Here is a 57,671-nt window from a genome sequence, read left to right as displayed (position 1 = left end):
GGTCGATCTTGCGCGGGATCTCGTCCATGCCCCGGACAACCGGCGGGTCGCTGCCGGCATTCCGATCGCTGTCGGAATACCCGGCTCCCTTTTCGATCACACTCATGAACTTAAATTACATACATGACTATTGACGGGGGCACGCCACCCTCTTAGCTTCGCAGAGAAAGCGCTTTCCGCAATGCTCGCATGGAGACGAACGGAGACGAACGATGCACGTGAGACCAGTCATCGCGGCCGTCGGCCTGCTCGCCGGCACGCTCGTCGCAGTGTCCGGCAGCCCCGCGCAGGCCGCGTCCAGCGTGCTGTACGTGTCGCCGAGCGGCACCGACAGCGCGGCCGGCACCCAGTCGGCGCCGACCACGCTCACCTCGGCGATCAGCCGGATCGCCGCCGGTGGCACGATCTACCTGCGCGGCGGGACGTACGCCTACTCAACCACCGTGACCATCCCGGCCGGCGCCAACGGCACCTCCGGCGCGCTGACCACGCTCTCCGCCTACCCGGGCGAGACCCCGGTCCTCAACTTCTCGGCCCAAAGCGAGAGTTCGTCGAACCGGGGCATCCAGGTCTTCGCCAACTACTGGCATCTGTACGGCCTCACGGTCGAGCACGCCGGCGACAACGGCATCTACGTCGGCGGCAGCAACAACGTCATCGAGCGTGTCGTGACCGCGTACAACCGCGACACCGGGCTGCAGCTCGGCCGGATCTCCTCCAGCACGCCCAGCAGCCAGTGGCCGTCGAACAACCTCGTCGTCAGCTCCGAGTCGCACGACAACGAGGACAGCGGCGGCGAGAACGCCGACGGCTTCGCGTCCAAACTGACCACCGGCACCGGCAACGTCTTCCGGTACGACGTCTCGCACAACAACATCGACGACGGCTGGGACCTGTACACCAAGACCGACACGGGCCCCATCGGGCCCGTCACCATCGAGTACTCGCTCTCGTACGGCAACGGCACCCTGACCGACGGCACCCAGAACGCCAACGGCGACCGCAACGGCTACAAGCTCGGCGGCGACGACATCGCCGTCAACCACGTCGTGCAGCACGACATCGCCTACGGCAACGGACACCACGGGTTCACCTACAACAGCAACCCCGGCACGATGGCCGTCTCGAACAACGTGGGCATCGACAACGCCCAGCGCAACTTCTCCTTCGACGCGGGCACTTCGGTGTTCCGGACCAACACCTCGTGCCGGTTCGCCGTCGCCGGCTCCAACGACAAGACGGTCGGCGACGCCGACAGCTCCAACCAGTTCTGGACGGGCACCAACGGCTCCCGTTGCTCCTCCTACTCGGGCGCCCTCGGCTGGTCCTTCGCCTCGTCGGGCAAGCTGAACGTCACCTTCGGCGGGAAGGTCGTCAACCCGTAGCCACCACCTGGCAGACGACTCGGCCCGGGTGTCCACAGGGTGTGGACACCCGGGCCGAGCGGGTCGTACGGGGGCTCGGTCGCGGACCGTCGCCGTCAGGTACAGCCGGCCGCCGCGGACGGGCGCGCCCCGCCGCCCAGGGGGCCGCGTTGCCGGGTCGCACCGGTACGGCCACCTCGTCCACCGTCTTCGAGAAGGCCTGGACGACCGCCACGACCGGCGACCGCAACGACCGGCCGGGGAACCGGCGACCGCAACGACCGGCCGGGGGACCGGCGACCGACACGACCGGCCGGGGACACGACCGGCCGGGGACACGACGCCCAGGGACACACGACGGCAAGGGGCCGGACCGGCTCGGTGCGGTGCGCCCGCCGCGGGCCGGGGCCGCAGGCGTGGCGGCGTGCGGCCCCAGGTCGCCGCGGGTGCCACTCGGTGAGCTCCGCGACGGCGGGAGCCGGGCCCGGCTCCCGCCGCTGTCCGCTCACCGCGTGCCGGCCCTGCCCTGCCGTGAGGGCCGCGCGTGATCCGTGCGGGCGCGGCGGCGGGCCATGCGCGTATGCGTCACGGCAAGGGCGAGGAACAACCCGAGGACGGCGGCGGGAGCGGTGACGGCCGCGAGCCGGTCCGCGGTGTCCTCGACTCCCGCGGCCAGCCTGAGGGCCGCGGTGACGACGGCGGCCGCCAGTCCGGTACCGACGAGGGCGGCGACGACGTACCGGGACCGGTCGGTGCCGGGCAGGGGCCGGCCCGAACCGGCCAGCTCCCGCCACTGGCGGGCGGCCTCCCGGGCCTCGCCCCGCCGCGCCACGACCGCGCGGATCCGCAGGCCGACCGTGACGAGTGCGCCCGCGACGGCCGCGGCACACGGTATCCACCACGCCTCGGCCAGGAGCAGCAGTACGGCGACGATCCCGGCCGTGCTCCAGCCGCTGACGCAGGCCGCCGCCGCGTCCCGGCGGGACAGGGGCCGGTCGGCTCCCGCTCGCAGGTCGGCGAGAGCCGGCACGTACCAGACCCAGCCGGACGCGGTCACCGCCGCGGTTCCGAGGGCGAGAACGGCTTGCGGCATGGTCTACCTCGTCGCCTCTTCGAGTTCGAGCGCGGCGATCTCCGGGTGGTGCAGGTCGAACGCCGGGGACTCGGAGCGGACGCGGGGCAGGGAGAGGAAGTTGTGCCGCGGGGGCGGGCAGGAGGTGGCCCACTCCAGGGAGCGGCCGTAGCCCCACGGGTCGTCGGTCTCGACCGGCTTGCCGTACTTCGCGGTCTTCCAGACGTTGTAGAAGAACGGCAGGATCGACAGGCCGAGCAGGAACGACCCGATCGTGGAGAGGGTGTTGAGGGCGGTGAAGCCGTCCGCCGCCAGGTAGTCGGCGTAGCGGCGGGGCATGCCCTCGGCGCCCAGCCAGTGCTGGACCAGGAAGGTGGTGTGGAAGCCGACCGTCAGCGTCCAGAAGGTGATCTTCCCGAGCCGTTCGTCGAGCATCTTGCCGGTCATCTTCGGCCACCAGAAGTGGAATCCGGCGAACATCGCGTACACGACCGTGCCGAAGACGGTGTAGTGGAAGTGCGCGACGACGAAGTACGAGTCGGAGAGATGGAAGTCCATCGGGGGCGAGGCCAGGATGACGCCGGTCAGGCCGCCGAAGACGAACGTGATCAGGAAGCCGATGGTCCACAGCATCGGTGTCTCGAAGGACAGGCTGCCCTTCCACATCGTGCCGATCCAGTTGAAGAACTTCACCCCGGTCGGCACCGCGATCAGGAACGTCATGAAGGAGAAGAAGGGGAGCAGCACTCCGCCCGTGACGTACATGTGGTGCGCCCACACGGTCACGCTCAGGCCCGCGATCGCGATCGTCGCGCCGATCAGGCCCATGTAGCCGAACATCGGCTTGCGGGAGAAGACCGGGATGACCTCGGAGACGATCCCGAAGAACGGCAGCGCCAGGATGTACACCTCCGGGTGTCCGAAGAACCAGAAGAGGTGCTGCCAGAGCAGTGCTCCGCCGTTGGCGGCGTCGAAGACGTGGGAGCCGAACTTGCGGTCGCACTCCAGCGCGAACAGGGCCGCCGCGAGGACCGGGAAGACGATCAGGATCAGCACCGCGGTCAGCAGCACGTTCCAGGTGAAGATCGGCATCCGGAACATGGTCATGCCGGGGGCGCGCATGCAGATGATGGTGGTGATGAAGTTGACCGCGCCCGCGATCGAGCCGAAGCCGGACAGGGCCACGCCCATGATCCACAGGTCGGAACCGAGACCCGGCGAGTGGATCGCGTCGGACAGCGGCGCGTACAGGAACCACCCGAAGTCGGCGGCGCCGCCCGGGGTCAGGAAGCCGAACGCGGCGATCGAGGACCCGAACAGGAACAGCCAGTAGGCGAGCATGTTCAGCCGCGGGAAGGCCACGTCCGGGGCGCCGATCTGGAGCGGCATGATCCAGTTGGCGAAGCCGGTGAACAGCGGCATCGCGAACATCAGCAGCATGATCGAGCCGTGCATCGTGAACGCCTGGTTGAACTGCTCGTTCGACATGATCTGCAGGCCGGGGCGGGCGAGTTCGGCACGCATCAGCAGTGCCATGACGCCGCCGACGATGAAGAACACGAACGCCGTGACCAGGTACAGCGTCCCGATCTTCTTGTGGTCCGTGGTCGTCAGCCACTCCGCCCACGCCGGTCTGGCCGCCGCCGGCTCAGCCCGTCCGGCCGCCTCCCCGGCCGCCGGGACCACGGCCTCCGGCCGCGCGGTCCCCACCTGCTGTATCTGTGCCTCGTCCACCGGACGACGTCCTTCCGCTGTGCTCATGTCACCGACCAGCCGGGAAGCACCTTCGATGGCGGGACATGGATCTGCCCTTTCCGGCCGCCGCCACATGATCCGCGGACAGGCACCTGGTCCCGATAGGGTCCAACGGCCCCCCACCGGGGCCCGCGGATGGGGTCCAACGGCCCCTCTTCCCGTGGCCGGGCCCACCGGCATGCCGTACGGCGCCGGCCGTGCCTTACGCTGCTGAGCACAGAGCGGTCCAGGAACGGCGGGAATGTCCGAGTCAGAACCCCAGGCGGCGGCGCCGTCACGCCCGCGGCTCGACGTGCCGGAGCGGATGCACGGTCTGCTCGACGCCGTCACGAACATCGGGCGCGGCCTGGAGCTCCCCCAGGTCCTGCGGAGCATCGTGCAGGCGGCGGTGGCCCTCACCGACGCCGAGTACGGGGCCCTCGGGGTGATCGGCGACGGGCAGCGGCTGTCGGAGTTCCTGCCGGTGGGGATGGCGGACGACCGCGTGGTCCGGATCGGCCAGGCCCCGTGCGGGCGCGGCATCCTCGGCGAGCTGATCCACCACCCCGTCCCGCTCCGGCTGACGGACCTCGCCGACCATCCGGCCAGCTACGGCTTCCCCGAGCACCATCCGCCGATGCGGACGTTCCTCGGGGTGCCCATCCGGGTGCGGGACGAGGTGTTCGGCAACCTGTACCTGACCGAGAAGCGCGGCGGCACGGACTTCGACGCCGACGACGAGGCCGTGCTGTCCGCGCTGGCCAACGCGGCCGGGGTGGCCATCGACAACGCCCGCTCGTACCGCGAGAGCCGCCGCCGGGAGCAGTGGCTGGAGGCGCTCGGCGAGATCACCCGCGCCCTCCTCGCCGGGACCGGGGTGGGCGAGGTGCTGCGTCTGATCGCCAGGCGGGCGAGCGAGGTGGCCGACGCCGACCAGACCGTCGTCCTGCTCCCGGACCGGGCCGACGCCGGCCGGCTCACGGTGGAGGTGGCGCACGGAGCCGACGCCGAGCACGTGCAGGGGCTGCGCCTTCCGGTGAGCGGTTCGCTGGCGGGGCTGGCCGTCCGCACCGGGGCGCCCGTGGCCACCGCGGACGTCACGGCCGACTCCCGGGCCCTCACGCTCGGCGACGCCGGGGACCGCGCGGCGGCGTACGGCCCGGCCGTGGCGGTGCCGCTGCCCCTGGACTCCTCGGCGTGCGGCGCGCTGCGGCTGAGCCGGCGTACCGGACGGGCGGCCTTCGACGACACCGAGGTGGCCCTCGTATCCCGCTTCGCCGACCAGGCCGCGATCGCCTGGGAACTCGCCCGGCGCCGCGCCGAGTCCGAGGAACTGGCCGTCATGCAGGAACGCGACCGTATCGCCCGTGACCTGCACGACCTGGCCATCCAAAGGCTGTTCGCCACCGGCATGACGCTGCGGAGCGCCACCCGCGGCATCGACCGCCCCGACGCCGCCGAGCGCGTCTCGCGCGCGGTGAAGGACCTGGACACCACCGTTCAGATCATCCGCTCCACCATCTTCGAGCTGCGCTCCGCAGGCGACGATCGCGGCGGGCCGGGACTGCGCCGCCGCCTGCCCGAGACCGCCCGCCTGGCCGCCCAGTCCCTGGGCTTCAGCCCGTCCCTGCGGATAGACGGGCCGGTCGACTCCACCGTCCCCGGCGACGTGGCCGAGCACGTGCTCGCCGTGACCGCCGAAGCCCTCAGCAACGTCGCCCGGCACGCACGGGCCCGCCAGGCGGACGTCGTACTGACCGTGCCGTCGGCCGGGGACCGCCTCACTCTCACGGTGCAGGACGACGGGGTGGGCGTGCGCGCCGCCGAGCCGACCGGCGGGCTGGCCAACCTGCGCTCCCGCGCCGAGCAGTACGGCGGGACACTGGCCGTCGAGTCCCTGGCCACGGGCGGTACCCGGCTCGTGTGGCAGGTACCCCTGCCCCCCGGCTGAACATCGCCGATCCGCGGCCTGCCGGTGGGTTCTGCTGCAACCGGCGGATCTGACGGCGCCAACCGGCGGGACTGAGCCAAGCGGCGGCACTGCTGCCAACCGGTGGGATCTATCGCCAACCCGCGGATCTGCTGCCGAGCGGTGGCCCTGCTGCCAAGCGGCGGCCCCGCTGCCAACCGGCAGGACCGTCGCCAACCGGCAGGACCGTCGCCAACCGGCAGGACCGTCGCCAACCGGCAGGACCGTGCCTACCGGGGGATCTGTTGCTCCCGCAGCCGCTCCGCGAGCAGCGCGGCCTGGACGCGGCGGCCCACGCCCAGCTTGGCCAGGATGGACGAGACCCGGTTCTTGACCGTCTTCTCCGCGAGGAACAGCCGCTCGGCGATCTGCCGGTTGGTCAGTCCCTTGCCGATCAGCTCCAGGATCTCCAGTTCGCGCGGCGACAGCCGCTCCAGCTCGGGCGAGACGGCGGGTTCGGGCTCCGGCTGGGGGGCGCGCAGCCGCGCCATCACCCGCGCGGTGGCCCGCGGATCCAGCAGGGACGACCCGCCCGCCACCGTGCGCACGGCGTCCACCAGGTCCGAACCGTCGATCCGCTTGAGCACGTACCCCGCTGCCCCCGCCATGATCGCGTCGAACAGCGCCTCGTCGTCGTCGAACGACGTCAGCATCAGGCAGACCAGCTCCGGCATCCCGGCCCGCAGCTCCCGGCACACCTCGACCCCCGCGTGGTCCCCGCTGCCGCCCTCGCCCAGCCGCACGTCCAGCACCGCGACGTGCGGCCGGACCGCGGGCACCCGGGCCAGCGCCTCCCGCGCGGTCGCCGCCTCCCCGGCCACGACGATGTCCGGCTCGGCCTCCAGCAGGTCCCGCACCCCACGCCGTACCACCTCGTGGTCGTCGAGGATGAACACCCGCAGCGGTGCGGCAGGGGCGGGGGGAGGGCCGGTGTGCGTACGCGCTTCCACGAAGGACCAGCCTACGGCCTGCGCCCTTCGTCGCAGCCGTCGGACGTGCCCGGGTCGCGGGCGCCGTGCCACTGGCCGGCCGGAGCGCTCAGAGCAGTGTCTGCCAGTAGTACCACCACCGGGTCGCGATCAGCATCACGATGGCCAGGTACCAGGTGACCGGCACCACCCAGTGGAACTCCAGCGCCCCCGCCACCACGGCGCGGGGCGCGCGGATGATCCCGTGGCGCAGGTTGTGCACGGTGACGTACCAGAACATCGCGATGGTGGCCGCCCAGGCCAGGCAGCACCACAGGCACAGCGCGCCGATCTCGTAGAGCGCCTGGCTCATCAGCCACATGCAGAATCCCGCGCCGAACGCCGTGCCCGCGTGCAGACCGAGCCAGAACCAGCGGCGGCAGCGGGCGCCGGCCAGCAGCGCGCAGCCGACGGCGGCCACCACCGGGTAGGTGAGCAGGCCCAGCAGCGGGTTGGGGAAGCCGAACACGCCTGCCTGATGGCTCTGCATCACGTTCGAACACGACAGCACCGGGCTGAGGTTGCACGACGGGCTGAAGTGCGGGTCCGCAAGCAGCTGGAACTTGTCGACGGTGATCACGAAGGAGGCCAGGATGCCGAGCGCGCCGGACACGATCAGCAACCAGGCGAAGGCCCGCGAGGCGCCGACGGTGCCCTTGGAGGTGATCTCCCGCTCCGTTCCCGCCGCCCGGTCCTCGGCGGTGCGGGGGTGCGCGTTGACGGTCGTACTGCTGGTCATAGGGGGTGTTCCGCCTTACAGGTGGCCAAGGGGGGCTCCGGGACCACGGGGGTCGAGAGGTGACTGCCGGGGCGGCGGCGGCCGGTGTCCCGTGCCGGTCCGCCCGGGAACGCCCCGCGGGCGGCCCCCGCCGGCCACACGACCTCGACCGGAACACCGTGGGCGCGCGCGTACGCCACCAGGTGCGCGGTGGCGTCACGGCCGTTGGACGGCGAGCCGTCCCACACGGCCAGCAACTGCCGGCACTCCGCGACGATCCGCTCGTCCGCGCCGACGCACGCGTCCCGGTCGGCCGGGTCGTACGCCAGCAGCCGCACCCACCGGGCGAGGGACGCCAGCTCGCCGACCGCCCCCCGGTCCCCCTCCGGCAGCAGCGCGGGCACCATCCCCTGGGTGGGGGCCACCAGGGTCAGCTCCCGCCCCGCCGCCCGCACCGCCCGCCCGAACGCCACCGGCACGCCGGCCCCGGCCCGCACCAGCGCCGTTCCGCGCCCGGGGAACCGCTCCAGCACAGCCCGCAGTTCGGCCTCCACCAGCCGCAGCGCGTCCGGGGTCAGGTCGGGGTGTCCGACAGCCGCGATCATCTCCGCGCTCGCTTCCCCGTCATACGACGTTCTCCCTTCCGTCCTCGTGGTGCGCGGGCCCGCCCGGGTGCGCCCGTGGTCGGGACTGCTTCGCCGAGCCCACGGGCGGACCAGAGCGGTGCGGGCGGGACCGCGCGGAATCAGTGAAGTCACCGCGTCCGACGGCCGGCAAGGGCCGAAAGGCCCTGGCCCCACCACGTCCGCGACCGCCTGCCACGGAACCCGCCGGGCACCCGCTGGAAGACGGAGGCGGCCACCGGCAGGGCTGGGGCGGGGGCGGGGAAGCCGCCGGCGCGGGCGGGGCGCCGGCGGCGTCGGAGCGTGGCGGCGGGTACCTACCGGCGGGGGCCGCCGAACCCGGCGAAGGTGTGGCTGAAATACCAGGGGTCCTGGGCGATGCCGGAGCAGGCATTGGCGCCGGCGGTGCCGACGCAGTCGCCGTTGTCGCGCTGCAGGGCCCAGAAGGAGAGGGTGTCGATGCCCTGGGCGGCGGCCCAGCGCTCGACCGTCGCGGCGTTCTGGGTGGTGAAGGTCTCCGCGGGGCCGTAGTCGTCGATGCCGGGCATCTCGGTGACGCCGACCGTGCCCCACAGGTCCTTCGCGCTCTTGTGCGGGTAGAGGGCGTGGAGCTGGGCGTGCAGGCCGTCGGCCGCGGTCCTCGTGTCGGTGGCCATGTCGTGGGCGGCGCCGTCGTAGTAGTCGAAGGTCATGATGTTGACGACGTCCACGCGCGCGTGGTTGGCGACGGCGTTCTCCAGGACGGCCAGGGCGTTGTCCTCCAGGCCCTTGGTGGTCGTCGGCAGGGTGTAGGAGAACTGGAGCGGGTGGCCGGTGCGTCGGGCCCAGTGCTCGGCCTTGGCGATCGCCTTGTTGCGGCGGTCGATTCCGGCCGTGTCGGCGAGGGAGTCCGCCTCGACGTCGAGGTCGATGCGGCTGATGCCGTACGTCGTCACGAGCTTCTCGTAGACGCCGGCGATGGCGTCCACGTCGGTGCAGCTGTCGGCGAGTTCGGTGCCGGTGGTGTCGGCGCTGTAGCCGCCGAAGGAGGGGATGGCGTTGCCGCCGCGGGCCTGGAGGGCGGCTATGTCGGCGCCGAAGGTGCCCGCGGCGACGGGCTGGTTGGCGTCGCCGTTCCAGTCGGCGGTGCAGGAGCCCGCGGCGGGTGTCTGGAGGAAGGCGAGGGTGAGGTACTTGTTGCCGGACTCGGCGGCGAGGGCGGCGGGGCTCTCACCGGTCCAGGCCTCGAAGTAGGGGGCCGCGACATGGGCGGGCATGGGCCCCGCCGCGTGCGCGGTGGCGTACGGAGCCGCGTGCGCGGCGCCTGCCCCGAGGGCGACGAGCGCGGCGGACAGGGCGGTTGCGGGCAGGGCGTGCAGAGCACGAGTGCGTCTCATGGACGCCCATGGTTGGACTAGACCAATTCACTGTCAAGGTTCTTTACAGTCATCAGACCCTTCCGTCCGACGGGGCATCAGAAACCTTTCTCCCGCGATCGGTTCCGGCCAAGGATTTTCATGCGAAGATTTGAACCGACCATAAGAGAGTCATTAGGGTCTGTTGCCCGAACCCCTGCTCGGAAGGAGCTCGCCTCCGTGGCGTCCCACCGTCGTGCCAAGCAGCCGGGCCGTGCCCGCGTGACCGTGCTCACCTCCGCCGCCGCTGCCGCCGTGGCACTCAGTTCCCAGGCGGCCAACGCCGCGCCCGCCGAGAAGCCGAGCAAGGACGAGGTCAAGTCCCGGGTCGACAAGCTCTACGAGCAGGCCGAGCAGGCCACCGAGAAGTTCAACGGGGCCAAGGAGAAGCAGGAGAAGCTCCAGAAGCAGATATCCGCGCTGCAGGACTCGGTCGCGCGCGGGCAGGACGAGCTGAACGAACTGCGGGACGGCATAGGCTCCATGGCCACCGCCCAGTACCGCAGCGGCGGCATCGACCCCTCCCTCCAGCTGTTCCTCTCCTCCGACCCGGACAGCTACCTGGACAAGGCCTCCACGCTCGACCAGCTGAGCGGCCAGCAGGTCGAGACGCTGAAGAAGATCCAGGCCAAACAGCGTGAACTGGCGCAGCAGCGGGCGGAGGCGACCGGCAAGCTCAAGGACCTGGCCGCCACCCGTACCGAACTGGGCAAGAAGAAGAAGGAAGTCCAGGCCAGGCTGGCCGCGGCGCAGAAGCTGCTCAACAGCCTCACCGCCGCCGAGAGGGCCGCGCTGACCGCCGAGCAGGATCGCGCCAGCCGCTCGTCCAGCGAGCGGGTGGACCTCGGCAACGACACCTCCGCCACCGGCAGGGCCGCCGCCGCCTTCGCCGCCGCCAAGACCAGGCTCGGCTCCCCGTACGTCTACGGCGCCACCGGCCCGTCCTCCTTCGACTGCTCGGGCCTGACCTCCTGGGCCTACGCGCAGGCCGGCGTCTCCATACCCCGTACCTCCGAGTCCCAGTCGACGATCGGCACCAAGATCTACTCGACCTCGGGCCTCCAGGTCGGCGACCTGGTCTTCTTCTTCAACGACCTGCACCACGTGGGCCTGTACGCGGGCAACGGCCAGGTGCTGCACGCCCCGCGCACCGGCACGGTCGTCCGCTACGAGTCGATGAGCACCATCGGCGGCCCGTTCATGTTCGGCGTCCGCGTCTGAGCCGCTCGCCGGGGGTCAGCGAGTGCGCGCCCGGGCGTCCTCCAGGTAGTGCAGGACCGCCGCCACCCGGCGGTCCACCCGGTCGGCCGGGGACAGGTCGAGCTTGGCGAAGATGGACCGGATGTGCTTGTGGACGGCGCCGTCGGTGACGACGAGCCGTTCGGCGATCGCGGAGTTGCCCAGGCCTTCCGCCATCAGCGCCAGCACGTCGCGCTCGCGCGGGGTGAGCCGTTCCAGGCGGGTGTCCTGGCGGGACCGGGTGAAGAGCTGGGCGACCACCTCGGGGTCGATCGCGGTGCCGCCGCGCGCCACCCGGTGCAGGGCGTCCAGGAACTCCTCGACCCGGCCCACCCGTTCCTTCAGCAGATAGCCGAGCCCGCCGGCCCCGCCGGTGAGCAGCTGGGTGGCGAAGCTCTGCTCGACGTACGCCGACAGGACGAGGACCGGGAGACCGGGGTGGCGCCGCCTGGCCTCGACGGCCGCGCGGATGCCTTCGTCGGTGTGGGTCGGCGGCATCCGCACGTCGAGGATGGCGACGTCCGGCGCGTACGCCTCGACGGCGTCCAGCGCCTCCTCCGCGGTACCGGCGGTGGCGGCCACGTCCATCGACTCGGCCCGCAGCAACAGGGCGAGCCCCTCGCGGAGCAGGGGGTCGTCCTCGGCGATGACGATGCGCAGGGACGGGCGTGCGTCGTCGGCCACTTGCCCCCCGCCGGCCACCCGCACGTCCCCGTGGGCCGCCGCGCTTCGCGGTGCTTCCGCCGCGCCGGCCGCCACCGCGCCTGACCGCGCGGGTGCTCCGCCGGGGGCCGGTTCTTCGCCGCGCGCGGGTGCTTCGCCGGGGGCGGGGGCTCCGCCGGGAGCAGGCGCTCCGCCCGCGGCTGACGCCCCACCGCCCGCAGAAACCCCGCCGGAAACTGGCGCTCCACCACGCGCAGGCGCTCCGCCCGCGGCTGACGCCCCACCGCCCGCAGAAACCCCGCCGGAAACTGGCGCTCCACCACGCGCAGGCGCTCCGCCCGCGGCTGACGCCCCACCGCCCGCAGAAACCCCGCCGGAAACTGGCGCTCCACCACGCGCAGGTGCTCCGCCCGCGGCTGATGCCCCGCCGTCGGGAGAAAGCCCGCCGGGGGCCGGTGTTCCGTCGGGGGCTGGTGATTCACGATCCACTGGGGAGGTCCACTTCCAGGGTTGTCGGGCCGCCGGGCGGGCTGGCCAGGCGGAGGGTGCCGTCGTGGGCGGCCAGCCGGCGGCGGATGCCGCCCAGGCCGGAGCCGTCGGTCTCCTCGGCGCCGCCCCGGCCGTCGTCGGTGACGGTGAGGCGCAGCCGGCCGCCCCGGGCCCGGACGGTCACGGTGACCGTCCGGGCGCCACTGTGCTTGGCCACGTTGGTCAGGGCCTCGGCGACGACGAAGTAGGCGGTCGCCTCGACGGAGGCGGCACAGCGTTCGGGGGCGTCCACGTCGATCCGGCAGGGCACCGGGCACTCGGCGGCGAGGCCGGACAGCGCGCCCGCGAGCCCCCGGTCGTCCAGGACCGGCGGCAGGATGCTCCGCGAGACCGTGCGCAGGTCGGCCAGCGCCTGCTCGGCGGCGGACTGGGCGCGCTCCAGGATCTCGTCGGCGCGGGACGGATCCCGCGCCACCTGGCGGCGGGCGGCGCCGAGCAGCACGGTGACCGACACCAGCCGGTTCTGCGTGCCGTCGTGCAACGCCCGCTCGATGCGCCGGAGTTCGGTGGCGTGGGCGTCGAGCGCGGCGGCCCGGGTGGCGGTGAGTTCCGCGACCCGCAGCGAGAGGTCCTGGTCGGGTCCGGCGGCGAGCAGCCGCCGTCCGGGAGCCGCCTGGAGCCGGGCCATACCGGGGGTCAGGCCCAGGATGACGGCGATCGACCCGATGCCGAACGCGCAGACGGCGAAGGCGTCCGCCCAGGAGTGCGCGATGCCGTAGCCGAAGGAGGTGGCGGTCGTGTCCACGGGCGTGAACCGCCAGTACAGCGGGAACGCCGTGTCCCGTACGGCGGACAGCGGCAGCAGGAGTCCGGCCAGGCCCAGCAGCAGTCCTGCCGTGCCGTGCCGGGCCAGCCAGTCCAGTTCCCGCCGGGTGGCGGGGTCGGCGAGGGCCGGCCGCAGCCGGGTCGGCGGGGCCGCACTCGGAGCGACCACCTCGGGGCCGTGCCGGCCGAGCCGTCCGCGTTCCCGGCCGGCCAGGGCGTGCAGCGCGCGCAGCGACGGCCGCGCCAGGAGGAGCCCGGCGCCCAGCGGCGCGGTCACCGCGGCGGCCGCGAGCAGCAGGAGCAGGGCGAGGGCCATGACGGCCGTACCGAGTCCGCCGACGAGCTCCGCGAGCGCGCCGCCGGCCGCCCGCACCGTCCGCCCGGCGACCGTCTTCAGGCCCTCCCGCCCGCACGCGCCCGCGTCCTCGCTCCCCGCGTCTCTCCCACCGTCTCTCCCGCCCTCGTGCGCGCGGTCCGGTGAGGTGCCGGTGCCGGCCATCCGCAGCCCTCCCCTCCACACCCACGACCCTAGGGCGTACGGCGGTCGGCCGGGCCCCCGAGCCCCGGAAAGTACAGCCTGCTGTACCCGCGATCCGGCGGTACGCGGGATCGTCCGAGGAGCGTCACGGTCCGTAGCGTCGGGGCCAGACCCCAGGACGTCAGCTCCCAGCAGGAGGTTCCCCGTGGCCCGCCCCGACCCCTACCGACTCACCGGCACACCGCCCGCCGACAGCCGAGGCGCCGGAACCGGCGGCGTGGACCTCACCCGCACCCTGCTCTGGTCCCTGCTCGTGCTGAGCGCCGCCGCCAACATGGCGACCTCGTACGGCGGCTCCGCCCCGTGGATCAACGTGGCCTGCGGAGTGGTGACCCTGCTCAGCGCGGGCACCCTGGCCGTACGCCGGCTGCGCGGCCGCCGATGAGCGCGACCGCGACGGACACCGCCCGCCGGGCCCCGGCCATCGCGCTCGCGGACGTCGGCAAGACGTACGCGGGCGGGGTACGGGCCCTGGACGACGTGTCGCTCACCGTGGAACACGGCACCTTCCTCGCCGTGATGGGCCCCTCGGGCTCCGGCAAGAGCACGCTGATGCACTGCGCGGCGGGCCTGGACACGCCGACGTCGGGCAGTGTCCGCATCGACGGCCGGGAGATCACCGGCCTGAACGAGGCCAGGCGCACCGAACTGCGCCGGGAGCACGTCGGGTTCGTCTTCCAGGCCTACAACCTGATCCCGTCCCTCTCCGTCGAGGACAACATCACGCTGCCGCTGCGGCTGGCCGGCCGCCGCCCCGACCAGGACTGGATCCGCACCCTGGTCGAACGGGTCGGCCTCTCCGGCCGCCTCCACCACCGCCCCGCCGAACTCTCCGGCGGCCAGCAGCAACGCGCCGCGCTGGTACGGGCGTTGGCCGCCCACCCGGCGGTGGTGTTCGCCGACGAACCGACCGGCGCCCTCGATCTGCGCAGCGCCCACCAGGTCCTCGACCTGCTCCGGGCCCTCGTCGACGACCTCGGCCAGACCGTCGTGATGGTCACCCACGACCCGGCCGCCGCGGCCCGCGCGCACACCGCGCTGGTGATGGCCGACGGCCGGGTCGTCGAGACCCTGCACAACCCGGTGGCGAGCCAACTGGCCGCCAGGCTCGCCACGTTGGGAGACCGCTAGCCATGTTCCGCTTCGCCCTGCGGATGGCCGCGCACCGGATCGCCGCACTGCTCGCCGTGGCCTGCGCGGTCCTGGGCGGCGCCGCCCTGATCACCGCCACCGGCGTACTGGCGGAGTCCGGGCTCCGCTCCCAGCTGCCGCCGGGCCGCCTCGGCGGCGCGGACGTCGTGGTCGCCGCCGACCAGGAGTACCACGTCTCGGGCGACCTGCCGATCGCGCTGCCCGAACGCGCCGCCGTCCCGGCCGGTCTCACCGCCCGCCTGGCAAAGCTGCCCGGTGTCACCCTCGCGGTCGGCGACATCGGCTTCCCGGCCGCCGTGACGGACCCGCACGGCCGCCTGTCCCCGGTGACCGGCGAGGACCCGGCGGCGGCCGGGCACGGCTGGTCCTCGGCGAAGCTGCTCGCCGGCGGCGCCCGCGTCGAGGGCCGGGCCCCGTCGGCGCCCGCCGAGGTGGCGGTGGCCGCGACGACCGGCCTGTCCGTGGGCGACCGGGTCCGCGTCACCGCGAACGGCCGCGCGGCCACGGCCTACCGCGTCTCGGCCCTGGTCCACGCCCCGGACGCGGGCATCTACTTCACGGACGGCAGGGCGGCGGAACTGGCGGCCCGCACCCGCACGAAGACGGCCGGCGCCACCCGCGCCGGCACCGTCGACCTCATCGGCCTCCGCACCCGGCCCGGCGCCACCGGCCAGGTCGCCTCGGCGGTGCGCACCGCCGTCGCCGGGACCGGTCTGCGGGTCCTCACCGGACCCGACCGGGGTACGGCCGTGGCCCCCGGTGCCGGATCCGCGCGCTCCCTCCTCGTCCTCCTCTCCGGCTCGCTCGCCGGAATCGTCCTGCTGATCACCGGGTTCGTGACGACCGGCGCGCTGGGGGTGGCGATCGCCGGGCAGCGCCGCGACCTGGCGCTGCTGCGGGCCGTCGGCGCGACCCCGCGGCAGATCCGGCGGCTGGCGGCGGCCCAGTCGACGGCCGTGGCCGCCGTGGCCCTGGCGCCGGGCATCGCCCTCGGCTATGTGCTCGCCGACCGCTTCCGCTCCCTGCTCGTCCACCAGGACGTCCTCCCCGCCCGACTCCCGCTCACCTTCGGTCCGTTCCCGGCTCTCGCCACCGTCCTCCTGCTCATCCCGGCCGTCCGGATCGCGGCCCGCTGCGCGGCCTGGCGCACCTCGAGGATGCCGGCCACCGAGGCGGTCGCCGAGTCCCGCAGCGAGCCCCGTGTCCCCTCCCGTCCCCGCACGGCCGCGGGCCTGCTCCTGATGGCCGCCTCCGGTGTCCTGTCCGGCACCCCGCTCCTGCAACGCACCGCGCTCGGTGCCTCCGCCACCTCCATCGCGGGCATCCTCGCCGCGATCGGCCTGGCCCTGGCCGGACCGGCGCTGGTCCGGACGGCGGGGGAAGCGGCCGTACGACGGCTGCGTCCCGGGGTGTCCGCGCCGACCTGGCTGGCCGTGTCCAACGTCCGGGCGTACGCGCAGCGCGTCACCGGGGTGATCAGTCCGCTCGCCATGGCGGTGGTGTTCGTGCTGACGTACACGCTCGCGCAGACCACCGTGCTGGCCGCGACCGCGGACGACACCCGCACCGGGACACTCGGCCAGTACCGGCTGACCGCGGCCGCCCTCGGCGGGCTGCCGACGGACACCCTCTCCGCGGTACGGCGGCTGCCGGGGGTACGGGCGGCGGCCCCCGTCGGCACGACCACCGTCGTCTGGCCGTACCGCATGTTCGGCGACACCGAGACCGAGTCCGCCGCCGCGCTGATCCTCACCCCCGCCGCGCGGGACGTGCTCGACCTCGGCGTGACCCAGGGCAGCCTGGCCGGACTGACCGGCGCCACGGTCGCCGTGAGCGGCGAGGTCGCGGGGCCGCGCGCTGCCCGCCCGGGCGCCCGTATCAAGCTGTTCCTCGGCGACGGCGCCCCCGTCGAGGCGAAGGTGGTGGCCGTCTACGACCGGGGGCTCGGCTTCGGTCCGGTCGTCCTCTCCCACGACCTGGCCGCCGGGCACACCACGTCGGCCCTCGACCAGAGCGTCCTCGTCCGCACCGACGGCACGGCCACGGCCGAACGCGCTCTCACGGCCCTGACCGCCGCCCGCCCCGGCCTCGCCCTGTCGGACACGGCCGCTCAGGGGGGCGCGGACACCCCGCCGGAGGTGTGGGTGAACCTCGCCGTCATCGTCGTCCTGCTCGGCTATCTCCTGCTCAGCATCGCCAACCGCCTGGTCGCGGCGACGGCCCAGCGCCGCACGGAGATCGCCGCGCTGCGGCTGGCCGGTACGACGCCGAGGCAGATCCTCGCGATGATGCGCCGGGAGGCCGGGGTGATCGCGGTGACGGCCCTGGCCGCGGGTCTGCTCCTGTCCGCCCTGCCGCTGGTGCTGCTGGGCGAGGGCCTCCTGGACCGCCCGTGGCCGGCGGGGCCGGTGTGGCTGCTGCCGGCGGCGGCGGTGACAGTGATCGTCACGGCGTACGTGACGATCGAGCTGCCGACGCGAAGGGCGCTGCGGGTGCCGCCCGCGGAGGCGGTCCGGGTGGGCGTCTGACGAGGTCTGGCTGCAGCGCCCCGTCAGGGGCGCGGGGCTGCATTTGAGTGCGGCTACCGCCGCGTGGGCGCGAGCAGCCACGACGAGGCGTCGGCGTTTCGCGGCACTCTCGGTCGTGCCACCGTCCGGCGGGTGTCGGAGCGTACCCCGCCGCGAGTCCGATGTGGCTGGTCGCGCAGTTCCCCGCGCCCCTGAAAGCCTGTTCACCCCTCGGTTTCAGGGCGGCCCGCCGTCCCCCAGTGGGTGTGGAAGGTGCCCGCGCGGTCGACGCGGCCGTACGTGTGGGCGCCGAAGTAGTCGCGCTGGCCCTGGAGGAGGGCCGCGGGGAGCCGGTCGGCGCGGAGCGTGTCGTAGTGGGCGAGGGCCGCCGAGAACGCGGGGACGGGAATGCCCCGGCGGGCCGCGGACGCGACCGTCTCCCGCCACGGCACCTGCGCGTCGGCGATCTCCTTCGCGAACTCCTCCTCGGCGAGCAGGCTGACGAGGCCCGGGTCGGCCCGGTAGGCCGCGCGGATCCGGTCCAGGAAGGACGCGCGGATGATGCAGCCGCCCCGCCAGATCCCCGCCACCGCGCCGAGGTCGATCTTCCAGCCGTACTCGGCGGCCGCGTCCTGGATCATCGTCCAGCCCTGGTCGTAGGCGATGACCTTCGAGGCGTACAGGGCGTGTTCGACGCGGGAGGCGAAGCGGTCGGCCTCGGTGGCGCTGAGCGGAGGCGTGGTGCCGCCGGGCAGCCCGGCGTAGGCGGCGCGCAGTTCACGGCGGCCGGAGGCGGCGCGGGCGAACGTCGCCTGGGCGATCGCGGTGACCGGGGAGGCCAGGTCCAGCGCGGTCTGCACGGTCCAGCGTCCGGTGCCCTTCTGGCCGGCCGCGTCGGCGACGACGTCGACGAAGGGGGCGCCGGTGCCGGCGTCGACGTGCGAGAGGACCTCCGCCGTGATCTCGATGAGGTAGGAGCCGAGACGGCCGCCGTTCCACTCCCGGAAGATGTCGGCGATCTCGGCCGGCGCGTACCCGCCGACCTGGCGCAGCAGGTCGTAGGCCTCCGCGATGAGCTGCATGTCGGCGTACTCGATGCCGTTGTGGACCATCTTCACGAAGTGCCCGGCACCGTCCGCGCCGATGTGCGTGGCGCACGGCTCGCCGCCCGCCTTCGCGGCGATGTCCTCGAACATCGGCCCGAGCACGGCGTACGACTCCGCGGACCCGCCCGGCATGATGGACGGCCCGTGCAGCGCGCCCTCCTCGCCGCCGGAGACGCCCACCCCGACGAAGTGCAGGCCCTTCTCGCGCAGCGCGGCCTCGCGGCGCCGGGTGTCGGCGAAGTGGGCGTTGCCGCCGTCGATGACGATGTCACCGGGTTCGAGGAGCGGCACGAACTCGTCGATGACGGCGTCGGTGGCGGCGCCCGCCTGGACCATGATCATGATGCGGCGGGGCCGTTCGAGGGCGGCCACGAACTCGGCCGCGCTCTCGGCGCCGACGAAGTCGCCCTCGCCGCCGTACTCCTCGATCAGCGCACGGGTGCGGGCGGGGGTGCGGTTGTGGACGGCGACCGGGTAGCCGTGCCGGGCGAAGTTCCGGGCCAGGTTGCGGCCCATCACGCCCAGGCCGGTCACTCCGATGGCTGCGGATGCGTTCACGGGGGGACTCCGTTCTGCGGACGCCTGCTGTGCCCGGAGGTACGGGTGGACAGCGGGCGGGCGTTCAGTTCCGCACCGCCCCGGCCTGGACGGGTCCCCACGGGACCGGCGTCGTCGGCCGCGCCGAGCGCCGGGCCGCGCCGATACCGGTGACTGCGCCTGTGCCTGCGCCTGTGCCATGCCCGTACCGATGCCGATCATCCGAACGGGCGAAAGTCGCGGGGCCGGGCGCGTGGGGCCGCCTCTCGGCGAGCCGGTCGTCAGAGGATCCGAAGATGCGAACGGATGATCTACGGCTCCTCACCGCCGTGCTGATGCTCCTCCTGACCGGCGCGTTCCTCGCCACGCCGGCCAAGGCCGCCCAGCGCCCGGCCCACTGCGCCTTCGGCCCGCGCAGCACCCCGCCCCCCGCCACCCGCGAACACGGCACCGACCGCACCGACGACACCTACGGCAGCACGGGCAGCCGTCGCGCCGATCGTGCCGATCACACCGGCAACACCGCTCGCACCGCCCACTGGACCGCGCCCACCGTCCACTACCGGCTCTCCGCCCGCTACGCCGCCAAGGGCCATCGCTGGAAACGCCGGCACACCGGCCAGGACTTCGCCGTCGACGCCGGCACGCCCGTGTACGCCGTCGGCCCCGGCCGCGTCGTGACCGCGACCTGCGGCGACGGCTTCGGCAACCAGGTCGTGTTACACCATCCCGACGGCTACTACACCCAGTACGCCCACCTGTCAGCCATCGACGTCCGCCCCGGCCAGCGCGTCTCGGCGGGTCAGCGCGTCGGCACGGCGGGCGCGACCGGCAACGCGGACGGCCCCCACCTCCACTTCGAGGTGCGCACCACCCCGCGCCCGGGTTCCGCGGTGCCGCCGCTGCCGTGGCTGCGGCACCACGGCGTGGACGTACCGGCAAAGCCGTCCCCGGAACACCCCCGCCCGACCGCGAGCGTCCCGACGCCGAGCCTCCCGGCCACCCCGACCCCGGGTACCCCGGCCACCCCGGACACGAGTACCCCGACGCCGAGCACCCCGGCCACGAGCGCCCCGGCGCCGGTCACGAGTGGGCCGCCGTCGCCCGGCAGGACGCGGAAGCCCACGGCGTCCTCGCCGACGCCCGTGGGACCGGCCGCACCGGCGAGAACGGCGTCGCCGTACCCCGGCCGGCCGGCGAGACCTCAGCAGAAACCGACACCCCAGGAGGCCCCGGCGCACCGGTGGAACCCGGCGAGACCATGGGATCCGATGGCGCTGTGGTATCAGGCGACACGGTGAAACCCGGCACCACGACGGCAGCGCGCAGGGCCACGGTGTGACCACCTGGCGTGGCCCTGCGCGCCGAGCGGCCGGAGCGCTTCCCCCGCCCCGCACGCCTGCACCTGCCTGTCCGGCGGCCGGTGGCGGAACCCGGGAGCCGGCAGCGCCGGATCCGAGGCAGCCGGCCGCCGGCCGCCGCCGTCGCTAGGAGTTCGCGCTCGACGGACCGAAGAACTCGATCTCGGCGATGGCCACCTGGGTGCCGGCCGACGCCTGGTACGACGACTCGATCGTGAAGCGGACGGAGACGACGTCCGCCGCGCGGAGGTCGCGGGTCTGGCCGCCGGTCGTCTGGTCGAGGGTCAGCTCGCGGGTCTCGGTCTTGCCGTCGGCGGTCTTGATGGTCACCGTCATGCGGTGCGGCAGAGCGGACTTCCGCAGCTGGTCGCTGTGGGTCGACTCGCCGGACGTGATGACGACGTTCAGGAGACGGGTCGGCTCTTCGAAGTGCGCCTCGACCCACTCGCCCTCGCCGGACCGGGTCACGCCCGGACCCCACCACGTGTTGTTCAGCTTGTCGAAGAGCAGGTCCGGCTTGTGGCCGGCGTACGAGCGGGAGGCGCGGTAGGTGTCCGGGGAGACCGGGGCGCGCTTGGCGAAGTGGTCACGGGTGGCGCTGATCGCCTTCGGCGTGTTGACCACCAGGAGCGTGACGCCGGTGAGGACGACGGCGGCGACGATCCAGGTGACCACGCGGTCGAAGGTGCGGCGGAGGCGGGGGCGGTCGCCTGCCCAGGGGGTCTCTCTGTTGCGGAAGTCGAAGATACGGCGCCACCAGGGGCGGGGGGCCGAGGCGGCGGCGCCGGGGTGGCCGGCCATGGGCATGGCGCAGCGGGTGCAGAAGTGGCGGTCGGGGCGGTTGGGGGTGGCGCACCAGGGGCAGGGGGTGCCGCCGTGGGCGCCGAGGTCTTCGCCGGGGGCGCGGACGGAGGCGGGGCGTTGGGGGGTGGGGCGGCCGGGGAGGACGGGGGCGACGGTGGGGGGTGCGGGGGCCGGTTCCGGGTCGCCTACGGGGATGAGGAGGCGGCGGGCTCGGTCGTGGTCTTCGTCTGCTGCGGGGTTTGGGGCGGGGATGGGGGTGGTTTCGGCGGTGGGTGAGGTGACGGTGGGTGGGGGCTGGTCGCGCAGTTCCCCGCGCCCCTGACGGGGCGCTGCCGTGGCCGCCTCTGAGAAGTCCCCGTGGCCCTGACGGGACGCGGCCGTGGCCGCCTCCGACAGGTCCCCGCGGCCCTGGAAAGGGGCCGCCATGGCCGTATCCGACAGGTCCCCATGCCCCTGAAAAGGCGCCGCCGTCGCCGGATCCGACACGTCCCCGCGCCCCTGACGGCGCGCTGCCGTCGCCGCCTCTGGCAAGTCCCCACGGCCCTGGAAAGGCGCTGCCGTCGCCGCCTCTGGCAGGTCCCCGTGGGGGGCGGCCGGGGCTGTTGTTGTCGTTGCGCGGGGGTCTCGTTGGGGCAGGCCGGTGGCGCCGTCTCTGCGGGTGAAGGCGTCCCAGGCGGGGCCGGCGCCGGAGGTCGGGGCGGTGGCGGACGGCTGCTGTGGGGGGTCCTCGTTGTCGACCGCCCAGCTCAGGACCGCGCCGCACGCGTCGCAGAATGACCGGCCCGGTTCCGCGGCCGTGCCGCACTCCGTGCAGTTCCGGTTGGTCGTCATCGCTGCGGGGTCCTTTCGGCGGACGAAGAAGAAGCGGTCACCCGGACCGTGTAAGGCATGTGAGCGGGGCGGGCGGCGGCCACGAGGTGTTCCAGGCGGACCTCGTCGGCCGGGGTGGGGGAGGGAAGCGTGAGGTGGACGTGCAGACGGGGGCGGGGCTCGCCGGGAAAGGGGCCCAGCGGGCGGGCGCTCCAGTCGGTGCCGCCGCTCTCCGTGATCTCCGGTGTCACGCCGAAGGCCAGGCGGACCGCCTCGGAAAGGCCCCAGCGGGTGCCCCGGAAGCGGTGCAGGTAGGCGGCCGCGGCCACGGCCGCCCGCAGCAGGGGCTCCGCTTCGGTGCCGTCGGTCTCGGCACCGACCCAGGTGCCGAGCCACTCCGCGAAGTCCAGCGGGGCCAGGGCCGGGTCGAAGTAGCTGGGCAGGCAGTCGAGGACGTTCGGGATCGGCGCGATCACGTCGTCCAGGCCGGCGACGAAGCGCAGCGCGAGGTCGTCGTCGGCGAAGACCGCGGGCAGCATCGGGCCGATCGGGACGGAGGAGCCGAGGCCGTCGATGGAACCTCTCAACGGACGCCTCCAGTGCGGTCGTTGACGGTCATTCGCCGATCACCCGGACCCGGTGGTCGTAGGAGAAGACCAGGGACGGGGCGTCCAGGTCGATACGGTCGGTCGGGTCGCCGCGTTTGCCGGTGAGCGGGTCGGCGGGGTGCAGGACCACCTCGTCGACGAGTTCGATGCCGGGAACCCGCTGCAGCACCGCGAAGACCTCACCGGCCTGCACCGGGCGCCCGAACGGCCAGCCCTTGCCGTCCGCGCCGCCGGTCAGCGGATCGAGGTGGCGGTAGAGGGCGTCGTGGGCCTGACGGCGGACCCGGTCGACGTCCACGCCGCGGAAGGCGTGCACGGTGGCGACGACCGTAACGCCCTGGTAGAAGGGCGGGCCGACCGCCAGCCGGGTGCCGATCAGCCGGCGTTCGTCCAGATAGCGGGTGATGCGGTCCAGCAGGGCGTCGCCGGGCACGAGTTGCTCGAAACGGAGCCGGCCGCCCGGGTCGGACACGGCCTGCGGCACCACCAGCACCCGTACCGCGTACGCCCCGTGCTCGCCCTCCTCGCCCTCCAGGCAGGTGATCCGGGCCGTCTCGGGCGCGGCGCGGCGGGCCAGCTCCTCGTAGTCACGCAGGGTCACCGCCCGCTCCTGGGCGCGCAGCGTGATCGGGGCGCGCACCTTCGCCTCGGCGACCGTCTCGCCGTCCACGCCGCCGCGTGCGGCCTCCCGGTTGACGACCTCCGCCACGTACGGGATGGAGGAGCGCAGGATCTGTACGGCTCCCCGGGCCACGTTGCCGGCCCGGCCCCCGCCGGTGCGGTAGCGGCGGGCCCGGATGACCGCGCCCTTCGGGGCCACGGCGCCGTACTGGCGCAGCGAGCCGTCCGGTTCGCGGACCGCGGGGCCGAAGGCGATCTCGCCGGTCGTCGCGTCGAGGGTGATGTGCCGGTCGTCCGGTCCGGAGGCCGCGAAGTGCGGGACGACCTGCCAGTCCGCCCAGCCGCCCTCGCCGTCGTGCTCGGCGGTCTGCAGCAGGAGCGGCGGGCTGTCCCCGACGACGGGGGCGTGCGCGAGCCGCAGACGCTGGCCGGGCAGGCCGGTGGACTCGCCGAGCGCCTCGTCCTCGACGGTCTCCGCGTGGACGGCCGCGGTCGTGCCGCCGACCGTGCAGGCCTCCACGAACCGGACCGTCGGGGAGGTGGTGTAGAAGGGCTGGTCGGCGTGCGGTTCGGTGACCCGGCACCGCAGCCAGCTGGCCTCCAGGCCGCCGTTGCGGGACAGCACGTGACCGCCGGGGACGTGCAGCACGACCTCGCCGGGGCGGTTCAGGCCGCCGGTGCCGTCCCGGTCGACCTCGCACTCCCGCCAGCCGTCCTCCGTCCACGCCTCCCACACCAGCGGGGGCTGCCGCGGGTCCACGCCGACGCCGTCGACCCGGCTGTCCAGGTCCAGGGCGACCGCGCAGTGCGGGACGGCGGCGGAGAGGCCGAGCAGCATGCAGTCACCGGGGTTCGGGGACTCGGTGAAGCAGAGCAGGTCCTTGCCCTCGGCGAGGTCGTGGGTGAGGTCGACGACGGCCGAGCCCTGCTGCTGCCGCAGCAGGTGCCGCAACTCGCTCGGCACGATGGTCAGTTCGCGCTCGGTCGCGAAGACCACCGCCTCCTGTGTCTCGGTACGGCGGGTCGCCACCTCGGTGCCGACCGGCACCGGAACCGGTTCCTCCTGGGCCGCCGACAGCCAGAACGTCACGTCCGTACGGGCCGCCGACGGCGGGAACAGCGTGATCCCGACCAGGTCCAGGAAGGCGAGGTGGTTCTTCTCCGGGACCCGGTTGAGGCGGTACACGATCTGGTCGGCCATGTGCGCGACCGTCTCCACCAGCGTGATGCCGGGGTCGGAGACGTTGTGGTCGGTCCACTCCGGGGCGCGCTGCTGGATGTAACGCTTGGCGTCGTCGACGAACTGCTGGAAGCGCCGGTCGTCGAGGTTCGGGGAGGGCAGGGCCATCGGGATCAGCGGTCGCTTTCGGAGGAGTCCGGGGAGGCGGGGGGCAGGTCCGGCTCGTCGTGGGAGGGGATGACGTAGAAGGGGAAGACCAGGCTGCGCGGGTTGTTGGTGCCGCGGATCGAGTAGCGGACGTCGATCATCAGCACGCTCGGGTCGGCGCCGGTGGTGACCTCGACGTCCTCGACCTCGATCCGGGGCTCCCAGCGGTCGAGGCTGGCGTGCACCTCGTGCTGGATACGGCCGGCCGTCTGCTCGTTGACGGGGGCGAAGACGAGGTCGTGGATGGCGCAGCCGAACTCCGGCCGCATCGGGCGTTCCCCGGGGGCCGTGGAGAGGATGAGGCGGATGGCCTCTTCCACTTCCTTCTCGCCGCTGACGAGGGCGATGCCGCCGGTGGGGCCGATCCGCAGCGGGAACGACCAGCCGGAGCCGACGAACTGCTCTGCCATCAGCCCCGCACCCGCCTCTCCCGGAAGACCTCGCGCCCGCTCATGCCGGGATCACCATCACCGTCAGGCCGCCCATCATCAGGTTGCCCAGGACCGGCACCTCGGGGGCCTGGATCCCCACCGTGGCGAGGGAGCTGATCGCGACGGCGGCGTTGCCGCGCAGCGACAGGGCGGCGTTCGCCATCAGGTTCACGGCGGCGGCGTTCACGGAGACCGCGCCCGAGGGCGCCTTGATGTCGACGAGTTCCCCGCTCTGCAGGGACAGCGGCCCCCCGCTCCTGAGGCTGAGCGCGCCCCCCGCCTTCAGGGACAGGTTGGCGCCTGCCTCGACCGACACCGACCTGCTGCCCTTGATGGCGACGCTGCCCTTGCTGTCCACGGTGATCTCGGTCTTCTGCCGGTCGAGGAAGACGGTCAGTTTGCCGTCCCCGCTGGCCAGCCGGACGCCCTGTTTGCGGCCCCGCTGATCCAGCAGGTCCATGCGGTTGCCGACCCGGTCGGAGACGGTGTGCCGGGTGGCCCGGCCGCGCATGCCGTCGTGCAGCGGAACGTCCTGGACCCTGGTCGGCTTGTCCTTGCCGTTGTAGAGGCCGCCGATGACGTACGCGTGGTCGAGGGCGCCCCGGTCGAAGGCCACGAGCACCTCGTCCCCGACGTCCATCGGGAAGACCCCGCCGCCGCGCACCCCGCCCCACTGCACGGTCCGGGTCCAGTCGCTGACGTAGGTGTCGTCCAGCCACGGGAACTTGATCTTCACGCGGCCCTGCTGGAGCGGGTCCTGCACGTCGGTGACGAGGGCCTGCGCCACGCTGGGCTGCCGGTCGCCGCCGGCGTCCCCGGCACCGCCCGAGGCGACGCCGTAGAGCGAGCGCCACTGACGGCCGCTGACGGTCACCCAGGTCTCGTAGTGCTTGGCGTCGCCGAAGACATGCCGTACCGAGGTGACCGTGTACTTCCCCTCGAAGGGGTCCCCGACGTCCGCGAGCGCCACCGGAACCCCGGGCCGCAGTTTGGGATTGCCCCGCACCACCACCTCCACCTCGGCGAACGTCGACGTGACGTCGTCGGAGAGGGCGTCGGCCGCGTACTTCACCTCGGTCTGCTTGTCGTACGGCGTGCGCGTCTCGACCAGCTTCGACGTCTTGAACTCGCCGGCCGCGTCGCCCGGGGTGGTGCCGATGCTGTAGCCGGTGTTGCTCGCGGGTGTCACCGTCGCCGTGAGCGTCTTCTTCGTGCGTACGTCCCAGCCGCGCGACTCGACCTTGTTCACCTGGTCGGACGCGGTGACCGCGGTACGCAGCCGCAGGATGTCGTGCCCGGCCTCCAGAACGAACGGACTCTTGTCGCCGTCGGTCTGCGGCGAGGGCGCCCCGGAGGCGCTCTTCCGCTTCACGAACTGGAACTTGCCGTCCGCGTCCACCGACATGACCATCTCGTTCTCGTCGGCGAGCCGGGCCAGGAAGTCCCAGTCGGTGACGTTCGACTGGCTGATGAACTCGTAGACGGTCTTGGTGGCCTGGATCCGCCCGATCGGCACGCCGTCCTGCGCGGCCAGCTTGCGGGCGATGTCGGAGGCGGTCTGGTTGCGGTACGCGACGACGCGGCGCTGCCGCATCAGCCGGAACCCGTAGTCGTAGCCCCGGACCACCGCGTAGCTGCCGGTGCCGTCGTACTCGGCCTCCATCCCCGTGACCTCACCGGTGAACAGCGGGTCGCCGGTGCCCTGGCCGTCGGAGACCGGCGTGATCACCACCGGGGTGCCGAACTGGACTTTGAGCTTGCCGAGCAGTTTGCGGGACGGGTCGCGGAAGGTCAGCTGGAAGGCGGCGGGCACCCCGACACCCTGGTCCACATGGGCGTCGACGAGATACCGCCCGTACTCCGAGGTGGGGGTCAGCTCCTTGCCGCCGATGACGACCTTGATGACGTTCGAGAAAGCAGGCTTCACCATCAGGACCGCACCTCCTCGGCGGCCGGCAGCACCAGTTCGGTCCCCGCGGGCAGCCACCCCGGGTCGTCGATGTCGTTGGCGGCCGCGATCGCCCGCCAGGCGGCCGCGTCGCCGTACTCCCGCCAGGCCAGCGACTGCAGCGAGTCCCCGGCGACGACCCGGTGCACGCGCTGCGCGGTGAGCGCGCCGGACGTCGGGTTCTGTCCCGCGGTCTTGCTCGGGATCTCGTGCAGCTGGAGCCGGCAGCTGGCCCGGATCGGCATCCCGCTCGTCCCGAAGAGCGAGTAGGAGACGTCCGCGGAGGCGACGTACGCCGTGAAGTTGGCCGTCGAGAACGACCCCCACTGGAAGACCACCCAGGGCGGGGACGGCTGCTTGGCGGCGATGCTCTTGCTGGTGACCTCGCAGCAGGCCAGCAGCGACTCCACCTTCTTCATCACGTCGTTGCTGTCCGGGTCGTCGGACCTGTCCAGGAAGATCTCGACGCTCATCTCACGCGGATGGGTGCCGAGGAACTCCGGCAACGCGCCGTCCCGTTCGATCGGCGCCGCCGACGACTTCCAGTCCGCCCGGCGGGCGATCGACAGCTGCGCCGGGTTGAACTCGAAGCCGAACGTCTTGATGATGCCGCCCGGGCTGGTGCTGGTGCCCACGGGCGGTTCGTGAATCGCGAGGGTGGCCCGTACGAGGCTCTTGCCGGCGCCCCGGCTGCTCCTGGCCATGATCTGGTCTGCCTCTCAGTCCGCTCTGCTCGCTCCGGCCGCGCTGTCCGCTCCGGCCGTGCTGTCCGCTCCGGCCGTCAGTCGGTGAAGCCGTGGTGGGCGATCTCCAGGACCTCCGTGGCGACGGACGGGCTGCCCGCGTCCAGGGAGGGTCCCTGCCAGCTCACCGGCAGTACGTCGAGCAGCCCCCACCGGGCCACCTCCGAGCCGTCCGCGCGCAGCGCCGTGATCTGTCCGGTGGGCCGCTCGATGCCCGTCTGCACGGACGAGATCCACTTCGCGACCTTGGCGGTGTCCGGGGTGAGCGGGCGGGTCAGCCGGATGTGGGAGAAGGTGACCCGGGTCGGCAGCTGCCACACGAACCCGTTGTTACCGCCCTCCTGCCGCTGCTCGATCTCCACCTGCGACGACAGTCCCTCGCACCCGTTGAAGTAACCGAGGTCCTCGCCGTCGATGGAGAGGCTGAACCAGACTGTGGTTCCCGGGTCCTGGCGATCCATCGGGAGGCCTTTCTGTGGGGTGGTGCGCGGACGTCGTGATCAGGGGCGGGAGTCGCGGAGTCTGCCCACGCGTTCGCGGTCGCGGCGGAGTTCGGTGCGGACGTGGCGGGTGATCCGGTCGATGATCCGGTGGACGAGGGCGTCCACCTGGAACTCGGTGAGGGCGCGGGGGTCGAAACCGCCGTCCGCGACCGCGGTGTAGCCGGGCGGCGGACCGTCGGCGGACGAGGCGGCGGCGGAGTACCCCGGTGGCGGCGGGTCGTCGGGGGGCGGTGGCTGCCGGGACGTCTGGGTGCGGGGGGCCTCGGCGCGGGCGGTGTGGGTGACCGGCTCTTTTTTCAGGGGGGTCGTGGGGTGGCCGACGGGGAGCGCGGTGGTGAGCGCGTCCCGCTGGACGGTGAGACGGCCGAGGGGGGCCACGGGGAGCGCGGTGGTGGCGGAGATCGGGGCGGTCGGGCGCAGGGGGACGGGGCGAGCGGGCCCGGAGTCGGTGGCGGCCGGCCTGACCGGGAGGGCGGCCGGCGCAGCCGCGGTCGTGGCTCGCTGCACGAAGAGGGGCAGGGGTGCCGCCGGTCCGGTGGGGGGCGGGGTGGTCGCGGGCAGGGGCGACTGCGCCTGGCGCTGCACGGCTGCCTGGCGCTGCACGGCTGCCTGGCGGCTTCCGGGCCCCGGAGTGGCGGGCGGAGCGAAGGCGGCGGTGCGCTGAACGAAGAGGGGATCCGGGGAAGGCGCTGCGGCCGTCGCCGAGGGTCCCGCCGTGGCGGCGGCGGGACCGGCTGGTGGCGCCGTCGGCACGGGGTGGGCGGGTGCGGGCTGGGCGCGCTCGGCGGTGGTCCTCGGCAGGTCCGGTGCTGAAACCCGCTGCACCGGCCGGGGCGCTTCGGGCACCGGCCGGGAAGAGGCGGCCGACCGGTCACCCGAAGAATTCCCCGCCGGACCACCAGAGGAACCACCGGACGAACCACTCGACGCCCGCCGCCGCTGTACGGGCGGCACGGCCGCCTGACGGCCGGCGGGCCTCGCGGCGGCCGGGCCCGTCAGCGGGGCGCCGAGGCCGAGGCGGGGAGCGCCGGGGGTGGTGGCCGCACCGGCACGCTGCACGGAGGCGGAGGCCGGCACCGGAACGGACTGGGCCACCGCGGCGGGGGCGGCAGCCGACGGACCGGAGACCTGCGAGGCGGAAGCCGAAGAGGCGGAAGCCGACGAACCGGAGACCGACGGACCGGAGACCGACGGACCGGAAGCCGACGAGGCGGGGCCCCGGTCGCGCGGACCCGGCGGGGTCTGTGCTTCCGGCGCGGCGGCTGTCGGCACGGCGGCGGCGGGGGTTCGCGGTCTCTCCGTCCTCCCCTCGGAGATCCGACGCTGTACGGACACCTCACGGCCACCGTTCCCGGCCGCACGCGAAAGCGGAGCGCCGAGGCCGGGGCGAGGGGCGTCCGGGGTCGTCGCGGCACGCTGGACGGAAGCCGGCGCGGGAGCCGACGCGGCCGCCGTCGTCGGGGCGCCGGCCGACGCGCCCTGGCCGGACTCGCCCGGTGGCACCGGCACGGCAGCCGGTACGGCCCCCCGCCCTGCCGGACGGGGCGCTTCCGGTACCGCGTCAGCGGCGCTCGGCCTCTCCGTCGCCCTTCGCTGCACGGACACCTCACGGCCACCGCTCGCGGCCGGGGACACCGACGGGCGCGCGCTCCGCGGGTCGGCCGAGGCGCGTGCGACAGGGGGCGTGGCTCGCGTGGTGGGCGAAGCAGCCGGGGCGGCCTCGATGCCGGTGGCGCCGGTGGCCGCCGTGCCGGTGTTGGCCGCCGGGGCCGAACTCGCCTCCGTACGGCCGCTTTCCGGCGCCGGCGGCGTGTGCCGGGCGGCCGGGTCCGTGGCGGCAAGGCGCTGTACGGGGTCGGCCCCGAGGCTGCCGGACGGCTGCCGCGGGGCCGCCGCCGGACTGCCGGGCGTGACCGGAGAGACCGGGGTGCGGCCGCCGCTCACCGCCTGCCGCTGCACAGGGGTCCGTGCCCCGGCGCCAGGCCCGCCGCCGCCCGGGGACGCGCCGGACGGCGTGGCCGTCCCGGAAGCGGCAGCCGACGTGGGCGTCGCGGACACCGCGCGTGGCACGGGAGCCGGGGAAGGGACAGGAGGAGCTGTCGTCGCAGGCGACGCGGGGACCGTACGAGCCGTGGCCCCGGGCGACACGGCTGCCGAGGCTGCACCACCGCCACCGCCACCGCCACCGCCAGCGCCCGAGGACGTCTTGGCCGGACCGGGACCTGTCGTGCCCGGCCGGGCTGTCGCCGGTCCGCCACCGGACACGGACCGCTGTACGACGGCGGGCGCCGGCCCGCGTCCGGGGGCAGCGCTCCGCGAAGCCCGCGGGGCGCTGCCGGAGGAGGGGCCGCCGTCACCTCGCGGGCGCGACCAGCCTCCGGTCACCCGCACCGGATCACCGCCGTCGCTCCCGGCCGCCGTCCCGCCACCGGCTCGGTCGCCCTCACCCGACGCCGGCACCGGGCTCTCGGCGGCCGTCGTCCTCGGCGCCGCCGGCAGCGTACGCCGCTGCACAGCCGTCACCGACGTGCTCGCCGGCGCCTGCGTCAGCGCGCCGCGGCGTGGCGGGACGGGAGGTGCGGGCGCGACACGTGGACCGGTGGCCGGAGCCGGCCCGACCGGGAGGGGCTGCGGCGCCCACGCCACCGGCACCGCCGTCGAAGCGGCGGGAGACGCGGCAGCCGGGGCGGCGGTCGTCGGCGTGACCGACCGCTGGACAGCAGGCATCGCCCGCCGCCCCGCCCCCGCCGCGGAGGGCGCCGGGGCATCGGCCGAGGCCGCCGAGACTGTCGACGGAGCCGACGGGAGAGCCGGGCTCGGTGCGCTCCTCCCGTTCCGTGCCGTTCCTGCCGTCGCCCCCGGCGGCTGGGCGGCCGCACCGCCACCGCGCCCTCCCGCCGAAGGCACACGCTGCACCGCCCGCGCCGCCGGACCAGCCGGTCCGGCCCGTCCCGCAGACCCCGCGGACCCCATGGAGCCGACAGGCACACCAGAGCCGGCCGGACCGCCCCCGACCGCCCTCAGCGGCACCACCGGAACCGACGTCCCCCGGCCGGCCGCCGGGCCCACCGGTCCCGCCGCTCCCGTCGGCCCCGCCAACGGCAGTGTCTGCACCGGACGTTCCAGGCCGGACACGGCCCCCGCACCCGTGGTGCCCGCGCGGGCGCCCCCGGCGAGACCCGCGCTCGACGCGCCGTCCAGGACCGCGTGCGAGCGCGTGCCCATGAACGACGGGTTCTGCCAGGTCGGCAACCGGCCGCCGAACCCGGCGTCCGCGACCGGGCCGCCCGCCCCCAGCGCACGCTGGATCGGCGGCAGCCCGGACCAGGCCGCCGCCACCACGGGACGCGGCACCTCCGCGGGGCGTGACACCTCCGCGGGAACCTCAGGTCCGTTCGCGGACGCGTCGGCCCCGGGCCCCCGTCCGCGCCCGCGCATCCGATCCCACAGCCCCACCCGTCAGCCCTCCGCCCCTGCGGAGGCCGTCGCCCGGGTCACCAGAGACGCGATCTCCGCCGTGTAGCGGCGTCGGTCGGCGTGCTCCAGGTCCAGGATGTCCTCCAGGTTCCAGTGGAAGTGGTAGGCGACGTACGCGATCTCCTCGTGCAGCCGGTCGGTCGCGTACGTCACGATTCCCCCAGGCGGCTCCCGCCGAGTTCCACTTCGAAGGGCTCGGAGCAGTGCGGGCAGTTGACCGCGGCCCGGGTGTGTCCCTCGGCGTTGATCTGGCGGTAGAAGTCCTGCAGGAACGCCAGGTCGGAGGCGAACATGTTCTCCACGATCCCGTCGTGCACGAGCGGGAGCGTGCCGAGGCGGGTGATGACCCGGCCCAGCAGCACCACCGACAGGAACGCGGGGTTCTCCTGGACGCGGACGTCCCGCAGCGGGATCAGCTCGTCCCGCGCCGTCGACAGGCGCATCACGCCGTCCCGGTGGACGGTGCCCTGCTCGTCGACGTACCCGCGCGGGAGCTGGAACGGGAACTCCGTGCGCAGCACCTCGACGGGCGCCTCCGGTTGCTGAGGAGCCTGGGGCGCCGCCGCCTCCGGTGCGAGCGGCGCCCCCACGCCCTGGGCCCTGACGGCCGAACGCCTCATTACTCGATGACCAGTTCTTCGAACGTGATGGTCACCGTCTCGGTCAGCGCGGCCGCCTCGCCCGCCTTCACCGTGCTGGTGTCGATCTTGCTGCACCAGGCGTTGCGCAGGTTGTAGCGCTTCACCGGGTTGTTCTCGAAGTCCATCATGATGATGGAGGCGTTCTTGCGGGCGGTGGTCATCTGGCCGTTGATCGACTCGTTGATCCACTGGGTGAAGGACGAGGACTGGGTCATACCGCGTACGACCGTGCAGGTGCCGTTCTTCTTGACGCCCGGCAGGTTGCGGACGTGGTTCTTCCCGTCCGGCGTGTTCTGCTGGTAGGTGATGACGTCCTGTTCCATCGTCATGCCGCTGACCTCGGCGAGGTACTCGACCATCACGCCGTCGATCTGCAGGCCGAAATTGTGCGATGTGAGGGCGTCACCCGGCTGGAGACTCATGTGTTACTGCCCGTTCTTCTCAAGGTGCCTTGACATCAAGGGGGTCGGGGACCGAGGGCCCCGCTACTCCTGCAACTCGCCGCTGCCGCTGCTGAACTGGGCCAGCCGGAAGATCACGAACTCGGCGGGCTTGACCGGGGCGATGCCGATCTCGCAGATCACCCGGCCGACGTCCACCGACTCCGGCGGGTTGGTCTCCTCGTCGCACTTGACGTAGTACGCCTCCTCGGGCCGCTGCCCGAACAGCGCGCCGCTGCGCCACTCGTTGACCAGGAACGCGGAGATGTTGCGCCGGATGCGGGCCCAGAGGTTGTGGTCGTTGGGCTCGAAGACCACCCACTGGGTGCCGATCAGGATCGACTCCTCCAGGTAGTTGAAGTACCGGCGGATGTTGAGGTAGCGCCAGGCCGGGTCGGAGGACAGCGTGCGGGCGCCCCAGATGCGGATGCCGCGGCCCGGGAACGCCCGGATGCAGTTGACACCGATCGGGTTCAGCAGGTCCTGCTCACCCCGGGTGATCTGGAGTTCCAGGTCCACCGCGCCCCGGATCACCTCGTTCGCCGGAGCCTTGTGGACGCCGCGCTCGGCGTCGTTGCGGGCCCAGACGCCGGCCACGTGACCGGACGGCGGGATCAGCCGGGACTGGCCGGAGGACGGGTCGAAGGTCTTGATCCAGGGGTAGTAGAGGGCCGCGTACTTGGAGTCGTAGCCGGCCGTCTCCTGGCGCCAGACCCGGATCTGGCGGGCGTTGAGGCCGGGCGGCGGGTCGATGACCGCGACCCGGTCGCCCATCAGCTCGCAGTGCGCGATCAGGCCGAGCTGGACGGCCTTGACCTGCTCCAGGTCGATCGCGCCGCGCTGGTAGGCGGCCATCAGGTCGGGCACGGCCACCATGGACACCTCGTCGACGGCCTCCAGGCCGCCGAAGCCGGTCCGGTCGGCCGAGTCGCCGAGGTACTCGGCGGGGCCGGGGTGGGAGCCGGCGTCCGCGACGGGGGACGCGGACGCCGGGGCCGGGGCGGGGGCCGCGAGGGCCACCGTCTGGTTGTCCGGACGGACCAGCTGCGCGGCGGGCGCGGCCTCGGTCACGGTGATGAGCTTGGAGCGCTCCTTGACCTGGGTGACCACGTAGTTGCGGCCGCTCTTCTTCGCGGTCACGTCGAAGGTCTCGACGGGCTTGCCGCCGTCCTTGACGACCAGCCTGAAGCGTTCGGCGGGGCCCTCGCCCTCGGGGTCGGCGACCTCGACGCTCAGGTCGCCGGAGGCGATGGCGCTGACGGAGAAGGTGCCGAGCTGCTTGGCCTCGCCGGGCGGCAGCGCGGCCGGGGCGGCCGAACCCCGCACCGCGGCGGGCGAGTTACCGGCACCCTCGGCACCATCGTGGGATCCGCCGACACGGACGACGTACGCCGCCGTGCCGCCGTTGTTGAAGAAGCCGTAGACGGAGTGCGCGAGGTAGTACCCGTCGGTGAACTCACCGAAGGACGCAACGTACTGCGTCCAGTTGGTCACCAGCGTCGGTTCGTTCAGCGGACCGGTCGGGGCCAGGCCAACGAAGGCCGCCACCGACGTGCCCACCCCCTCGATGGGGCGCGAGCCGCTGGCCACCTCCTCGACGTAGACGCCGGGTGACAGGTAGGACGGCATGCTCTGCTCTCCTCGGGGTACGAGACAGGAACGTCCTCAGCCTCACTCGCGAGAGCCGCCCGTCGAAACGGCCCGAGGTGCCTGCCCGGGGGCAGTCCGCGTGCCCGGAAGGGCAGGACATGCGGACCGGCGAGCCGCGCCGCCGGGTGCTCAGCCGCGCAGCGTGATGGTCAGCATCGCGCCGACGAAGCTGGCGCTCTCGGGACTGGTCCAGCACTCGTGCCAGGTACGCCCGGCCTGCCTGCCGTACATGCGGAAGTACCAGAGCGGGTCGCCGCCGTCGAGGGTGGAGCGGCTGGGTTGCTCGCGGGCGTAGTTCTCCATGGTGACGTAGTCGTCGCCGGCCTTCGCCACCACACCGCCGAAGTGGAACGGCGTGGGGCGGTTGCCGGTCGCCTGCATGTCCTCGAGCTGGGCCGCGTCGGCCTCGGCCTTCACCATCATCGCGTCCCCCACCTTCGGCATCTTGGCGTGCTCGTTGATCTCCAGCCGCTGCAGCACCCTCTCCACCTCCTCCGGCTGCGCCGCGACGAGTTGCTGGAACAGTCCGCTCATCTCCAGCATCAGCGGTCCAGCGACCTCGTGGTCGCCATCCTTGAAGGCCTTCTTGATGCGCTTCTCGTACTTGTTGCCGGAGGTGAGCCGGTCGAGCGCCTTGCCCAGGGTCTCCCAGTAGGCGTCGCCGCCGCTCAGGTCCACGGACTTCTGGCCGGTCACGAACTCCGCCATCGCGTTGCAGCGTTGCGGCACCCGCACGTCGAGGCCGTGCTGGACGGTGTTGTCCCGCCGTGAGGGCCGGCCCTTCGGCTGGACCTCGTACAGCACCTCCTTGCGGCCCATCCCCTCGAAGGTCAGGTACCGGCCGGTCTTCTCCAGCCTGACGCCCCTGCCCCGGGTGAGGTCGGGCAGCCGCTCGTTGGAGGAGCTGATCCGCTTGTTGGTGGCGAAGAAGGTCTTCGGTTCCTTGCCGCCGGCGGCGTGCTGCACGGCCAACGAGAAGTCGTCGGAGACCGCGAGCCGGACGGCGCCCTCGTAGACGAGGTGGGGCATGGGCGGGCTGTCCTGGTCGTACCAGCTGCCGGCCTCGTTCATGTCCTGGCCGACGAAGAACTGCTCGTCGTCAGCGTCCGGATGCTTGGTGGGATAGCCCTCCTGGCCCGGCTCGATCACCTGGTACCGCTGCACCGGGGCGGTACCCGCCCCGCCGCCGCCCGTCGCCGGCCGCGTGGTGTCCGGGGCGATGCCCTGGGCGAGTTTGCGGCCGCTGTCGGTCGCGTGCCGCTCGAAGGGGTCGCCCGGGGAGGAGACCTTCGTCCCGTCCCCGGTGTCAGTGCCGGCCACCGGCCCGCCGGCCTGCTGCCAGACATGGGTGACTTCGTGGTACATCGTCTCGTCGTCCACACCCTGGGGACCCACGACGATGTCCAGGCCGCTGGTGTAGGCGCGGGCGCCGTACCGCTGCGCCGAGCGCTGGGCGACGTCCCCGGTGTGCACGCGCACCCCACTCAGGTCGATGCCGAGGCCGGCTTCGGCTCGCTTCTTGATACGCGACTCAAGCGGGCTCCAGGGCGAGCGCACCGCGTCGGCGACCGAGTCCCGCTGGACAACCGCCTCCCGCTGGACGGCCGCCTCCCGCTGGACGGCCGAATCCAGTGGGGCCGCCGTCTCCTCGTCGACGTGTCCGCAGCCCGCGGTGTGCTGGTGCCGGTCGCGCTGGACGGCGTGGACGACCGCCGCGTTGCCCGCCGTCGCCTGGAGATGCGCCAGCCGGGCCGCCGTGGCCGACCGAGGCGCGGCCGGGCGGGGCGCCCGGCCCGCGTCGCGGTCCGGGGCGGAACCCGTGCTCGAGCGTGCGTATGCCTGCATGTACCGTCCTCTCGCCTCTCGCCGTTCTACCCGGCTGGTCGGCGGGACTGAAGAGCCGCAGGGGCACTCCTGGCGCCCGGCCTGCCGGCCTCACGGCCAACAGGACCGCTCCTTCGGGCACTTGAAGCTGCCCTCGTTCCTGCGACACCGTCGCGCACCGCCCGTAACGTGTCGACGTGAGCCTCTGGACTTCCCTCGAACCCGCCTCCGCGACCGTCGACCCGGGGTCCTCCACCCGTGTCCGTCTGCGGCTGCGCAACACCGGTGACGTCGTCGACGAGTACCGCTTCGAACCGGTGGGCGCCATCGCGCCCTGGACGACCGTCGAGCCGCAGACGCTCCGCCTGTATCCGGGGACCACCGGGACGGTGGAGCTGACCTTCGCCCCGCCCCGCACCCCGGACGCGACGGCCGGCCCGAACCCCTACGCGGTCCGCATCACGCCCACCGAGCACCCCGAGGCCGTCACCGTCCCCGAGGGCAACCTCACCATCACGCCCTTCACCGAGCTGCGCGCCGAGCTGGTCCCGCCCATCGTCAAGGGCCGTTTCCGGGGCCGCCCGAAGCTGGCCATCGACAACCTCGGCAACACCAGGCTGACGGCCTCGGTCAGCGGCAGCGACAACGGCGACCAGCTCGCCTACGACCTGCGCCCCAGCAACGTCCAGATCGAACCGGGCCGCGCCGCCTTCGTCGACGCGACACTGAAGCCCCGGAAGATCATCTGGTTCGGGCCGAAGGAGCAGCGGCCGTACCGCCTCACCGTGCAGCGGTCGGGGCTGAAGCCGGAGCCCGTCGACGGGACGTACCTCCAGCGCGGCTTCCTGCCCCGCTGGCTGGCCACCTTCTTCGGCACCCTGCTGGCCCTCGCCGTCACCTTCGCCCTGATCTGGTTCAACTACAGACCCCACGTCCAGAGCCTCGCCCAGGAACAGCCCCAGGAGGCCGGGGTGAGCAGTATCGCGCCCAGCCCGGCCACCACCCCGGCGCCGCCGCCCGCGCCCAGCGAGACGCCCTCGTCGGCGCCCGCCGCGAACCCCGGGAACAACAACGGCGGCGGGGGAGGCGGTGGCGGTGCCACGGCCACGGTGACCGCCAAGCCCAGGCAGGACACCGCGGCGACCGCCGTGAACCGGCTCGCCGCCGACGACCCGTCCGGGCGGCACATCTGCTACCGCGCCTACGTCCAGGGCTCCGGCTGGCAGAAGCCGGTCTGCGACGGCACCATGGCGGGCACCGTCGGCAAGAACCTGCCGATCAAGTCCATCAACATCGCGGTGTACGGCGTCCAGGGCTCGGCCGCGAACGCCTTCGTCTACGACCCCCAGTCCACCAACGGGAACGGCAGGTGGAACCCGAACTGGACGGCGATCACCGCCGACGGCAAGGACAACTACATCGGCAGCACGAAGGCGTCCGACCCCTACATCGAGGGCTTCGCCTTCAACGTCGGCAACGGCCAGGCCTGCAGCGACGCCAAGGTCCGCGACCACGACTGGGGCGACCCGTGGTGCAAGGGCGCCCGCCCCGACCTGAACTTCGCCGGCACCCTCGACAACACGCTCTGGCTCGAAGCCTTCAAGCTGACGGTGACTCCGTGACCCTGTGGACCTCTCTGGAGCCCACCTCCGCGACCGTCGACCCGGGCGCTTCGACCCGGGTACGGCTGCGGCTGCGCAACACCGGTGACCTCGTCGACGAGTACCGCTTCGAACCGGTGGGCCCCGTCGCGCCCTGGACGACCGTCGAGCCGCAGACGCTCCGCCTGTATCCGGGCACCACGGGCACCGTCGAGCTCACCTTCGCGCCGCCCCGCACCCCCGACGCGACGGCCGGCCCCAACCCCTACGCGGTCCGCATCACGCCCACCGAGCACCCCGAGGCCGTCACCGTCCCCGAGGGCAACCTCACCATCACGCCCTTCACCGAGCTGCGCGCCGAGCTGGTCCCGCCCATCGTCAAGGGCCGTTTCCGGGGCCGCCCGAAGCTGGCCATCGACAACCTCGGCAACACCAGGCTGACGGCCTCGGTCAGCGGCAGCGACAACGGCGACCAGCTCGCCTACGACCTGCGCCCCAGCAACGTCCAGATCGAACCGGGCCGCGCCGCCTTCGTCAAGGCCACCCTCAAGCCCCGGAAGATCATCTGGTTCGGGTCCAGGGAGCAGCGGCCCTACGCCCTCACCGTCCAGCGGTCGGGCGTCCGTCCACAGCCTGTGGACGGCACCTACATCCAGCGCGGCTTCCTGCCCCGCTGGCTCGCCACCCTCTTCGGCACCCTGCTGGCCCTCGCCGTCACCTTCGCGTTGATCTGGTTCAACTACAAACCCCGGGTCGGAAGTCTCGCCCAGGAACAGGTCCAGGAGGCCGGGGTGAGCAGCATCGCGCCCAGCCCCTCGGCGAGCCCGCCCCTGGTCGCGGCACCGGCGCCCTCGCCGACCCCCGTGGAGCAGCAGCCTGCGAACGACGGCAGCGGCTCGTCCGGCACCCGGGCGGGCGGAGGCGGCGGCCAGTCCCGGCCGGCCCCTCATGCGACGAAGAAGAAGGCCGCGAAGCCGGTGGTCCCCGCGACGGACATCCTGCTCCGCAACACGACCACCAAGAAGTGCGCGGACCTCCCCGGCTACGGCGACGGCACCAGCGACGGGCCGGTACGGGAGTACACCTGCGACGAGACGGCCCACGACAACCAGCTGTGGAACCTGGAGGTGCGGTACCCGAAGGGCGGCCCCGGCTCGGCCGCGCTCTTCCAGATCCGCAACGTCAAGGACCAGTTGTGCATGGACCTGCCCGGCTACGGTTCGGCCAAGCTGTCCTCGCCGATCACCGAGTACAAGTGCGACGGCACGAAGGCCGACAACCAGCTGTGGTGGGTCGACAAGCAGCCCAGCGGCGCCTACTGGATCCGCAACTTCGCCAGCGACAACCTCTGCCTGGACGTCGCGGGCTTCAGCACCGGCGGCAACGACACGAACCTGACCCTGTACTACTGCTCGAACACGGACGACCAGGAGTGGCAGATCGTGCACCCGTCCGGGGACTGACCGCCCCGTCAGGGGAAGCGCCCCGTCAGGGGCGCGGGGAACTGCGCGACCAGCCACGACGGAGCGGCAGACAAACGACGGCGCACACCCCCCTTCCGGCGCTCCCGCACGACGCTCACGCCCAGGTCCCCGGCACCAGGCGGCCCGCCTTGCGGTACTCGCGGCGGGCGCCTTCCAGGAGGTCGGCCGCGGTGAGGGGCCGGTCGCGGGCGGCGGCGAGGTAGGCGGCGGTGACCACCGCGCTGCGGATCGCGCCGCCGGACAGTTCGAAGTCCCGTGCCAGCGGGCGTAGTTCGATGCCCTCCTCGCTGGGGACGTGCGCCAGGCCGTGCCGCCACAGGGCCAGCCGCTGTTCCTCGTCCGGGAACGGGAAGTCGATCACCAGGTCGAGGCGGCGGGTGAAGGCCTCGTCGATGTTGGCGCGCAGGTTGGTGGTGAGCAGCGCGATGCCGTCGAAGGCCTCCAGACGCTGGAGGAGGTAGGCCGACTCCAGGTTGGCGTACCGGTCGTGGGCGTCCTTGACCTCGGAGCGCCGGCCGAAGACGGCGTCGGCCTCGTCGAAGAGCAGCACGGCGTCGGTGCGGTCGGCCTCGGTGAAGATGCGTTCGAGGTTCTTCTCGGTCTCGCCGACGTACTTGTCGACGACGGAGGAGAGCTGCACGACGTAGAGGTCCAGGCCCAGTTCGGCGGCCACCACCTCCGCGGACAGGGTCTTGCCGGTGCCCGACTCGCCCGCGAACAGTCCCAGCACCCCGCGTCCCCTGCCGCCGCCCGCGCTCAGCCGCCAGTCGCCGAGCACCCGGTCACGGTGCCGGGCGCGCAGCGCCAGTTCGCGCAGCTCCGTGAGCGGCCGTTCGGGCAGCACCAGGTCCCGCCAGTCGACGGCGGGCCGGATCCGGCGGGCGTGCTGTTCCAGGCCGGAGGCGGACTGCTGGCGGGCGCCCAGCCGCAGGTGGGCGGCGGTGAGCGGGGTGCCGTCGAAGGCGGCGAGGGCCTGCGCGGCGCGGGCCGCCCGGGTGAGGCGCTCGCCACCGAGGTGGTACGGGGCGATGGTGGCCGCGAGGTCGAAGCCCGGGTCGGCGGGCAGGACGGCCGCCCAGGCGTCCAGGGCGGCGGCACGCCGGGACGGCACCTCCAGGACCAGCGGGTCGCGGTGGTCGCACCACTGGGGGTCGTAGGGGCGCGCGGCCGTGACCAGCACGGTGACGTCCGTGACTGCGGTTCCCAACGCCCGCAGGAACGGACCCGGTTGCTCACTGTCGACGAGTACCGCGCGGCCGCTCAGCCGGGCCTCCCGCAGCAGCTCGGGGATCCGCTCCTCGGGCCCGGTGTAGTGCAGCGCCGCCCGCCCCGCGAGCCGCAGCGCGGCCGTGGCACAGCCGAGGCCCTCGCCCTCCCGCCGCTCCCGCAGGAAGACGACGAGCGGCCCGGCGGCGATCCGCGCGGCCAGCCGGCGCACGAACTCCGCGTCGGCGATTTCGCTGTCGTACGACGGCTCCCGCAGGCATCCGGTCAGCGCCGGGTCCGGGGTGTCGTCGCCGAGCAGGTGCGCCAGGACCCGGTCGGGGACGCGCAACGAGCGGCTGAGGAAGGGGCGTTCGGGCTCCTCGACGGTGAGCAGGCCGAGCGCGGTGAGCGGGGCGGTGGGATGGAAGCGGGCGCGGGCCACGGCGAGGTGCGCGGGGGCGCCGTACAGGTCGAGGGCGAGGCCGACGGTGGCGCGGCGGCGGCCGACGTCGTCGTTGAGGTAGCCGTACAGCGGCTCGAAGGTGCGGTCGAGGTCGGGGGCGAGGGCGATGAGGAGGAGGGCGGTGTCCAGGCCGGTGAGGCGCAGCCGGGCCGCGAGGTCGGCGAGCGGGTCGGTGAAGTCCCCTGCCAGAGAGGGGAGTTCCGCCGGTCCGGAGGGCGGGTGCAGCAGGTGCAGTACCGCTTCCTCGGAGAGGTAGAGGCCGCGCAGCGGGTCGGCGGCCGTCGGGTCGTCGGCCGAGCGGTGGGCGACGAGGGCGGCGGCCCGGTCGCGCAGCGCGGACAGCCGGACGAGGAGCGCGGCGGCCGGCTCCAGGGAGACGTCCAGGGTCACGCCCGGTCCCTCCGGGCGGCCGCGGCCTCGGCGACCTGGCCGGGCCGGTGGGCCCGCTCCTCCAGCACCGGCGCGGCATCGTCCAGCCCGTCGCGTACGCGCACGGCGGCGCCCTCGGTGACCGGCGGACCGGCGTCGTACTCGGGGTAGGCCGGGAACGGCGCCGTGATCACGACGTCCAGGGACGGCTTGAGCTCACCGCCGAGCGCCGACCAGATCTCGGCGAGGGAGCGGGCCTCGGTCTGGATGCCGGCGCACGAGAGGGGGATCGTCAGCCCCAGGTTGCCCAGGGAGCCCGGCAGTTCGGACGGATGGATCAGCTCACGGGGGATCAGCGTCGCGAGCACGGCGCTGATCAGCCGGTGCTCGTCCTCGGGCCGCTTGGTCCACGCCGTCACCAGGTACGACAGCCGGAACCACCGGGGCGGCTGGCGGCGCTTGACCACGACGTCCCGCTCGTCCCGGACGTCGATGTGCCCGCGCTGGCGCCGATTGACGTCCTCCCGGATGTCGTACAGATAGCTGTTGATCACCGGTCCGTTGCGGCGGGCCGACCAGTCGCGGGTCGGGGCGTCGAAGGAGACCTCGATGCCGGAGCCCGCCAGCGCACCACCGGTCAGCAGGTTCCGCAGCACCTGGTCCACCTCGTGGATCACGCCGTACTCACCACCCCATGGCCCCGCGCGGACCCCTCGGCACTCACGTCCATCCTGCCCTTCGCCCCCACCGCTCCCGCAGGCACGGCCGGGCAGACCGGCCTGCCCCGGAACCGGTGCCCGCTGCCCGATCGGTCAGATGTAGCCTTCCCGGAGGGCATGGGCCACAGCGTGGGCCCGGTTACGCAGATGCAGTCGGGTGGTCAGCCCGTGCATGACGTTCTTGACGGTGCGTTCGGAGTAGGACAGCTTGCTGGCGATCTCCCCGGTGTCGAGTCCCTCGGCGACCAGTCGCAGTACGTCCACCTCACGGGCGGACAGCCCGGCGGCCGGGGCGCCCGGACGGCCGGCGGCGCTGCGGTGCAGGGTGCCGACCTGGTTGATGAGCCGGCCGAGCAGGTCGGCCGGCAGGTCGCCGTCGCCCCGGGCGGCCGCGAGCACGGCCTGCACGAGCCGGAGTTCGGTGGCCTCGTGGCGCCATACGATGGCCCCGACCCCGCACTCGATCACATCGAGCAACTCGCTCTCGCGCAGCGTCCCGACCACGAGTACGGCCCGCGCCCCCTCGCTGCGCACCACCCGGCGCAGCCGGGTCAGTTCCGGTTCGTCGAGGCTGTCACAGATGAGCAGCGCCACCGTGCCGGGCCCGGTCTCGGACTCATCGCGCACCTCGACCTCTGGGTGGCGCCGCAACTGGCTGAGCGCGCCCTCCCGGGAGATCGGATCGGGTGCGTACACCGCCACGGGCGTACGGCCGACGGCTGCGAATGGGTTGTTGCCGACCAATCGCTTTCCCCTATGTCCACGTGCCCGTCACCCCTGCGGGAAACAGTGACGGACGTGAGTGACCAGCCTGCTGTGGCCGAAGGGGCAAAAACAATCGTGGACCACCACGACAAGGACCACGAGATGTTCGGGGGCCGGGTGGGGGGTGCCTGGGGTGGTGGGCCCCCGCGGGTGCGTGGTGGCTGGTCGCGCCCACGCGGCGGCAGCCGCATATCCGATGCGGCCCCGCGCCCCCAAGAAGGTGGGTCCACTGGTCCCACCCGAAAAGGGGCGCGGGGAACTGCGCGAGCAACCCCCACCGGCCCGCAGGGAACCCACCGCCCCAGGCACCCCCCGCCCCACCTCCACAGCCCCGTATCAAATGTGCCGCCCCCGCAACAAACCCACCGTCCGCCCCCGCCTCTCACAACCTCTCCCACCCCCACCCGCTCTAACCCCTCAGACCCACCAGCGCACCGCGAGGAGCCAGGCATGACCCGTCCGTCCCCTGAACTCGCCGCCGCCATCCACCTGTTGGCCGAGGAGGCCGAGCGCACGCGAACCGGTGGCGGTCGGCTCGTGCTGCTGCGGGGGGCCACCGGGACCGGACGCACCACCGTCCTGGAGGCCGCGGCCGAGCAGGCGGCCGCGCTCGGTCTGAAGGTCCTGCGCGCTCGTTGCTCGCCCGGCGACACCGCCATCTCCTTCGCGACCGTCCTGCACCTCCTCGGCCCGGTCCCCGAGTTCGCCGACCTCGCGGTGGACGGGGACGAGCGCGCCACCGCCGCCGGGCTCTGGCGGGTGCTGCGCGGCTACGCCGAGGACTCGCCCCTGCTCGTCGCCGTGGACGACGTCCACCTCGCCGACGCCCCCTCGCGCCGCTGGCTCGTGGAGTCCGCCCGGCACATAGACCGCTTACCGATCCTCCTCGTCGTCAGCGAACGCAGCCAGTACGACCTCGATCCGCCCGCTCCCGGCTTCGCCCACACCCTGCCGCCGGCACTCGTGCGGACCCACACGTTCACTCCCCTCGCCCCCGCGGCCGCCGCCGCCCGCGTACGCGCCAGGTTCCCCGCCGCGTCCCCGTTGTGGACCGACGCCTGTGTGCAGGCCGCCGCCGGCAGCCCCCTGCTGCTGGAGGCCCTCCTCGACGACCTCGACGAGAGCCGCCACCGAGACGTGCCCGAGACGACCGCCGCCCTCTACCCGGGCGCGTACCCGGCCGCCGTCCAGTGGTGGCTGGACAGTGCGGGACCGGCCACCACCGAGGTGGCCCGCGCCCTCGCCGTCCTGGAGGAAGCGCCCGGCACCGGCCTGCCGGAGAACGAGATCACCCCGCTCCTCGCCGAACTCGCCGACGCCGACCCCATCCGGGTGGCCGGCTGGCTCACCGCCATGACCAGCCTCGGCATGCTCACCCTCGGTGCCGACGGCCGCCCGCACTTCCCGCATCCCCTGCTGCGCGACGCGATCCTCACCGGCGTCCCCGCCGCCCGCCGCCGCACCGCACACCGGGCGATCGCCGAGGCGATGCTGCGCCAGGACGCCCCCGCCGAGGCCGTGGCCGGCCACCTGCTCGCGACCGGCCCGGTGGACGCCCCCTGGGCGGTGGCGCTGCTCCAGGACGCGGCCGCCGTCGCCCTCTACGAGGACCGCGCGGAGGACGCCGTCGCCTATCTGCGCCGCGCCCTGGAGGAGCCCCTCCCCGACGACCGCCGGCAGCGGCTGCTGACCGAGCTCGGTTCCCTGGAGTACGCGGCGCCCCGCTCCACCGCCGCGATCCCGCGGCTCGCCGAGGCGGTCCGGATGCCGGCCGCCCCGCAGGACCGGGTGCGCGCCGCCGTCGCCCTGGGCACCGCGCTGACCGGCCGGGGCCGCACTCGCAAGGCCGTCGAGCTGCTGCGTTCCGTGGACGGCGAACTGGACGGCCACCCCGACCTGGTCCGCACCCTGCACACCGCCTCGGTGCTCCTGTCCGACGAGGACCAGGAGGTACGCCAGGAGGTCTACCGGCGGCTGTCCGAGACCGCCGACCGCTCCCCGGAGCTGGTCGGCACGGCCGGCCAGGCCCTGCTGGTGCGGCACGCGGCCTCCGCGGGCCTCACCTCGGCCCGGGACGCCATGCGGCGGCTGCGCACCCTGCTCGCCGAGCCCGCCGACCCGCTCACCGAGCCGTTCCTCGTCGGCACGGCGGCCACGGTCGCCCAGTGGGCCGACGAACTCGACGAGGCCGACCGGCTGGTGGACCGGGGCCTGGCCGGGCAGCGCCCCGACCTGCTGCACCCCATGCACCAGGCCCTGCTCAACTGCCGTACGGACATCGCCGGGGCGCGCGCCGACTACGCCCGCCTGGCCGCCGTCCCCGGCCCGGTCGCCCCCACCAACGCCCACGCGCACACGCTGATCGCGCTCGTGGAGACCGGCCGCGGCGCACAGGCCGCGGACCTGGTCGCCGGGATCGACCTGCGGGAGGCACCGGACTCCTGGGAGCTGAACCGGTTCCTGTTCGCGCGGGGCGTGGTGCGGGCCGCCACCGGTGACCCGGCGGCCGCGCTGCACGACTTCCTGGAGTGCGGCCGCCGCCAGACGGCCCGTGAGGTGATCAGCCCGGTGGTCACCCCCTGGCGGACGGCCGCCGCCGAGTGCCGGCTGGCCCTGGACCGCCCGCTGGAGGCCGTCGCCCTGGCCGAGGAGGAGCTGCGGCTGGCCCGGGTCTGGGGCACCCCGCGCACGGTCGGCCGGGCGCTGCGCGTCCTCGGCACGGCGATCGGCGGCCGCCGCGGCCTGGAGCTCACCGAGGAGGCCGTCGGGCTGCTGCGGGACTGCGGCCCGGCCGGTACCGAGCCGGCGCTGGCCCTGATCGCGCTGGGCCGCCGGCTGACCGCCGCCGGTGAGGCGGCCCGCGCCCGCGACTGCCTGCGGGAGGCCGCCGAGCACGCCGAACGGCTGGGCGCCGCAAGGCTCCTGGAGCTGACCGAGCAGATCCTGCGGAAGGGCGGCGCCCGCTCCCCCCGACGGCGCACGGGCGCCGCCTCCCTCACCGGCAGCGAGCGGCGGATCGCCGAACTCGCCGCCGAGGGCCGCACGAACGTGGAGATCGCGGCCCTGCTCCATCTGGCCCGCCGCACCGTGGAGACCCACCTCACGCACGCCTACCGCAAGCTGGGGATCCGCCGCCGCACGGACCTGCGTCCGGCCCTGGAGCAGCCCGCCCCCCGCCCGTAGCGGACCGGCCCGGCCGGCACCCGCTCCGGTCGGCTTCCGCTCACCGGCGGCGGGCGTGCCGCGCCGGGCGGGTCAGGGGGCGAGCCAGTGGGCCGCCGCCGCGAGCAGGGCCCGTACGCCCGTCTCGATGGTCGGGTCGGGGACGGGGGCGAAGCGCGGGGAGTGGTTGGAGGGGATCTGCGCGGGGATGCCGTCGTGGATCAGGGCCTCCAGGTCGACGCCCTCGTAGAGGGCGTGGTCGGCGCCGCCGACGAACCAGAAGACCGACGGCGCGTCCAGTGCCGTGCCGAAGGCGCCGAAGTCCTCGCTGTTGGGGACGGGTGAGGTCAACTCGAAGGTGAGGCCGGGGAATTCGGCGGCCTGGGCGGTCTGTACCGCCTCGGTCGCGGCGGGGTCGTTGTGGGTGACCGGGAAGGAGTCGACGGGGACGATCTCCGGCTCCTTGGGAGCGCCGGAGGCAGCCGCCTCGGCCCGTATGATCCGCTCGATCGCCGTCAGCACCCGCTCCCGTACGGCCGGGGTGGTGGAGCGGACGTTGAGTTCCAGCTCGACGGTGTCCGGGATGATGTTGTCCTTGGTCCCGCCGTGGATCGAGCCGACCGTGACGACGGCCTGCTGGCCGGCGGCCACCTCCCGGGAGACGACCGTCTGCAGCCGCATCACCACGGCCGCGGCCAGCACCACCGGGTCGACGGTCGCCTCCGGCGTGGAGCCGTGGCCACCCCGGCCGAACAGGGTGACCCGCAGACTGTCCGCGCCCGCCATCAGCGCCCCCGCCCGGGTCCCGACCAGCCCGGCGGGCGCCGCCGCCACATGCTGCGCCAGGCACACCTGCGGCCGCGGGAACCGCTCCGCGAACCGGTCCGCGAGCATCCTCGGCGCCCCGCCGACCTCCTCGGCCGGCTGGAACACGGCGACGACCGTGCCGTGCCAGCCCTCCCGCCGGGCCGCCAGCTGCCCGGTCGCCCCCAGCAGCCAGGTGACGTGCATGTCGTGCCCGCAGGCGTGCATCACCCCGTCGTTCGTGGAGGCGTACGGCAGCCCGGTCTCCTCCCGCACCGGCAGCGCGTCCATGTCGGCCCGCAGCAGGACGACGGGCCCCTCCCCGTTGGCCAGCACCCCGACCACCCCGGTGCCGCCCACCCCCTCGGCGACCTCCCAGCCCTGCTCCCGCAGCCGCCCCGCGGCCACGGACGCGGTCCGCTCCTCCTGGAAGGACAGCTCCGGATGCGCGTGCAGGTCCTCGTACAGCGCCCGCAGCGCGGGCAGCCGCTCGCTCAGGCCGGTCAGGAGGGGGCTGGTGGTCATGGCGTCGTCTCCAGGAGTGGATGGGGTGTCGACCCGTCGGGTCCAGGATCACGACGCGAGCGGTGACCGTCGAGTCCGCAGCAGTCTGGCCAGCCATTCGGTGCGGGTCCGGCGGGCCGTGGCGGAGATCTCCGCCTGCGGGTACAGGGCGTCGAACCCGTGGCAGCCGCCCGCCCAGACATGGAGCTCGGCCTGGCCGCCGGCCGCCCAGATACGGACGGCGTAGTCGGTGTCCTCGTCGCGGAAGACCTCGGCGGAGCCGGTGTCGACATAGGTGGCCGGCAGGCCCGAGAGGTCGTCGGCCAGCGCGGGCGAGACGTACGCGGGCACCTCGCCGTCGGGGAGGCCGGCGAGGACACAGCGCCACCCGAAGGCGTTCATCTCACCCGTCCAGACGCCGGGCACCCCGGTGTACTGGCGGCTGGACGTGGTGCTGTCGCGGTGGTCGAGCATGGGGCCGATCAGCACCTGCCCGGCGAGGGCGGGGGTGCCGAGGTCACGGGCCAGCAGGGTGACGCCGGCCGCGAGTCCACCGCCCGCGCTGGCGCCCGCGACCACGATCCGCTCGGGGTCGACGCCCAGTTCGGCGGCGTGTCCGGCGACCCAGAGCAGGCCCTGGTAGCAGTCGTCGACCAGGGTGGTGCCGGTGGCCTCGGGTGCCAGCCGGTAGTCCACGGACACCACCACGGCGCCGAGCTCGTCCAGCCACTCCAGCGGGATGTCGAGCTGCGAGAAGCGGTCGCCCATGACCATCCCGCCGCCGTGCACCCAGTAGACGCACGGTGCGCCGGTGGGCCCGTGGCCGCGGGAGTTCTCAGGGCGTACGGGGCTGAGGACCGTCAGCGGGATCGGGGTGCCGTCCTCGGCGGGCACCGTGATCTCGCGCCGGTCGACGTCGCGGTGGGCCAGCAGCGGCTCCAGGGGGGTGGAGGAGTACGGGCGCACCTGCTCGAGGAGGTCCTCGGTGAGCTCGGACATGAGGGGCATGCCGGCCAGCAGCTCACGCAGCTCGGGGTCCAGTCCGGGGCGGGCGGTGGTCATGATCGTCGCCTTTCAGGGGTGTCTCGGAACCTGTCCGGGGTGTCTCGGGTGGTGCGGGGAGGTCAGAAGGCGGCCTTGCCGCGGACCGGGACGTAGTCGGTGTACTCGGGCTCCCCGGCCAGCAGCGGGGCGATCCGCGCCACGATGGCCTGGGCCGCGTCCCCGGCGAAGACCCGGTGGTGGTCCTCCTCGCTGGTCCAGCCCTCGGTGACGTGCACGACGTCGGGGTCGGAGGCGGAACGGGAGACGAGGTAGACGACGCAGTGTTCGCTCGCGCCGGGACTGCCCTCGTCCAGGCCGGTGAGCAGCAGGTCGACGAGCTCGTCGGCCGCTCCGGGCGCGGCGGTCAGGACGGCGTTGAAGCCATAGGTCGCGATCACGACGTTCTTCCTTCCAGGTGGTGGAGTGGAGTGATTCCATTCAACCGCTCTGACCTGCGAAAACGTTAGAACGATAGTGGCCCGGACTTGCACGATCCTCGCAGCTTCGGGAGTAATGACCGGGGACAATGCGGCAATGGAGGCATGCCTCTCGATGAGCTCCGCACCCTGCTGGACCGGCACGCCCGCCCCGACTGGACCACCGCCGTCGACGGCGTCCTGATCTCGAAGGTCGACCGGGCGGAGCCACCGGCGCCCGCCACGTCCGGCACGGTGCTCGCCGTGATCGCCCAGGGCGGCAAACGCCTCGCCCTCGGCGAGCGGGTCTACGAGTACGGCCCCGGGCAGTACCTGGTCGCGTCCGTCGACCTGCCGGTGACCGGGCAGTTCCGCCAAGTCGATGAATTCCGCCCGGCAGCCGGCCCGGCGCCGTACGCGACGGTCGCGAAACGGGCCACGGACGACGGGTTCGGCGGGCAGGGCCCGCTCACCGGCGAGAGCGATGCCGCCGAGGCGGTGTGGCCCGGCTCCTGGGCGGAGCCGCCGCAGGAGCCGTGACCGTCAGCCGTCGGCGGTCGGGCGGGTGCGGCCCGGTTCCGGCAACTCGCCCAGCTTGAGCCGCGCGTGCAGGATGTCGCCGATGAACAGGTCGTAGACCAGCACCCCGATCACGCCGCCGACCAGCGGACCGACGATGGGGATCCACCAGTACCCGCTGAACCACGCCCCGTTCCCCGGGAACGCGTAGCTCTTCCACCCGGCGAACCAGGTGAGCAGCCGCGGTCCGAAGTCGCGGGCGGGGTTGATGGCGTAGCCGGCGTTCGCGCCGTAGGACATGCCGATGGCCGCGACGGCGAGGCCGATGACGAACGGGCCGAGGTTGGACCCCACGGCCGTGTTGCGCAGGTCGATGACCGCGACGACGAACATGACGAGGAAGGCCGTACCGACGATCTGGTCGATCAGCGGCCCCCAGGTCCCACCGTGGAAGTACGGCGCCGGGAAGGTGGCGAAGATCGAGAAGGTGGCCTCGGTGTGCCCGCCGACCTTGGGTGGCTTCGAGGCCGCGTCGAACGCGTTGATCGCGTCGCGGTAGACGAGGTAGACGAGGGCGGCTCCGGCGAGCGCGCCGAGCACCTGGGACACCCAGTAGGGCACCACCTTCACCCAGGGGAACTTGCGGCGCGCGGCGAACGCCAGCGTCACCGCCGGGTTCAGATGGGCGCCGCTGACGCCGCCCGCCACATAGATGCCGAAGGTCACGGCCAGGGCCCAGCCCCAGGCGATCAGGAGCCAGTCACCGGCGGCGAGGAAGATGGTCGTGGGCGTCTCCGCGCGCCCGGACCCGGGCAGCGCCGCGACGGCCATCGCCACGACACCGCACCCGAAGGAAACGAGGACGAACGTCCCCAGGAACTCTGCCAGGCACTCACCGAGCAGGCCTCCACGGCTTCTGAGCTTGGAGGGCTTGAGGAGAGGAGATACTTCCACAGCCATCGCTGGCCCCCTTAGCCATCCCTGGCTCCCTTCGAGGAGCAATCAGGCCAACACCATTTTGTCCCATACATGATGTTCACGCAGATCGACCCCTATGCGCATATCGACCCCTATGCGCATATCGGGGCAGGCCGTCAGCTCTCCAGGTCGTCGGCGTAGTGCCGGAACCCGTGCCGGTCGCGGTGCATCCCCCACAGCCTGTCGGCGAGCACGGCGGGATCCTTGCGGGGGTGCCCGGCCACGATGGCCCCCGGAATGACCAGCTGCGCCACATGGATCCCCTCGCCCGCGAGCCGGTCGTGCAGCAGATGCCCGTACGCGCTCTCGGCGGCGAAGGCGATGGAGGTCCCGGCCCGGTCCGGGTGCGGGATGACCGCCGTACCGCCGTTGACGAACAGGATCGTCCCCCGCCCCAGCTCCCGCATCCCCGGCAGCACCTGCTGCACGGCGGCGACGGGCCCGTAGACCGAGAACTCGACCGGCCCGAGCAGGTCCGCGTGGGTGGTCTCCAGGACGGGCCGCATGAAGTCCCGCTGCGGTACGGGGCTGTACTGCAGGACCTCGACGGTCCCGAGTTCCTCGGCGGCCCGCGCCAGCGCCGCCGCGAGGGCGAGCGGATCCCTGACGTCGGCGCTGTACCCGCGAGCGCGCACCCCTTCTCCGGCGAGCTCCCCGGCCAGCGCCGCGAGCCGCTCCCCGTCCCGCGCCAGGAGCGCGACCGCGTACCCTTCCCGCCCGAACCGCCGGGCGACAGCGGCTCCCAGCCCGGGCCCGGCCCCCACGATGGCAACACTGCTCACGACGACTCCCGACGGCTGACACGGCACGGCACGCCTGCACCTAGGTGCGTACCGCGCGCCCCGCCACTTCACACGTGCACGCCGGCGCGGCCCTTCACCGCACCCCGCCAGGTGTCAGTCCTGCGGTGGCTGGGCCTCGATCAGGCGTTCCGCGATGTCGTCCGCCCAGGACTGGGCCCACCGGCGCAGAGCGGTGACGGCCTCGTCGTCCAGGCCGCAGGCGGCGAACTCCCGGTCGTCGATCCAGTCCGTGCCGGTGAGGCGGGACTGCAGGTCGGTGAGGTCGAAGGTGTCGCGGGCGTGCCGGCGGCCGAGGTCTTCGAGGTCGGGGAGGGTCCAGCGGTCGGCGGCGGCGTGCACGATCAGGAGGTCGCGGGGCAGGCCGCGGTCCGTCAGGGCCCACACGCGCATGCCGACCACGTCGTCGAGGGCGAGGGCCAGGCCGAGTCCGGTCCGGACCGGCGGGTGCCAGAGGGCCTCCTTGAGGAGGTTGACCTCGGCGTCCTCCTCCGAGACCGCCTCGGTGACGATGAGCTGCGCGGAGAGGGGGTCCGTCTCGCGGACGACGACACGCCAGCCGCGTTCCCGGAGGCCGGCCGCGACCGTCTCGGCGATGGCCCGCAGGGGCTCCGGGCTCTGCGTGGCCGCGTCCACGGTCCGGCCGGGGCGGTCGAACAGGCCGTGCGCCTGGGCCGCGTAGTCGCCGGTCAGCGCCAGGGGGTACCCGGCCCCGACCGACAGCAGATCGGGCAGCAGGCGGCGGTGCAGGTGGGTGACGTTCACGCGGCTGCCGCCGAGGAGGGTGCCATGGGGCGATTATCGCTGGCCGGGGGCGGGCGCCGCCACGGCGAGCGGATCCGTGCCGTGCTCCCGCGGTCTTCCCGGCGCCGCTCCGGCGCCGGGTCCCGGGGCACCCCCGTAGCCGGTGTCACAGGTGGCTGCGGCGCACGCCGCGCACGGAGCCCGCCCGGCCGCCGTCCGCCCGCTGCGCGCCCGCGCGCCGCGGAGTGAACCGAGGGGCCCGCGGTCACTCGCCGACCGGGCCGACGTACGTGCCCGGGTGGGTGGCGCCGTCCTGGAGCACCACGGCACCGCCGTGCCAGGGCAGGTCGTACGACGTGCGCTGGTTCGGCGCGGTGACGACGACCGTGGTCGGCGTGAACGTGGCGGAGTCGTCCTGCGCCGGCACCAGGAAGGTGATCGTGACGTTGGCGGAGGCGCCGCTCGCCAGGGTGACCCGCCGCGGGGTGGCGTTCGTGCGCTGGAGCGACCACTGCTGACCGCTGTTGACCAGGTCGACGCCCGGGAAGCCGTACATCGTGCAGGAGTGGCCGCTCTTGTTGGTGAACGCCACGACCGCGTGCTTCTGCTGGCCGGTGCCGCTGCCCGGGTCGGCCCAGGAGTAGCCGAGCTGGGAGGCCTGGCAGGCGGCCACCGAGCCGGTGGCGGAGGAACCGCCCGAGGAACTGCCCCCGGAAGCCGACGAACCGCCGGTGGCGGACGAGCCCGAGCTGGTGCCCGTGCCGGAGGAGCCCCCGCTGGCGGAGCCCCCGTTGGAGGAACCGCTGCCGGAGGAACCGCTGCCCGAGCCGCCCGTCGAGCCGGCGGCCGCCGTGGAGTCGCCGGCGGCCGGGGCCGCCGTACCGCCGTCGGCGCTGACGGAACCGCTCGCGGTGCCGTTGCACGCGGTCAGCAGGGCCAGCAGCGCGGCGGCGCCGGTCGTGGCGAGGGCGGTACGGCGGGCGTTCGTACGACGGTTGCGAAGCTTCGACATGGGGTCCCCCAGTGGTGGCGGTCGGTCTCCCCGGCTCTCTGCCGGACACCCCATTCGATGCGGCCCCTGGAAGGGAAGTTCGGAGATCGCCGTCACGGGCCCGTCGTGGTCGTGTCACACGCGCCGTTACAGACGCCCGCTCACGCCATCCAGAAGAACACCGCCGTCATCCGCTTCTCCTCCAGCGTCCGGCCGGCGTAACCGGTCGCGCTGTGCACCAGGTTGGCGTTGTAGAGGAGCAGCCGGTTGTACCTGTGCGGGACGCGGACGTCCTCCTCGAAGTGGTCGCCCGGGACGAACCGCGTGCCGAGCGCCTCGACGAGGTTGTTGTGCGGGGCCTGCACGATGTTGCCGCCGAGCCGGCCGCCGGGCAGCGACTGGCGGTAGAACGCGGTGCCGCAGTCCTTGGCCACCCCGGGGTTGAGGTACAGCACCGCCGCGTACCGGCACAGTGCCCGCGAGTCGGTGTGCGGCCGCGGCTCGCTCTCGCCCTCGCCGACCACCTGCACACAGTTGTGGTTGAGCGTGCCGCCGCCCGGCGCCTGCTGCACCCACAGTCTCGCGGCCCCGGTCGCCTTCCTCACCAGCTCCTCCACGACGGCGAGTTCGGCGGGTTGCAGGCCGGGCATGGCGCGCAGACCGGGCCAGGTCTCCGAGGTGTACGGGTAGCCCCGGACCCAGTCGTCCTTGGCCAGGCACCGCTCCCGTACGGCGTCCACGTCCGGCAGGACGTCGTCGAACACCCAGTAGTCGCGGCCCTTGGTGGGCTTGCGGTAGGGCAGGACGGGGAGCGCGGCGGGGCCGCGCGGGGCCGCTCCGTTTGGCAGCCGGGGGACCCGGGGGGATGACTGTGGGGGCATGCGGCGAAGCCTGCCCGCGACTTTGTCATGACCACTCTGATCAGAGGAAACCATCACCCTCTCCTGGCCAAGACATGGGAAGTCGGCACGCCGGGGTGAACCGGACCTCACAAGCTCTTTACCAAATCAAAAGGTTTCCGGCGCTCTCCCTTCCGTACTTCCCTGCGAACCGACCCCGCCCGCGCGGGACCCCCGATCGGCCAGGAGGCATTGGTGCGCTTTTCGCGGAACGCGACGGGAACGCTCCTTGTGGGCGGAGCCCTGAGCTTCACTCTGGCGGCACTCGCCTACCCGAGCATGCTCGGCGTGAACACCACCTCCAGTTCAGCCACCCGCGTCATCGCCAACACCCAGTGGGGGCCCCTGACCGAGGGCGACCGGGACTTCGTGGTGAAGGTGCGGGCGGCCGGACTGTGGGAGTACCCCGTGGGCCAGCTCGGTCTGAAGAAGGGCCAGTCCCCGGCGGTCATCACGGCGAGCAAGCACCTGATCGACGGCCACGCGGCGCTCGACGCCACCTGCCGCAAGATCGCGCCGATGCTCAACATCGCCATCCCGGACCAGGCCTCCCCGCAGCAGCAGGGGTTCGTCAACACCCTGTCCGCGGACAGCGGCAAGAAGTTCGACACCGACTTCGCCAACATCCTGCGGGTGACGCACGGTTCGATCTTCAACACGATCGCGAAGATCCGCTCGACGACCCAGAACACCCTGGTGCGGATCCTGGCCGACCAGGCCAACGCCACGGTCCTCGACCACATCACGGTGATGGAGCAGACCGGCCTGGTCGACTTCCCCTCGGTCCTCTTCCAGGAGACGACCGCGCCGAAGCTGCCCGCCACCGACCTGACCCCGCCGCCCCCGGCCGCGGGCCAGCCCCAGGTCGTCCTCACCCCGCCGGTCAACAGCACGACCAGCCCGCCCGCGCTGCCGGGCGAGAACGGCGGCGGGACGGGTACCGGTACGGGCACAGGCACCGGGACGGGAACGGGTACCGGCACAGGCACCGGGACCGGCACCCAGACCACCGCGGTGAACGTGACCCCGGGCGCCGCCCCCGCCGGCTGAGTCGCGTCAGGCGCCCAGCCACACCGTGGTGTCGGACGGCAGCGTGCCGTCGTGCGGCAACGGCACGCTCGCCAGCAGTACCTCGCCCGGCGGCAGCGGCACGGGCGCGTCCGACACGTTCGTGACACACCGCCAGCCCTCCGTCCGGGCGAAGTGCAGCGCTCCCGCGGGCGCCTCGGCCCAGGTCAGCGTCTCGCCCTCGACCAGCTTGCGGCGCAGCCGCAGGGCGGTGCGGTAGAGCTCCAGGGTGGAGCCCGCCGTACCGGCCTGGACCTCGACGGCGTACGACCCGAACCACTCCGGCTGCGGCAGCCAGGAACCGCCGGCCCCGAAGCCGTACGACGGACCCTCCGCCGTCCACGGCAGCGGCACCCGGCAGCCGTCGCGGCCCTTGCGGGCATGGCCGGTCTGCTCCCAGATCGGGTCCTGGAGGACGGTGACGGGCAGGCCGGCGGCCTCCGGCAGACCGAGTTCCTCGCCCTGGTAGACGTACGCCGAGCCGGGCAGCGCGAGCATGAGGAGGGTGGCGGCGCGGGCCCGCCTGAGACCGGGGGCGTCGTCGACGGGCGGCGTACGGCCGCCGGACAGCAGCCAGGCGTTCTCGTCCGTGCCCGGCGGGAGCATCAGCCGGGAGGCGTGCCGTACGACGTCGTGGTTGGAGAGCACCCAGGTGGCCGAGGCGCCGGCCGCGTGGGCGGCGGCGAGCGATCCCGTGATGACCTCGCGGAGCGCCTCGGCGTCCCAAGGGGTCTGCAGGTACTCGAAGTTGAAGGCCTGGCCGAGCCCGTCCGGGCGGGCGTACAGGGTGCGCCTGGCGTTCGGCACCCAGGCCTCGGCGACAGCGGTGCGGGGCGGGCTGTAACTGTCGAAGATCTTGCGCCAGTCGCGGTAGATCTCGTGCACCTCGTCACGGTCCCAGTAGGGGTGGGTGCCGGGCGGGACCCGCTCCAGCGCCTCCTCGCCGACCGCGCCGAACTCCGCCACGTCCCGCAGCGGTTCGGCGAGGTCCTTCATCAGGGCGTGCGCCACGTCGACGCGGAAGCCGTCCACGCCCCGGTCGGACCAGAAGCGCAGGGTGGCGCGGAAGTCGGCGCGGACCTCCTCGTGCTCCCAGTTCAGGTCGGGCTGCTCGGGGGCGAAGAGATGCAGGTACCACTCGCCGTCCGGGACCCGGCGCCAGGCGCTGCCGCCGAACACCGACTGCCAGTCGGAGGGCGGGAGTTCACCGTGCGCACCGCGGCCGGGCCGGAAGACGAAGCGTTCCCGGGCCGCGGAGCCGGGGCCGGACAGCAGCGCCTCCCGGAACCAGAGGTGCAGGTGCGAGGTGTGGTTCGGGACGATGTCCACGATCACCTTCAGGCCCAGCCGGTGCGCCTCGGCGACCATCGCGTCGAAGTCGTCCAGGGTGCCCAGGCGCGGGTCGACGTTCCGGTGGTCGGCGACGTCGTAGCCGCCGTCGGCGAGCTCCGACGGGTAGAACGGGCTGAGCCACAGGGCGTCCACGCCGAGCGCGACCAGATGGGAGAGCCGCTCGGTGATGCCCCTGAGGTCACCGAGCCCGTCGCCGTCCGCGTCGGCGAAGCTGCGCGGATACACCTGGTAGATCACCGCCTGACGCCACCAGTCGGGATTCCTGGAGGAGAGGTCGACCACGCGCGTTCCTTTCGGACTTTCGGACGGACAGCCGCCGATCGGACGGAGAAACACCGAAAGGAATTCTGTCCATATTGCCGAGAAAGCGAAACTTCACACCGCCCGGAGCGGATCGTTCCCTGTGTGAGGGAGTTGTGATGATCCCCGAACAAGCCCTGCTCCAAGGCAGGTTGACAGGGTTCGGCAAGGCCAACCACCATGGGCCGCACACTGTGGCGCATGTGACCAACGGGCCCGGTGTTTCTTCGCTTTCCGCTGCCTTTCCACCGCCCGCCCGCTGCTCGCCACGGGCATCACCGGGCGGCGAGAGATGAGCACCCCACGGATGGGATATCCATGTCTTCCATAGCCAGACATGTCACCGCGCGTCGCCTGCTGGGGACGGGCGTCGCGTCGTTCGCCCTGTGTGCCGCCTCCGTCGCCGGCGCGTCCGGCGCGTGGGCGCACGGCACCCCCGGCGGTGACGGCTGGAAGTCGGGCGGCCACTACAGCCCCGGCACCGGCGCCGGCACGGAGACCGGCACCGACAAGTGCCAGTTCTCGATCGACGGCTCGGACTTCTTCGACTCCGTGAAGGTCGACGACCAGAACCTGAAGGTCACCGACGACGGCAAGGTCCACATCAAGGTCCGCGCCGCCGCCGACGCCGCTTCCTGCACCGCGTCGCTCGCCTCCTACATCGCCCACGGCTCGTCCTTCGCCACCTCGGGCCTGCAGATCTTCGTCGACTTCGACTCGGTGACGGTCAAGCAGGGCCAGACCGACTCCCTCGACATCGCGGTCCCGGACGCCGGCTGCTTCGCGCAGATCGACCTCTACCGGGGCGCGACGAAGTTCGACGGGAACAAGGACGCGAAAGACGGCTTCGACCACGGTGACCTGCCGGCCGGCCCGGACCACCCGGTCATCAAGGACAAGCTGATCGCGTCCTGGAACGGCGGTACGAAGGACTGCTCGGCGACCGAGTCGTCCTCGCCGTCCCCGTCGCCCTCCGCCTCGGAGTCGACCCCGGCCGAGGCGTCCACCCCGCCGGCCGCGGAGACCACCACCCCGGCGCCCTCGGAGAGCACGGTGACCGCCACGGCCGACGCGTCGCCCACCCCCTCCAAGTCGACGACCTCCCCGGCGTCGGCCCCCAGCACGAACTCCGGCGGTGGCGGCGACCTCGCGCACACCGGCGCCAGCTCCAGCACCGGTTACATCGCCGGCGGCGCGGCCCTGCTGCTGGCCGGTGGCGGCGCGATCGTCGTCGCGACCCGGCGCCGCAGGACGACCCGCGCCTGACCCCTCGGGGTCCCGTCGGGTGCCCGGCGGGACCCGTCGGGCACCCGCGTGCGCCCCGGCCGTCGTGGAC

The 57,671-nt window shown here is 73.4% G+C and carries 46 protein-coding genes and 2 pseudogenes (1 of these 48 running past the window's edge); 13 read left to right on the top strand and 35 right to left on the bottom strand.

Going from position 1 to position 57,671, the window contains the following annotated elements:
* Positions 1-106 carry the beginning of an LLM class F420-dependent oxidoreductase gene (locus LQ326_RS39520; protein WP_234543905.1) on the bottom strand. 824 nt of this gene lie to the left of the window's left edge, so the window shows 106 of its 930 coding nt (coding positions 1-106); its start codon is at positions 104-106; its stop codon lies beyond the left edge, outside the window.
* 190 nt (positions 107-296) lie between these two features.
* Here LQ326_RS39520 and LQ326_RS39515 point away from each other — a divergent pair.
* Positions 297-1,385, top strand: a pseudogene (locus LQ326_RS39515) (right-handed parallel beta-helix repeat-containing protein); the annotation flags it as partial.
* A gap of 484 nt (positions 1,386-1,869) precedes the next feature.
* Here the strand turns inward: LQ326_RS39515 and LQ326_RS39510 are convergent.
* Complete coding sequence (locus LQ326_RS39510; protein WP_234543904.1) at positions 1,870-2,457, bottom strand: hypothetical protein; 588 nt, start codon at positions 2,455-2,457, stop codon at positions 1,870-1,872.
* 3 nt (positions 2,458-2,460) lie between these two features.
* Positions 2,461-4,197, bottom strand: coding sequence for an aa3-type cytochrome oxidase subunit I (gene ctaD / locus LQ326_RS39505; protein ID WP_268208158.1), 1,737 nt, complete (start codon positions 4,195-4,197; stop codon positions 2,461-2,463).
* 298 nt (positions 4,198-4,495) lie between these two features.
* Here ctaD and LQ326_RS39500 point away from each other — a divergent pair, with 298 nt between their 5' ends.
* Positions 4,496-6,121 (top strand): sensor histidine kinase, encoded by a 1,626-nt coding sequence (locus LQ326_RS39500; RefSeq protein ID WP_234543922.1) that lies wholly within the window; start codon positions 4,496-4,498, stop codon positions 6,119-6,121.
* A 248-nt stretch (positions 6,122-6,369) separates the two neighbouring features.
* Here the strand turns inward: LQ326_RS39500 and LQ326_RS39495 are convergent, their stop codons facing one another.
* The 4 genes from LQ326_RS39495 to LQ326_RS39480 all read right to left on the bottom strand — a co-directional run bounded on the left by LQ326_RS39495 (position 6,370) and on the right by LQ326_RS39480 (position 9,824).
* Positions 6,370-7,089, bottom strand: coding sequence for a response regulator (locus LQ326_RS39495; RefSeq protein ID WP_234543902.1), 720 nt, complete (start codon positions 7,087-7,089; stop codon positions 6,370-6,372).
* Between the two features lie 88 nt (positions 7,090-7,177).
* Complete coding sequence (locus LQ326_RS39490) at positions 7,178-7,846, bottom strand: vitamin K epoxide reductase family protein (RefSeq protein ID WP_234543901.1); 669 nt, start codon at positions 7,844-7,846, stop codon at positions 7,178-7,180.
* Entirely contained in the window at positions 7,843-8,430 is a 588-nt protein-coding gene (locus tag LQ326_RS39485) for a hypothetical protein (RefSeq protein WP_308402120.1), read from the bottom strand. Before LQ326_RS39485 ends, LQ326_RS39490 begins: the two co-directional genes overlap by 4 nt.
* A 335-nt stretch (positions 8,431-8,765) precedes the next feature.
* A complete protein-coding gene (locus LQ326_RS39480; protein WP_234543900.1) occupies positions 8,766-9,824 on the bottom strand; it encodes a chitinase in 1,059 nt (352 codons plus the stop codon).
* A gap of 198 nt (positions 9,825-10,022) precedes the next feature.
* Here LQ326_RS39480 and LQ326_RS39475 point away from each other — a divergent pair, with 198 nt between their 5' ends.
* On the top strand, positions 10,023-11,063 hold the full coding sequence (locus LQ326_RS39475) for a C40 family peptidase (RefSeq protein ID WP_234543899.1): 1,041 nt from the start codon (positions 10,023-10,025) through the stop codon (positions 11,061-11,063).
* A 15-nt stretch (positions 11,064-11,078) separates the two neighbouring features.
* Here the strand turns inward: LQ326_RS39475 and LQ326_RS39470 are convergent, their stop codons facing one another.
* Together LQ326_RS39470 and LQ326_RS39465 are read right to left on the bottom strand one after the other, a co-directional pair.
* The gene (locus LQ326_RS39470; RefSeq protein ID WP_234543921.1) at positions 11,079-11,741 is read right to left on the bottom strand and encodes a response regulator; all 663 of its coding nucleotides are present in this window, start codon (positions 11,739-11,741) and stop codon (positions 11,079-11,081) included.
* 481 nt (positions 11,742-12,222) lie between these two features.
* On the bottom strand, positions 12,223-13,557 hold the full coding sequence (locus LQ326_RS39465) for a sensor histidine kinase (RefSeq protein ID WP_234543898.1): 1,335 nt from the start codon (positions 13,555-13,557) through the stop codon (positions 12,223-12,225).
* 184 nt (positions 13,558-13,741) lie between these two features.
* Between LQ326_RS39465 and LQ326_RS39460 the strand changes: the two genes are divergently transcribed.
* Genes LQ326_RS39460 through LQ326_RS39450 form a run of 3 tightly spaced genes read left to right on the top strand, consistent with a single transcriptional unit; the run spans position 13,742 to position 17,276 of the window.
* A complete protein-coding gene (locus tag LQ326_RS39460; RefSeq protein ID WP_234543897.1) occupies positions 13,742-13,981 on the top strand; it encodes a hypothetical protein in 240 nt (79 codons plus the stop codon).
* Positions 13,978-14,727 carry an ABC transporter ATP-binding protein gene (locus LQ326_RS39455; RefSeq protein WP_234543896.1) on the top strand — a complete coding sequence of 250 codons (750 nt, stop codon included), beginning with the start codon at positions 13,978-13,980 and terminating at the stop codon, positions 14,725-14,727. The genes LQ326_RS39460 and LQ326_RS39455 overlap by 4 nt, the downstream gene beginning before the upstream one ends.
* 2 nt (positions 14,728-14,729) lie before the next feature.
* Complete coding sequence (locus LQ326_RS39450; protein ID WP_234543895.1) at positions 14,730-17,276, top strand: ABC transporter permease; 2,547 nt, start codon at positions 14,730-14,732, stop codon at positions 17,274-17,276.
* A gap of 203 nt (positions 17,277-17,479) precedes the next feature.
* Here the strand turns inward: LQ326_RS39450 and gnd are convergent, their stop codons facing one another.
* A complete protein-coding gene (gene gnd, locus LQ326_RS39445) occupies positions 17,480-18,919 on the bottom strand; it encodes an NADP-dependent phosphogluconate dehydrogenase (protein ID WP_234543894.1) in 1,440 nt (479 codons plus the stop codon).
* 275 nt (positions 18,920-19,194) lie between these two features.
* Here gnd and LQ326_RS48940 point away from each other — a divergent pair, with 275 nt between their 5' ends.
* On the top strand, positions 19,195-20,199 hold the full coding sequence (locus LQ326_RS48940; RefSeq protein WP_372497072.1) for a M23 family metallopeptidase: 1,005 nt from the start codon (positions 19,195-19,197) through the stop codon (positions 20,197-20,199).
* Positions 20,200-20,385: 186 nt separating this feature from the next.
* Here the strand turns inward: LQ326_RS48940 and LQ326_RS39435 are convergent, their stop codons facing one another.
* The 13 genes from LQ326_RS39435 to LQ326_RS39370 form a co-directional block, all read right to left on the bottom strand.
* A complete protein-coding gene (locus tag LQ326_RS39435) occupies positions 20,386-21,489 on the bottom strand; it encodes an NADase-type glycan-binding domain-containing protein (RefSeq protein ID WP_372497070.1) in 1,104 nt (367 codons plus the stop codon).
* 401 nt (positions 21,490-21,890) lie between these two features.
* The gene (locus LQ326_RS39430; RefSeq protein ID WP_234543892.1) at positions 21,891-22,460 is read right to left on the bottom strand and encodes a phage tail protein; all 570 of its coding nucleotides are present in this window, start codon (positions 22,458-22,460) and stop codon (positions 21,891-21,893) included.
* A gap of 28 nt (positions 22,461-22,488) precedes the next feature.
* Positions 22,489-24,450 (bottom strand): putative baseplate assembly protein, encoded by a 1,962-nt coding sequence (locus LQ326_RS39425; protein WP_234543891.1) that lies wholly within the window; start codon positions 24,448-24,450, stop codon positions 22,489-22,491.
* 5 nt (positions 24,451-24,455) lie between these two features.
* Positions 24,456-24,899, bottom strand: coding sequence for a GPW/gp25 family protein (locus tag LQ326_RS39420; RefSeq protein ID WP_181806072.1), 444 nt, complete (start codon positions 24,897-24,899; stop codon positions 24,456-24,458).
* Between the two features lie 40 nt (positions 24,900-24,939).
* Entirely contained in the window at positions 24,940-26,850 is a 1,911-nt protein-coding gene (locus tag LQ326_RS39415; protein WP_234543890.1) for a VgrG-related protein, read from the bottom strand.
* Positions 26,850-27,572 carry a CIS tube protein gene (locus LQ326_RS39410; RefSeq protein ID WP_234543889.1) on the bottom strand — a complete coding sequence of 241 codons (723 nt, stop codon included), beginning with the start codon at positions 27,570-27,572 and terminating at the stop codon, positions 26,850-26,852. Before LQ326_RS39410 ends, LQ326_RS39415 begins: the two co-directional genes overlap by 1 nt.
* A gap of 77 nt (positions 27,573-27,649) precedes the next feature.
* Complete coding sequence (locus LQ326_RS39405; protein WP_234543888.1) at positions 27,650-28,072, bottom strand: phage tail protein; 423 nt, start codon at positions 28,070-28,072, stop codon at positions 27,650-27,652.
* Between the two features lie 39 nt (positions 28,073-28,111).
* Complete coding sequence (locus tag LQ326_RS39400) at positions 28,112-28,717, bottom strand: hypothetical protein (protein ID WP_234543887.1); 606 nt, start codon at positions 28,715-28,717, stop codon at positions 28,112-28,114.
* A gap of 2,856 nt (positions 28,718-31,573) precedes the next feature.
* On the bottom strand, positions 31,574-31,744 hold the full coding sequence (locus tag LQ326_RS39390) for a DUF6760 family protein (protein WP_181808453.1): 171 nt from the start codon (positions 31,742-31,744) through the stop codon (positions 31,574-31,576).
* Entirely contained in the window at positions 31,741-32,211 is a 471-nt protein-coding gene (locus tag LQ326_RS39385) for a hypothetical protein (protein WP_234543886.1), read from the bottom strand. The genes LQ326_RS39390 and LQ326_RS39385 overlap by 4 nt, the downstream gene beginning before the upstream one ends.
* Positions 32,211-32,654, bottom strand: a complete 444-nt coding sequence (locus LQ326_RS39380) for a phage tail protein (protein ID WP_234543885.1) — start codon at positions 32,652-32,654, stop codon at positions 32,211-32,213. The genes LQ326_RS39385 and LQ326_RS39380 overlap by 1 nt, the downstream gene beginning before the upstream one ends.
* Before the next feature lie 63 nt (positions 32,655-32,717).
* Positions 32,718-34,301, bottom strand: a complete 1,584-nt coding sequence (locus tag LQ326_RS39375) for a phage tail sheath family protein (RefSeq protein ID WP_234543884.1) — start codon at positions 34,299-34,301, stop codon at positions 32,718-32,720.
* A gap of 150 nt (positions 34,302-34,451) precedes the next feature.
* On the bottom strand, positions 34,452-36,167 hold the full coding sequence (locus tag LQ326_RS39370) for an eCIS core domain-containing protein (protein WP_234543883.1): 1,716 nt from the start codon (positions 36,165-36,167) through the stop codon (positions 34,452-34,454).
* Positions 36,168-36,343: 176 nt separating this feature from the next.
* Here LQ326_RS39370 and LQ326_RS39365 point away from each other — a divergent pair, with 176 nt between their 5' ends.
* Positions 36,344-37,768 (top strand): hydrolase, encoded by a 1,425-nt coding sequence (locus tag LQ326_RS39365; RefSeq protein WP_234543882.1) that lies wholly within the window; start codon positions 36,344-36,346, stop codon positions 37,766-37,768.
* Positions 37,765-39,210 carry an RICIN domain-containing protein gene (locus tag LQ326_RS39360; protein ID WP_234543881.1) on the top strand — a complete coding sequence of 482 codons (1,446 nt, stop codon included), beginning with the start codon at positions 37,765-37,767 and terminating at the stop codon, positions 39,208-39,210. Before LQ326_RS39365 ends, LQ326_RS39360 begins: the two co-directional genes overlap by 4 nt.
* 115 nt (positions 39,211-39,325) lie before the next feature.
* On the opposite strand, the gene LQ326_RS39355 is transcribed toward LQ326_RS39360, so the two are convergent.
* The 3 genes from LQ326_RS39355 to LQ326_RS39345 all read right to left on the bottom strand — a co-directional run bounded on the left by LQ326_RS39355 (position 39,326) and on the right by LQ326_RS39345 (position 42,690).
* Positions 39,326-41,290, bottom strand: coding sequence for an ATP-binding protein (locus tag LQ326_RS39355; protein ID WP_234543880.1), 1,965 nt, complete (start codon positions 41,288-41,290; stop codon positions 39,326-39,328).
* Complete coding sequence (locus LQ326_RS39350) at positions 41,287-41,946, bottom strand: Pvc16 family protein (RefSeq protein ID WP_234543879.1); 660 nt, start codon at positions 41,944-41,946, stop codon at positions 41,287-41,289. The genes LQ326_RS39355 and LQ326_RS39350 overlap by 4 nt, the downstream gene beginning before the upstream one ends.
* Before the next feature lie 135 nt (positions 41,947-42,081).
* On the bottom strand, positions 42,082-42,690 hold the full coding sequence (locus LQ326_RS39345) for a helix-turn-helix transcriptional regulator (RefSeq protein WP_234543878.1): 609 nt from the start codon (positions 42,688-42,690) through the stop codon (positions 42,082-42,084).
* A 513-nt stretch (positions 42,691-43,203) separates the two neighbouring features.
* Here LQ326_RS39345 and LQ326_RS39340 point away from each other — a divergent pair.
* Positions 43,204-45,936 carry a helix-turn-helix transcriptional regulator gene (locus tag LQ326_RS39340; RefSeq protein ID WP_234543877.1) on the top strand — a complete coding sequence of 911 codons (2,733 nt, stop codon included), beginning with the start codon at positions 43,204-43,206 and terminating at the stop codon, positions 45,934-45,936.
* A gap of 72 nt (positions 45,937-46,008) precedes the next feature.
* Here the strand turns inward: LQ326_RS39340 and LQ326_RS39335 are convergent, their stop codons facing one another.
* From LQ326_RS39335 to LQ326_RS39325, 3 genes are all read right to left on the bottom strand, one after another.
* Positions 46,009-47,244 (bottom strand): amidohydrolase, encoded by a 1,236-nt coding sequence (locus LQ326_RS39335; RefSeq protein ID WP_234543876.1) that lies wholly within the window; start codon positions 47,242-47,244, stop codon positions 46,009-46,011.
* Positions 47,245-47,292: 48 nt separating this feature from the next.
* Positions 47,293-48,285, bottom strand: a complete 993-nt coding sequence (locus tag LQ326_RS39330; RefSeq protein ID WP_234543875.1) for an alpha/beta hydrolase — start codon at positions 48,283-48,285, stop codon at positions 47,293-47,295.
* Between the two features lie 62 nt (positions 48,286-48,347).
* A complete protein-coding gene (locus tag LQ326_RS39325) occupies positions 48,348-48,665 on the bottom strand; it encodes a putative quinol monooxygenase (protein ID WP_234543874.1) in 318 nt (105 codons plus the stop codon).
* A gap of 144 nt (positions 48,666-48,809) precedes the next feature.
* On the opposite strand from LQ326_RS39325, the pseudogene LQ326_RS39320 reads away from it, so the two are divergent.
* A pseudogene (locus LQ326_RS39320) lies at positions 48,810-49,088 on the top strand (AraC family transcriptional regulator); the annotation flags it as partial.
* Between the two features lie 138 nt (positions 49,089-49,226).
* On the opposite strand, the gene LQ326_RS39315 reads toward LQ326_RS39320, so the two are convergent.
* From LQ326_RS39315 to LQ326_RS39295, 5 genes are all read right to left on the bottom strand, one after another.
* Complete coding sequence (locus tag LQ326_RS39315) at positions 49,227-50,162, bottom strand: MIP/aquaporin family protein (RefSeq protein ID WP_234543873.1); 936 nt, start codon at positions 50,160-50,162, stop codon at positions 49,227-49,229.
* 134 nt (positions 50,163-50,296) lie between these two features.
* Positions 50,297-50,962 carry an SDR family NAD(P)-dependent oxidoreductase gene (locus tag LQ326_RS39310; protein WP_234543872.1) on the bottom strand — a complete coding sequence of 222 codons (666 nt, stop codon included), beginning with the start codon at positions 50,960-50,962 and terminating at the stop codon, positions 50,297-50,299.
* A 114-nt stretch (positions 50,963-51,076) separates the two neighbouring features.
* Entirely contained in the window at positions 51,077-51,745 is a 669-nt protein-coding gene (locus LQ326_RS39305) for a hypothetical protein (protein WP_234543871.1), read from the bottom strand.
* Positions 51,746-51,989: 244 nt separating this feature from the next.
* Positions 51,990-52,736 (bottom strand): DUF4232 domain-containing protein, encoded by a 747-nt coding sequence (locus LQ326_RS39300; RefSeq protein ID WP_234543870.1) that lies wholly within the window; start codon positions 52,734-52,736, stop codon positions 51,990-51,992.
* 140 nt (positions 52,737-52,876) lie between these two features.
* On the bottom strand, positions 52,877-53,596 hold the full coding sequence (locus tag LQ326_RS39295) for a DUF6445 family protein (RefSeq protein WP_234543869.1): 720 nt from the start codon (positions 53,594-53,596) through the stop codon (positions 52,877-52,879).
* 249 nt (positions 53,597-53,845) lie between these two features.
* Here LQ326_RS39295 and LQ326_RS39290 point away from each other — a divergent pair, with 249 nt between their 5' ends.
* Entirely contained in the window at positions 53,846-54,664 is an 819-nt protein-coding gene (locus LQ326_RS39290; RefSeq protein ID WP_234543920.1) for a DUF4142 domain-containing protein, read from the top strand.
* A gap of 6 nt (positions 54,665-54,670) precedes the next feature.
* Here LQ326_RS39290 and LQ326_RS39285 read toward each other — a convergent pair whose 3' ends face one another.
* A complete protein-coding gene (locus LQ326_RS39285; protein ID WP_234543868.1) occupies positions 54,671-56,317 on the bottom strand; it encodes a glycoside hydrolase family 13 protein in 1,647 nt (548 codons plus the stop codon).
* Positions 56,318-56,653: 336 nt separating this feature from the next.
* On the opposite strand from LQ326_RS39285, the gene LQ326_RS39280 reads away from it, so the two are divergent.
* Complete coding sequence (locus LQ326_RS39280) at positions 56,654-57,601, top strand: LAETG motif-containing sortase-dependent surface protein (protein ID WP_234543867.1); 948 nt, start codon at positions 56,654-56,656, stop codon at positions 57,599-57,601.
* Positions 57,602-57,671: the final 70 nt, after the last annotated feature.

Source organism: Streptomyces shenzhenensis (assembly GCF_021462265.1).
Classification (GTDB): domain Bacteria; phylum Actinomycetota; class Actinomycetes; order Streptomycetales; family Streptomycetaceae; genus Streptomyces; species Streptomyces shenzhenensis.
This window is presented reverse-complemented; position numbering and strand designations above follow the sequence as displayed.

What these genes read in the sequence shown, in the direction of transcription:
- LQ326_RS39315 (WP_234543873.1), bottom strand. Translation starts at nt 50,162, where the DNA reads ATGGCTGTGGAAGTATCTCCTCTCCTCAAGCCCTCCAAGCTCAGAAGC.
- LQ326_RS39465 (WP_234543898.1), bottom strand. Translation starts at nt 13,557, where the DNA reads ATGGCCGGCACCGGCACCTCACCGGACCGCGCGCACGAGGGCGGGAGA.
- LQ326_RS39375 (WP_234543884.1), bottom strand. Translation starts at nt 34,301, where the DNA reads ATGCCGTCCTACCTGTCACCCGGCGTCTACGTCGAGGAGGTGGCCAGC.
- LQ326_RS39425 (WP_234543891.1), bottom strand. Translation starts at nt 24,450, where the DNA reads ATGGCCCTGCCCTCCCCGAACCTCGACGACCGGCGCTTCCAGCAGTTC.
- LQ326_RS39415 (WP_234543890.1), bottom strand. Translation starts at nt 26,850, where the DNA reads ATGGTGAAGCCTGCTTTCTCGAACGTCATCAAGGTCGTCATCGGCGGC.
- LQ326_RS39485 (WP_308402120.1), bottom strand. Translation starts at nt 8,430, where the DNA reads ATGATCGCGGCTGTCGGACACCCCGACCTGACCCCGGACGCGCTGCGG.
- LQ326_RS39280 (WP_234543867.1), top strand. Translation starts at nt 56,654, where the DNA reads ATGTCTTCCATAGCCAGACATGTCACCGCGCGTCGCCTGCTGGGGACG.
- LQ326_RS39370 (WP_234543883.1), bottom strand. Translation starts at nt 36,167, where the DNA reads ATGCAGGCATACGCACGCTCGAGCACGGGTTCCGCCCCGGACCGCGAC.
- LQ326_RS39380 (WP_234543885.1), bottom strand. Translation starts at nt 32,654, where the DNA reads ATGAGTCTCCAGCCGGGTGACGCCCTCACATCGCACAATTTCGGCCTG.
- LQ326_RS39410 (WP_234543889.1), bottom strand. Translation starts at nt 27,572, where the DNA reads ATGGCCAGGAGCAGCCGGGGCGCCGGCAAGAGCCTCGTACGGGCCACC.
- LQ326_RS39490 (WP_234543901.1), bottom strand. Translation starts at nt 7,846, where the DNA reads ATGACCAGCAGTACGACCGTCAACGCGCACCCCCGCACCGCCGAGGAC.
- LQ326_RS39510 (WP_234543904.1), bottom strand. Translation starts at nt 2,457, where the DNA reads ATGCCGCAAGCCGTTCTCGCCCTCGGAACCGCGGCGGTGACCGCGTCC.
- LQ326_RS39330 (WP_234543875.1), bottom strand. Translation starts at nt 48,285, where the DNA reads ATGACCACCGCCCGCCCCGGACTGGACCCCGAGCTGCGTGAGCTGCTG.
- LQ326_RS39450 (WP_234543895.1), top strand. Translation starts at nt 14,730, where the DNA reads ATGTTCCGCTTCGCCCTGCGGATGGCCGCGCACCGGATCGCCGCACTG.
- LQ326_RS39385 (WP_234543886.1), bottom strand. Translation starts at nt 32,211, where the DNA reads ATGAGGCGTTCGGCCGTCAGGGCCCAGGGCGTGGGGGCGCCGCTCGCA.
- LQ326_RS39295 (WP_234543869.1), bottom strand. Translation starts at nt 53,596, where the DNA reads ATGCCCCCACAGTCATCCCCCCGGGTCCCCCGGCTGCCAAACGGAGCG.
- LQ326_RS39435 (WP_372497070.1), bottom strand. Translation starts at nt 21,489, where the DNA reads ATGGCGGCCCCTTTCCAGGGCCGCGGGGACCTGTCGGAGGCGGCCACG.
- LQ326_RS39335 (WP_234543876.1), bottom strand. Translation starts at nt 47,244, where the DNA reads ATGACCACCAGCCCCCTCCTGACCGGCCTGAGCGAGCGGCTGCCCGCG.
- LQ326_RS39480 (WP_234543900.1), bottom strand. Translation starts at nt 9,824, where the DNA reads ATGAGACGCACTCGTGCTCTGCACGCCCTGCCCGCAACCGCCCTGTCC.
- LQ326_RS39500 (WP_234543922.1), top strand. Translation starts at nt 4,496, where the DNA reads ATGCACGGTCTGCTCGACGCCGTCACGAACATCGGGCGCGGCCTGGAG.
- LQ326_RS48940 (WP_372497072.1), top strand. Translation starts at nt 19,195, where the DNA reads ATGCGAACGGATGATCTACGGCTCCTCACCGCCGTGCTGATGCTCCTC.
- LQ326_RS39455 (WP_234543896.1), top strand. Translation starts at nt 13,978, where the DNA reads ATGAGCGCGACCGCGACGGACACCGCCCGCCGGGCCCCGGCCATCGCG.
- LQ326_RS39300 (WP_234543870.1), bottom strand. Translation starts at nt 52,736, where the DNA reads ATGTCGAAGCTTCGCAACCGTCGTACGAACGCCCGCCGTACCGCCCTC.
- LQ326_RS39420 (WP_181806072.1), bottom strand. Translation starts at nt 24,899, where the DNA reads ATGGCAGAGCAGTTCGTCGGCTCCGGCTGGTCGTTCCCGCTGCGGATC.
- LQ326_RS39340 (WP_234543877.1), top strand. Translation starts at nt 43,204, where the DNA reads ATGACCCGTCCGTCCCCTGAACTCGCCGCCGCCATCCACCTGTTGGCC.
- ctaD (WP_268208158.1), bottom strand. Translation starts at nt 4,197, where the DNA reads ATGAGCACAGCGGAAGGACGTCGTCCGGTGGACGAGGCACAGATACAG.
- LQ326_RS39405 (WP_234543888.1), bottom strand. Translation starts at nt 28,072, where the DNA reads ATGGATCGCCAGGACCCGGGAACCACAGTCTGGTTCAGCCTCTCCATC.